Annotated in this window: 54 protein-coding genes, 1 tRNA gene and 1 other RNA gene (2 of these 56 only partly in view); 27 read left to right on the forward strand and 29 right to left on the reverse strand. The window is 67.9% G+C overall.

Annotation, left to right across the window (positions count from 1 at the left end; all coding sequences use genetic code 11):
* The 7 genes from ACAG24_RS16535 to aceE form a co-directional block, all read right to left on the reverse strand.
* Nucleotides 1-16, reverse strand: the beginning of a protein-coding gene (locus ACAG24_RS16535) for an acyl-CoA carboxylase subunit beta (RefSeq protein ID WP_370473622.1). Its footprint begins 1,415 nt before the window's first position; only the first 16 of its 1,431 coding nucleotides appear in the window; its start codon is at nt 14-16; the stop codon falls past the left edge of the window.
* Between the two features lie 14 nt (nt 17-30).
* Entirely contained in the window at nt 31-1,284 is a 1,254-nt protein-coding gene (kasB, locus tag ACAG24_RS16540) for a 3-oxoacyl-ACP synthase KasB (RefSeq protein ID WP_370473621.1), read from the reverse strand.
* Nucleotides 1,285-1,323: 39 nt separating this feature from the next.
* Nucleotides 1,324-2,574, reverse strand: a complete 1,251-nt coding sequence (kasA, locus tag ACAG24_RS16545; protein WP_370473620.1) for a 3-oxoacyl-ACP synthase KasA — start codon at nt 2,572-2,574, stop codon at nt 1,324-1,326.
* Nucleotides 2,571-2,870 (reverse strand): meromycolate extension acyl carrier protein AcpM, encoded by a 300-nt coding sequence (gene acpM, locus ACAG24_RS16550; protein ID WP_011780924.1) that lies wholly within the window; start codon nt 2,868-2,870, stop codon nt 2,571-2,573. Before acpM ends, kasA begins: the two co-directional genes overlap by 4 nt.
* 74 nt (nt 2,871-2,944) lie before the next feature.
* Nucleotides 2,945-3,865, reverse strand: coding sequence for an ACP S-malonyltransferase (locus ACAG24_RS16555; RefSeq protein WP_370473862.1), 921 nt, complete (start codon nt 3,863-3,865; stop codon nt 2,945-2,947).
* A gap of 149 nt (nt 3,866-4,014) precedes the next feature.
* Nucleotides 4,015-5,298, reverse strand: coding sequence for a PucR family transcriptional regulator (locus ACAG24_RS16560; protein ID WP_370473619.1), 1,284 nt, complete (start codon nt 5,296-5,298; stop codon nt 4,015-4,017).
* A gap of 71 nt (nt 5,299-5,369) precedes the next feature.
* Complete coding sequence (gene aceE, locus ACAG24_RS16565) at nt 5,370-8,159, reverse strand: pyruvate dehydrogenase (acetyl-transferring), homodimeric type (RefSeq protein ID WP_370473618.1); 2,790 nt, start codon at nt 8,157-8,159, stop codon at nt 5,370-5,372.
* 191 nt (nt 8,160-8,350) lie between these two features.
* On the opposite strand from aceE, the gene ACAG24_RS16570 reads away from it, so the two are divergent.
* The 4 genes from ACAG24_RS16570 to ACAG24_RS16585 all read left to right on the forward strand — a co-directional run bounded on the left by ACAG24_RS16570 (nt 8,351) and on the right by ACAG24_RS16585 (nt 10,023).
* Nucleotides 8,351-8,920, forward strand: a complete 570-nt coding sequence (locus ACAG24_RS16570; RefSeq protein ID WP_370473861.1) for an Rv2240c family protein — start codon at nt 8,351-8,353, stop codon at nt 8,918-8,920.
* Nucleotides 8,921-9,018: 98 nt separating this feature from the next.
* A complete protein-coding gene (locus tag ACAG24_RS16575; RefSeq protein WP_370473860.1) occupies nt 9,019-9,444 on the forward strand; it encodes a DUF3052 domain-containing protein in 426 nt (141 codons plus the stop codon).
* Nucleotides 9,444-9,905 (forward strand): peroxiredoxin, encoded by a 462-nt coding sequence (locus ACAG24_RS16580; RefSeq protein WP_370473859.1) that lies wholly within the window; start codon nt 9,444-9,446, stop codon nt 9,903-9,905. The genes ACAG24_RS16575 and ACAG24_RS16580 overlap by 1 nt, the downstream gene beginning before the upstream one ends.
* 46 nt (nt 9,906-9,951) lie before the next feature.
* A tRNA-Val gene (locus ACAG24_RS16585) sits at nt 9,952-10,023 on the forward strand.
* Between the two features lie 38 nt (nt 10,024-10,061).
* On the opposite strand, the gene ACAG24_RS16590 is transcribed toward ACAG24_RS16585, so the two are convergent.
* Nucleotides 10,062-10,682 carry an SOUL family heme-binding protein gene (locus ACAG24_RS16590; protein WP_370473617.1) on the reverse strand — a complete coding sequence of 207 codons (621 nt, stop codon included), beginning with the start codon at nt 10,680-10,682 and terminating at the stop codon, nt 10,062-10,064.
* 17 nt (nt 10,683-10,699) lie between these two features.
* Entirely contained in the window at nt 10,700-12,409 is a 1,710-nt protein-coding gene (locus ACAG24_RS16595; protein WP_370473616.1) for an amidohydrolase, read from the reverse strand.
* Between the two features lie 62 nt (nt 12,410-12,471).
* Between ACAG24_RS16595 and ACAG24_RS16600 the strand changes: the two genes are divergently transcribed.
* A complete protein-coding gene (locus ACAG24_RS16600) occupies nt 12,472-13,437 on the forward strand; it encodes a cobalamin biosynthesis protein (RefSeq protein ID WP_370473615.1) in 966 nt (321 codons plus the stop codon).
* Here the strand turns inward: ACAG24_RS16600 and ACAG24_RS16605 are convergent.
* From ACAG24_RS16605 to ACAG24_RS16615, 3 genes are read right to left on the reverse strand one after another with little or no spacing between them, the layout of a single operon-like run.
* On the reverse strand, nt 13,391-14,227 hold the full coding sequence (locus ACAG24_RS16605) for an SURF1 family cytochrome oxidase biogenesis protein (RefSeq protein WP_370473614.1): 837 nt from the start codon (nt 14,225-14,227) through the stop codon (nt 13,391-13,393). The genes ACAG24_RS16600 and ACAG24_RS16605 overlap by 47 nt on opposite strands.
* A gap of 1 nt (nt 14,228) precedes the next feature.
* Complete coding sequence (locus tag ACAG24_RS16610; RefSeq protein ID WP_370473613.1) at nt 14,229-14,726, reverse strand: low molecular weight protein-tyrosine-phosphatase; 498 nt, start codon at nt 14,724-14,726, stop codon at nt 14,229-14,231.
* Nucleotides 14,719-15,396: an HAD-IA family hydrolase gene (locus ACAG24_RS16615; protein WP_370473858.1), complete on the reverse strand. Its 678-nt coding sequence runs from the start codon at nt 15,394-15,396 to the stop codon at nt 14,719-14,721. The genes ACAG24_RS16610 and ACAG24_RS16615 overlap by 8 nt, the downstream gene beginning before the upstream one ends.
* 74 nt (nt 15,397-15,470) lie before the next feature.
* Between ACAG24_RS16615 and ACAG24_RS16620 the strand changes: the two genes are divergently transcribed.
* Genes ACAG24_RS16620 through ACAG24_RS16630 form a run of 3 tightly spaced genes read left to right on the forward strand, consistent with a single transcriptional unit; the run spans nt 15,471 to nt 18,410 of the window.
* Nucleotides 15,471-16,592 carry a Nif3-like dinuclear metal center hexameric protein gene (locus ACAG24_RS16620; protein ID WP_370473612.1) on the forward strand — a complete coding sequence of 374 codons (1,122 nt, stop codon included), beginning with the start codon at nt 15,471-15,473 and terminating at the stop codon, nt 16,590-16,592.
* Between the two features lie 4 nt (nt 16,593-16,596).
* The gene (locus ACAG24_RS16625; protein ID WP_370473611.1) at nt 16,597-17,334 is read left to right on the forward strand and encodes a zinc ribbon domain-containing protein; all 738 of its coding nucleotides are present in this window, start codon (nt 16,597-16,599) and stop codon (nt 17,332-17,334) included.
* On the forward strand, nt 17,331-18,410 hold the full coding sequence (locus tag ACAG24_RS16630; RefSeq protein WP_370473610.1) for a bifunctional RNase H/acid phosphatase: 1,080 nt from the start codon (nt 17,331-17,333) through the stop codon (nt 18,408-18,410). Before ACAG24_RS16625 ends, ACAG24_RS16630 begins: the two co-directional genes overlap by 4 nt.
* Here the strand turns inward: ACAG24_RS16630 and ACAG24_RS16635 are convergent.
* Nucleotides 18,401-18,988 (reverse strand): helix-turn-helix domain-containing protein, encoded by a 588-nt coding sequence (locus ACAG24_RS16635; protein ID WP_370473609.1) that lies wholly within the window; start codon nt 18,986-18,988, stop codon nt 18,401-18,403. The two genes, ACAG24_RS16630 and ACAG24_RS16635, sit on opposite strands and share 10 nt — an antisense overlap.
* A 47-nt stretch (nt 18,989-19,035) precedes the next feature.
* Here ACAG24_RS16635 and ACAG24_RS16640 point away from each other — a divergent pair, with 47 nt between their 5' ends.
* From ACAG24_RS16640 to ACAG24_RS16650, 3 genes are all read left to right on the forward strand, one after another.
* Nucleotides 19,036-19,950 (forward strand): NAD(P)/FAD-dependent oxidoreductase, encoded by a 915-nt coding sequence (locus tag ACAG24_RS16640; RefSeq protein WP_370473608.1) that lies wholly within the window; start codon nt 19,036-19,038, stop codon nt 19,948-19,950.
* On the forward strand, nt 19,947-20,567 hold the full coding sequence (locus ACAG24_RS16645; RefSeq protein WP_370473607.1) for a class I SAM-dependent methyltransferase: 621 nt from the start codon (nt 19,947-19,949) through the stop codon (nt 20,565-20,567). The genes ACAG24_RS16640 and ACAG24_RS16645 overlap by 4 nt, the downstream gene beginning before the upstream one ends.
* A gap of 83 nt (nt 20,568-20,650) precedes the next feature.
* Complete coding sequence (locus tag ACAG24_RS16650) at nt 20,651-21,934, forward strand: HNH endonuclease (RefSeq protein WP_370473606.1); 1,284 nt, start codon at nt 20,651-20,653, stop codon at nt 21,932-21,934.
* A 10-nt stretch (nt 21,935-21,944) separates the two neighbouring features.
* On the opposite strand, the gene ACAG24_RS16655 is transcribed toward ACAG24_RS16650, so the two are convergent.
* Complete coding sequence (locus ACAG24_RS16655; protein WP_370473605.1) at nt 21,945-22,379, reverse strand: VOC family protein; 435 nt, start codon at nt 22,377-22,379, stop codon at nt 21,945-21,947.
* 10 nt (nt 22,380-22,389) lie between these two features.
* Nucleotides 22,390-22,821, reverse strand: coding sequence for a helix-turn-helix transcriptional regulator (locus ACAG24_RS16660; protein WP_370473604.1), 432 nt, complete (start codon nt 22,819-22,821; stop codon nt 22,390-22,392).
* A gap of 78 nt (nt 22,822-22,899) precedes the next feature.
* Between ACAG24_RS16660 and rnpB the strand changes: the two genes are divergently transcribed.
* An RNA gene (gene rnpB / locus ACAG24_RS16665) (RNase P RNA component class A) lies at nt 22,900-23,302 on the forward strand.
* A gap of 13 nt (nt 23,303-23,315) precedes the next feature.
* On the opposite strand, the gene ACAG24_RS16670 is transcribed toward rnpB, so the two are convergent.
* Nucleotides 23,316-24,836, reverse strand: a complete 1,521-nt coding sequence (locus ACAG24_RS16670; protein ID WP_370473603.1) for a CYTH and CHAD domain-containing protein — start codon at nt 24,834-24,836, stop codon at nt 23,316-23,318.
* A gap of 151 nt (nt 24,837-24,987) precedes the next feature.
* Here ACAG24_RS16670 and ACAG24_RS16675 point away from each other — a divergent pair, with 151 nt between their 5' ends.
* Together ACAG24_RS16675 and ACAG24_RS16680 are read left to right on the forward strand one after the other, a co-directional pair.
* The gene (locus tag ACAG24_RS16675; protein WP_370473602.1) at nt 24,988-26,769 is read left to right on the forward strand and encodes a fatty acyl-AMP ligase; all 1,782 of its coding nucleotides are present in this window, start codon (nt 24,988-24,990) and stop codon (nt 26,767-26,769) included.
* Between the two features lie 25 nt (nt 26,770-26,794).
* On the forward strand, nt 26,795-27,574 hold the full coding sequence (locus ACAG24_RS16680) for an enoyl-CoA hydratase/isomerase family protein (RefSeq protein ID WP_370473601.1): 780 nt from the start codon (nt 26,795-26,797) through the stop codon (nt 27,572-27,574).
* Here ACAG24_RS16680 and panB read toward each other — a convergent pair.
* Nucleotides 27,571-28,413: a 3-methyl-2-oxobutanoate hydroxymethyltransferase gene (gene panB / locus ACAG24_RS16685; protein ID WP_370473600.1), complete on the reverse strand. Its 843-nt coding sequence runs from the start codon at nt 28,411-28,413 to the stop codon at nt 27,571-27,573. The two genes, ACAG24_RS16680 and panB, sit on opposite strands and share 4 nt — an antisense overlap.
* A gap of 159 nt (nt 28,414-28,572) precedes the next feature.
* Between panB and ACAG24_RS16690 the strand changes: the two genes are divergently transcribed.
* From ACAG24_RS16690 to ACAG24_RS16725, 8 genes are all read left to right on the forward strand, one after another.
* Nucleotides 28,573-29,952: a WS/DGAT/MGAT family O-acyltransferase gene (locus tag ACAG24_RS16690; protein ID WP_370473599.1), complete on the forward strand. Its 1,380-nt coding sequence runs from the start codon at nt 28,573-28,575 to the stop codon at nt 29,950-29,952.
* Between the two features lie 63 nt (nt 29,953-30,015).
* Nucleotides 30,016-31,548 (forward strand): alpha/beta hydrolase, encoded by a 1,533-nt coding sequence (locus ACAG24_RS16695; RefSeq protein WP_370473598.1) that lies wholly within the window; start codon nt 30,016-30,018, stop codon nt 31,546-31,548.
* Complete coding sequence (locus tag ACAG24_RS16700) at nt 31,542-32,000, forward strand: GNAT family N-acetyltransferase (RefSeq protein WP_370473597.1); 459 nt, start codon at nt 31,542-31,544, stop codon at nt 31,998-32,000. Before ACAG24_RS16695 ends, ACAG24_RS16700 begins: the two co-directional genes overlap by 7 nt.
* A 55-nt stretch (nt 32,001-32,055) precedes the next feature.
* Nucleotides 32,056-33,573: an alpha/beta hydrolase gene (locus ACAG24_RS16705; protein ID WP_370473596.1), complete on the forward strand. Its 1,518-nt coding sequence runs from the start codon at nt 32,056-32,058 to the stop codon at nt 33,571-33,573.
* A gap of 45 nt (nt 33,574-33,618) precedes the next feature.
* On the forward strand, nt 33,619-34,959 hold the full coding sequence (gene glnA, locus ACAG24_RS16710) for a type I glutamate--ammonia ligase (protein ID WP_370473595.1): 1,341 nt from the start codon (nt 33,619-33,621) through the stop codon (nt 34,957-34,959).
* A 40-nt stretch (nt 34,960-34,999) separates the two neighbouring features.
* Entirely contained in the window at nt 35,000-37,984 is a 2,985-nt protein-coding gene (locus tag ACAG24_RS16715; protein WP_370473594.1) for a bifunctional [glutamine synthetase] adenylyltransferase/[glutamine synthetase]-adenylyl-L-tyrosine phosphorylase, read from the forward strand.
* Nucleotides 37,985-38,614, forward strand: coding sequence for a PaaI family thioesterase (locus ACAG24_RS16720; RefSeq protein ID WP_370473593.1), 630 nt, complete (start codon nt 37,985-37,987; stop codon nt 38,612-38,614). It begins immediately after the preceding gene.
* Nucleotides 38,611-39,471 carry a TIGR03619 family F420-dependent LLM class oxidoreductase gene (locus ACAG24_RS16725; RefSeq protein WP_370473857.1) on the forward strand — a complete coding sequence of 287 codons (861 nt, stop codon included), beginning with the start codon at nt 38,611-38,613 and terminating at the stop codon, nt 39,469-39,471. Before ACAG24_RS16720 ends, ACAG24_RS16725 begins: the two co-directional genes overlap by 4 nt.
* On the opposite strand, the gene ACAG24_RS16730 is transcribed toward ACAG24_RS16725, so the two are convergent.
* Together ACAG24_RS16730 and glnA (ACAG24_RS16735) are read right to left on the reverse strand one after the other, a co-directional pair.
* On the reverse strand, nt 39,468-40,025 hold the full coding sequence (locus ACAG24_RS16730) for a DoxX family protein (protein WP_370473592.1): 558 nt from the start codon (nt 40,023-40,025) through the stop codon (nt 39,468-39,470). The genes ACAG24_RS16725 and ACAG24_RS16730 overlap by 4 nt on opposite strands.
* A gap of 116 nt (nt 40,026-40,141) precedes the next feature.
* Nucleotides 40,142-41,578 carry a type I glutamate--ammonia ligase gene (glnA, locus tag ACAG24_RS16735; protein ID WP_370473591.1) on the reverse strand — a complete coding sequence of 479 codons (1,437 nt, stop codon included), beginning with the start codon at nt 41,576-41,578 and terminating at the stop codon, nt 40,142-40,144.
* 148 nt (nt 41,579-41,726) lie between these two features.
* Between glnA (ACAG24_RS16735) and ACAG24_RS16740 the strand changes: the two genes are divergently transcribed.
* Nucleotides 41,727-42,194: an RDD family protein gene (locus tag ACAG24_RS16740; RefSeq protein WP_370473590.1), complete on the forward strand. Its 468-nt coding sequence runs from the start codon at nt 41,727-41,729 to the stop codon at nt 42,192-42,194.
* Nucleotides 42,195-42,198: 4 nt separating this feature from the next.
* On the opposite strand, the gene ACAG24_RS16745 is transcribed toward ACAG24_RS16740, so the two are convergent.
* From ACAG24_RS16745 to sucB, 6 genes are read right to left on the reverse strand one after another with little or no spacing between them, the layout of a single operon-like run.
* Nucleotides 42,199-44,013: an amidohydrolase gene (locus tag ACAG24_RS16745; RefSeq protein ID WP_370473589.1), complete on the reverse strand. Its 1,815-nt coding sequence runs from the start codon at nt 44,011-44,013 to the stop codon at nt 42,199-42,201.
* 6 nt (nt 44,014-44,019) lie between these two features.
* A complete protein-coding gene (locus ACAG24_RS16750; protein WP_370473588.1) occupies nt 44,020-44,772 on the reverse strand; it encodes a DUF4191 domain-containing protein in 753 nt (250 codons plus the stop codon).
* The gene (lipA, locus tag ACAG24_RS16755) at nt 44,756-45,709 is read right to left on the reverse strand and encodes a lipoyl synthase (protein ID WP_370473587.1); all 954 of its coding nucleotides are present in this window, start codon (nt 45,707-45,709) and stop codon (nt 44,756-44,758) included. The genes ACAG24_RS16750 and lipA overlap by 17 nt, the downstream gene beginning before the upstream one ends.
* Nucleotides 45,706-46,404 carry a lipoyl(octanoyl) transferase LipB gene (lipB, locus tag ACAG24_RS16760; RefSeq protein WP_370473586.1) on the reverse strand — a complete coding sequence of 233 codons (699 nt, stop codon included), beginning with the start codon at nt 46,402-46,404 and terminating at the stop codon, nt 45,706-45,708. The genes lipA and lipB overlap by 4 nt, the downstream gene beginning before the upstream one ends.
* A gap of 10 nt (nt 46,405-46,414) precedes the next feature.
* Nucleotides 46,415-47,326, reverse strand: a complete 912-nt coding sequence (locus ACAG24_RS16765) for a TIGR01777 family oxidoreductase (RefSeq protein ID WP_370473856.1) — start codon at nt 47,324-47,326, stop codon at nt 46,415-46,417.
* Between the two features lie 12 nt (nt 47,327-47,338).
* Nucleotides 47,339-49,216, reverse strand: a complete 1,878-nt coding sequence (gene sucB / locus ACAG24_RS16770; protein ID WP_370473585.1) for a 2-oxoglutarate dehydrogenase, E2 component, dihydrolipoamide succinyltransferase — start codon at nt 49,214-49,216, stop codon at nt 47,339-47,341.
* Nucleotides 49,217-49,376: 160 nt separating this feature from the next.
* On the opposite strand from sucB, the gene ACAG24_RS16775 reads away from it, so the two are divergent.
* Both ACAG24_RS16775 and ACAG24_RS16780 read left to right on the forward strand, forming a co-directional pair.
* A complete protein-coding gene (locus tag ACAG24_RS16775; protein WP_370473584.1) occupies nt 49,377-49,730 on the forward strand; it encodes an oxidoreductase in 354 nt (117 codons plus the stop codon).
* Nucleotides 49,731-49,766: 36 nt separating this feature from the next.
* Nucleotides 49,767-51,173: an SDR family oxidoreductase gene (locus tag ACAG24_RS16780; RefSeq protein ID WP_370473855.1), complete on the forward strand. Its 1,407-nt coding sequence runs from the start codon at nt 49,767-49,769 to the stop codon at nt 51,171-51,173.
* On the opposite strand, the gene ACAG24_RS16785 is transcribed toward ACAG24_RS16780, so the two are convergent.
* Nucleotides 51,174-52,694 (reverse strand): leucyl aminopeptidase, encoded by a 1,521-nt coding sequence (locus ACAG24_RS16785; protein ID WP_370473583.1) that lies wholly within the window; start codon nt 52,692-52,694, stop codon nt 51,174-51,176.
* 41 nt (nt 52,695-52,735) lie between these two features.
* Between ACAG24_RS16785 and gcvT the strand changes: the two genes are divergently transcribed.
* Together gcvT and ACAG24_RS16795 are read left to right on the forward strand one after the other, a co-directional pair.
* A complete protein-coding gene (gene gcvT, locus ACAG24_RS16790; RefSeq protein WP_370473582.1) occupies nt 52,736-53,833 on the forward strand; it encodes a glycine cleavage system aminomethyltransferase GcvT in 1,098 nt (365 codons plus the stop codon).
* A 32-nt stretch (nt 53,834-53,865) separates the two neighbouring features.
* Entirely contained in the window at nt 53,866-54,969 is a 1,104-nt protein-coding gene (locus tag ACAG24_RS16795) for a branched-chain amino acid aminotransferase (protein ID WP_370473581.1), read from the forward strand.
* Here the strand turns inward: ACAG24_RS16795 and ACAG24_RS16800 are convergent.
* The 3 genes in view from ACAG24_RS16800 to ACAG24_RS16810 are tightly spaced (each overlapping or abutting the next) and all read right to left on the reverse strand, a layout consistent with a single transcriptional unit that may run on beyond the window.
* Entirely contained in the window at nt 54,966-55,694 is a 729-nt protein-coding gene (locus ACAG24_RS16800; protein ID WP_370473580.1) for an adenosylcobinamide-GDP ribazoletransferase, read from the reverse strand. The two genes, ACAG24_RS16795 and ACAG24_RS16800, sit on opposite strands and share 4 nt — an antisense overlap.
* Nucleotides 55,691-56,746 (reverse strand): nicotinate-nucleotide--dimethylbenzimidazole phosphoribosyltransferase, encoded by a 1,056-nt coding sequence (gene cobT / locus ACAG24_RS16805; protein ID WP_370473579.1) that lies wholly within the window; start codon nt 56,744-56,746, stop codon nt 55,691-55,693. Before cobT ends, ACAG24_RS16800 begins: the two co-directional genes overlap by 4 nt.
* Nucleotides 56,743-57,089 carry the end of a DUF3043 domain-containing protein gene (locus tag ACAG24_RS16810; RefSeq protein WP_370473578.1) on the reverse strand. The gene runs 352 nt beyond the window's last position, so 347 of the gene's 699 nt are visible here — the last part of the coding sequence; the start codon falls outside the window, past its right edge; the stop codon is at nt 56,743-56,745. The genes cobT and ACAG24_RS16810 overlap by 4 nt, the downstream gene beginning before the upstream one ends.

A 57,089-nucleotide genomic window follows, 5' to 3' on the forward strand; every position in this document is an offset into this window, starting at 1 on the left:
TCTCAATTGTCGTCATGTTTCTCCTGCGTCCTAGTACTTGCCGAAGGCGAGTGCGACATTGTGCCCGCCGAATCCGAACGAGTTGTTGAGTGCGTAGTGGTAATTGCCCGGCCGAGGTCCGTCGGTGACGACGTCGAGATCGATCTCGGGATCAAGATTTTTCAAATTCAGCGTGGGCGGCACGATTCCGTCCCGTAACGCCTGCACGGTGAGGATGGACTCCACCGCGCCGACCGCGCCCACGGAATGACCGAGCGCCGACTTGGGTGCATAGACCGCGGGCCGGTGGCCGCCCATCGCAGCGTTGATCGCATGACCTTCGGCCACGTCGCCGACGGTGGTGCCGGTGGCATGCGCATTGATGTGGTCGATGTCGGTGGGTTCGAGGCCGGCGAGCTGGACGGCACGCGTCATCGCGAATGCCGCACGCTCGCCGTTGGGGTCGGGGGCAACCATGTGGAAGCCGTCGGAGGTGATGCCGGCTCCCATGAGCCGGGCCAGCGGCGTGGCGCCGCGTGCCTTGGCGTGCTCCTCGGTCTCGATGACCATCAGGGCACCCGCTTCCCCGAAGACGAACCCGTCCCGGTCCTTGTCGAACGGGCGGCAGGCCCCGGCGGGGTCGTCGTTGTTGGTGGACATGACGATGCGCATCTGGGCGAAACCGGCGATCGGCACCGCTTCGATGCGCTGCTCCACACCACCGCAGATCGCGATGTCGGCCTCGCCCATCACGATGTTGCGCCAGGCCTGGGCGATGCCCTCCGAACCGGAGGCGCAGGCCGAAACCGGGGTCACCACACCGGCTTTGGCGTGTCGTTCCAAACCGACGACCGCGGACGGGCCGTTGGGCATGTACATCTGGACCGACAGGGGGGAGACCGACCGCAGGCCCCGCTCCCGCAGCCCGTCATAGGCGAACACGAGGGCTTCCGCGCCGCCGAGTCCCGTGCCGATGGACACGAGCAAACGCTCGGTGTCGACCTCGGGTGAGCCGGCGTTCTCCCACACGCGCCGGCCCAGCACCGTGGCCATCTTCTGGACGTACGACATCCGCCGGTTCTCGACCTTGGTGAGTTGAGAATCGAACTCTTCGAGTAGGTGACCGCCGATGCGCACCGGAAGGTTGAACTCCTCGACGAACGGATCATCGAGCCTGCGGATTCCGCTCTGACCGTCCAGCAGGGACTTCCAGGTCGCCTCGGCATCGGTCGCCAGACTCGTGGTCATGGCAATACCCGTGACCACGACGTCTGGCAATCCGTTGCCTGTAGTCGGCGAAGCCATACTCAGCCGCGCGTCCTTTCTGCCTACTGTCCCGGCGATCTAGTAACGACCGAAGGCCAGAGCCACATTGTGGCCGCCGAACCCGAAGGAGTTGTTGATCGCGTACTGGTAGTCGCCGTATCGAGGCTCACCCGCGACGACATCGAGATCGATCTCGGGATCGGGCGTCACGTAGTTCAGTGTCGGCGGAATGACGCCGTCACGCAGGGCGAGCACCGTGAGCGCGGACTCGAGGGCGCCGACGGCGCCGATCGAGTGGCCCAGCGCCGACTTGGGCGCGTACACCGCGGCATGCTCCACACCGGCGACGCGGATGGCGTTGGCCTCCGCGGTGTCACCGATCGGGGTGGCCGTGGCGTGCGCGTTGACGTGGCTGATGTCCTTGGCGGACAGGCCCGCCGTCTCCATCGCGCGCTTCATCGCCTGGCCGGCCCGCAGGCCGTCCGCCGCCGGCGCGACCATGTGGAACGCGTCCGACGTCACACCGGCACCCATGAGCCGGGCCAGTGGCTTGGCGCCACGAGCCTTGGCGTGCTCTTCGGTCTCGATGATCATCAGCGCGCCCGCCTCGCCGAAGACGAAGCCGTCCCGGTCCTTGTCGAACGGCCGCGAGGCCCCGGCGGGGTCTTCGTTGCGCGTCGACATTGCCCGCATCATGGAGAACGCGGCGATGGGCAGGGCCTCGATACCGCCCTCGACGCCACCGCAGACCGCGAAGTCTGCGTCGCCCATGACGATCTGACGCCAGGCGTGGGCGATGGCCTCCGACCCCGACGAGCACGCCGACACCGGGGTGATGACCCCGGCGCGGGCGCCCAGTTCGAGACCGGCGACCGCCGCAGCGCCGTTCGGCATGATCATCTGAACGGCCAGCGGCGACACCTTGCGGGGGCCGCCCTCGTTCATCGCGTCGTAGGTTTCGACGATCTTCTCGCCGCCACCCAGACCGGTGCCGATGACCACCGAGAAACGGTCCGGGTCAACTTCGGGCGTACCCGCGTTGTCCCAGAGACGCCGGGCCAACAGCTTCGACATGCGCTGCACGTAGGACATGCGGCGCATCTCGATGCGTGTCATGTGGCTGTCGACGTTGTCGACGAGGTGGCCGCCGATACGCACCGGCAGGTCCCACTTGTCGACGAACTCGTCTTCGAGGATGCGGATACCGCTCTCGCCCGCAAGCAGACCCTTCCACGTGCTCTCGATGTCCGCAGCGAGGGCCGTGGTGGCCTCAATGGCGGTCACCACGACGTTAGGAAAACCGCCGTTGGCAGTGGAAGGTCTGGTCACTTGTCGCCCGTGATCTGTGCGCGGATGGCGGCAGCGGCCTCGGGGTTCTCTTCTTCGAGCTTCTGGATGTAGGCGACGACGTCACCGACGGTGCGCAGGCCGGCGAGGTCCTCGTCCGGGATCTTCACGCCGTACTTGTCCTCGGTCTGCACGGCGATCTCGACCATCGACAGCGAATCGATGTCCAGGTCGTCGACGAAGCTCTTCTCGGGGGTCACTTCGGAGGGCTCGATGCCCGTGACCTCTTCGATGATCTCGGCGAGGCCGGCGATGATTTCGTCCTGAGTGGCGGGCACAGTGGCTCCTTCTATCTATTTCTGGTGTTGTTACTGATGAGTTGACGAACGTTTGGATATGTACTTGCACCTGGTCAGGCGCGGAGGGTCTCCGCAAGTGCGTCCAGGTCAGCGGGGGACTTGACGGCGTGCGTCGGCGTCCCCCGAAGCTCACGTTTGGCGATTCCGGTCAGTGTTCCCGCGGGCGGGAACTCGACGATCGCCGTGACATTCAGTTCCTTCATGGACTCGGTGCACAGGTCCCAGCGCACGGGCCGGATCATCTGGGCGACCAGCTTGGCGATCGCGTCTGAACCCGAGGACACCGGGCGGCCATCGGAATTCGACAGCAGGGTGACACCGGGTTCGGCCGGATCGATGCGGTCGGCGACCCTGGTGTACTCGTCCAGAGCGGGGGCCATGTACTGGGTGTGGAACGCGCCGGCGGTGGCCAGCGGGCGCACGCGGGCGCGGGCCGGCGGGTCTTCGGCGAGCTTCTCCAGAGCGGCGACCGCACCTGCGGCGACGATCTGACCCACGGCGTTGCGGTTGGCCGGCACGAGGTCGAGTGCTTCCAGGCGCGCGAGCACCTCGGCTTCGTCGCCGCCGAGCAGGGCCGACATGCCGGTGGGCTCAAGCGCGCAGGCCTTGGCCATCTCCTTGCCGCGGGTCGCCGCGAGCGAGACGGCCTCGTCGGCCGAGATGACCCCCGCGATGGCGTAGGCGGCGATCTCGCCGACCGAGTGGCCGGCCGCGACGATCTCTTCGTCTCCGGTGAGAACCTCGCGCTTCGTCAGTTCCTCGTAAGCAAGCAGGGTGGCGGCGACGACCAGAGGCTGGGTGACCGCGGTGTCGGTGATCTCCTCAGCGGTGGCGGTGGTGCCGAGCGTGCCGAGATCCAGTCCGCTGATCTCCGACCACGCCGCGATGCGGTCGGCGGCACCGGGAAGCTCGAGCCACTCGGCGAGCATGCCGGGGGTCTGCGAGCCCTGTCCGGGCGCGAGGAATGCGAGCACAGTCTTCTGAGGCACGTTCTTAAGAGAACCTTATGAAGACGGATTTGCGCGGTGTAAGAGATTATGAACCTCGTCTTAAGTTTTTGTAGGTAGTCCACAAATCCGCATGTGATGCGACTCCATCGAGACCGGGCCGCAACATACTTTCTTTAAGACTGTTCCCCCGATGTGACCGACGCAACATCGGTGACCTGCCCCGATCTCGACGCCGCGGTCGTCGAAAGTTGCGCCTGCCGGGTCAATCGCCCCAGCGAGGCGGCGACTCGCAGCACGTACGCATCGCGCGGCACAGTGGGATCGCGGCCGGTGAAGTCCGCGATCCGCTTCAGTCGATAGCGGACGGTATTTGGATGAACGAACAATTTGCGAGCGCAAGCCTCGATGGCTCCGCCCGAGTCGAGATAGGCGTCCAGCGTCTCCATCAGCGCCGGACCGGCGTCGGCAAGGGGGCGCATCACCTCCGCCTCCAGCGCGCCGGCGGCGGTCACGTCGCCGAGCAGCGCCCGTTCGGGAAGTAGCTCGCGCGCCGTCACCGGGCGGGGAGCGCCCGACCATCCGGCGACGGCGTTCATCCCCGCAATCGCTTCCGTGGCACTGCGGTGGGCGGCACCCAGGGTCGGCGCGGTCGGGCCGATCACCACGGGTCCGTCGGCGAACACCTTCATCAACTCGGACAGGAACCGGTCCGTCGGGGACAGTCCGCCCGAGACGATGGTGACCAGCCAGGTGCCGTGCACGTCCGACAGTGCCGCGCGGCCGTTGCGGTTGACCACGTCGTGGACGTCGTCGCCGGAGAAATCCACGCGATCGGGGCGCGGCAGCCCGACGATCACCGTCACTGGCCCGGTGGCGTCCCAGTTCAGCGCGGCAGCCTGGGACTGCAGTTCGGGGCCGACGTCCCCGCGGACCACGGCATCGACCAGGTTGGCCTCCATCCGGGTGTCCCACGCCCCGCGCGCCTCCGCCTGATCGGCGTAGGCGCTCGCGGCAGCGAACGCGAGGTCCCGGCTGTAGCGCAGAATGCCTGCCGTCAGCGCGGCCAGCTGTTCCTCCGAGCGCGCCAGCAGCGGCACCACTTCTTCGAAGAACTCCATGGTGACCCGCACCATCTCGACGGACTGCCGCAGTGCGATACGCCGTCGCAAATCCTGCGGCACGACCTCGAACGCCTGCGCGGTGTAGCTGACATTGCTCTGCGGGTTACGCATCCACTCGACGAAATTGACCACGGCGGTCTGCACGACGAGCTGGACGCTGGCGCGCTGAGAGGCCTCCATGTCGGCGAAGAACGGCAGCCGTTCCTCCATGGCGTGGACCGCCTCGGTCGCCAACCGGCCCGAGTACTGCTTGAGCCGTCGCAGCGTCGACTCCGGGACGTTCTCCAGGACCTCGACGGTCGATTTCGGCGGGATGAACCGATTGTTGTCCGCCATCCCTAAAACCTACGCCAATATTTGTGGGAGTCCTACAGTCGCTATGCCACGCCCAGGTTGAATGTCGTCGCTTACGCGACTCCGGGGTCCGAGGTCTGCTCCGGCGCCGCCATCACATCGTCGATCTCGTACTTGCGCGCTGCTTCGACGGCGACCGAGATGTCGATGTTGCCGTCGCGGGCCAGCCCTTGCAGCACGCCGACGACGATGGATTCGGCATCGGTGTTGTAGTAGCGGCGCGCAGCCGGGCGGGTGTCGGAGAAGCCGAAGCCGTCCGTGCCGAGCGTGATGTACGTGCCCGGTACCCACGGACGGATCTGCTCGGGCACCGCGCGCATCCAGTCCGACACCGCGACCACCGGTCCGGTCGCGTCGGCGAGGACCTGGGTGATGTACGGCGTCCCCGCGTCACGGTCGGGATGGCGGAGCTTCTCTTTCTCCACGGCCACGCCGTCGCGGTTGAGCTCACCCCAGCTGGTCACCGACCACACGTCGGCAGCCACATCCCACTCGTCGGCGAGCAACTCGGCGGCCTTCAGCGCCGACGGCATCCCCACTCCCGACACCAGGATCTGGGCGGTGTTGCTCTTCTTCTCGGGTGCGGACTGGTAGCGGTATATGCCCTTGAGGAGGCCCTCGACGTCGATGCCCTCCGGCTCGGCCGGCTGGACGTAGGGCTCGTTGTAGATCGTCATATAGAAGTAGACGTTCTCCGGGTTCTCCCCGTACATCCGAGCCAGGCCGCTCTCGATGATGTAGGCGATCTCGTAGGCGAACGCCGGGTCGTAGGCCACCACCGCCGGGTTGGTGGCTGCAAGGAGCAGCGAGTGGCCGTCGGCGTGCTGCAGACCTTCGCCGACCAACGTGGTGCGGCCCGCGGTGGCGCCCAGCACGAAGCCGCGCGCCATCTGGTCGGCGGCGGCCCACAGTCCGTCGCCGGTGCGTTGGAACCCGAACATCGAATAGAAGATGTAGATCGGGATCATCGGCTCGTTGTGGGTGGCGTAGGACGTGCCCACCGCGGTGAACGACGCCGTCGACCCGGCCTCGTTGATGCCCTCGTGCAGGATCTGCCCGACTTCGCTCTCCTTGTAGGCGAGCATCAGTTCGGCGTCGACGGCGGTGTAGAGCTGGCCGTTGCGGTTGTAGATCTTCAGGCTCGGGAACCACGAGTCCATGCCGAACGTGCGGGCCTCGTCCGGGATGATCGGCACGATCCGCTTGCCGATCTCCTTGTCCCGCAACAGTTCCTTGAACGTGCGCACGGTGGCCATCGTGGTGGCCACCTCCTGCTTGCCCGACCCCTTCTTGAGCGCCTTGTAGGTGTCGCGGCCGGGCAGCGGCAGCGCCTTGGTCTTGGTGCGCCGCTCGGGCAGGAACCCGCCGAGGGCGCGGCGGCGATCGAGCATGTAGCGGATCTCCGGCGCCTCCGCGCCGGGGTGGTAGTACGGCGGCAGGTACGGATTGTCTTCGAGCTGCTCATCCGAGATCGGGATGCGCTGGGCGTCGCGGAAGTCCTTGAGGTCCTCCAGCGCAAGCTTTTTCATCTGGTGGGTGGCGTTGCGACCTTCGAAGTGCTTGCCCAGCGTGTAGCCCTTGATCGTCTTCGCGAGGATGACCGTCGGCTGGCCCTTGTGCTCCATCGCCGCGTGGTAGGCGGCGTACACCTTGCGGTAGTCGTGCCCGCCTCGCTTGAGGTTCCAGATCTCCGAATCCGTCATCGGCTCGACGAGGGCCTTGGTGCGCGGATCCCGTCCGAAGAAGTGGTCGCGCACGTAGCTGCCGTCGTTGGCCTTGTAGGTCTGGTAATCGCCGTCGGGGGTCGTGTTCATCAGGTTCACCAGCGCGCCGTCACGGTCGGCGTGCAGCAGCGCATCCCACTCGCGGCCCCACACCACCTTGATGACGTTCCAGCCGGCGCCGCGGAAGAACGACTCCAGTTCCTGGATGATCTTGCCGTTACCGCGCACAGGGCCGTCGAGGCGCTGCAGGTTGCAGTTCACGACGAACGTCAGGTTGTCGAGGCCCTCGTTCGCGCCGACCTGGATCAGGCCGCGGCTCTCGGGCTCGTCCATCTCGCCGTCGCCGAGGAACGCCCACACGTGCTGCTTCGAGGTGTCCTTGATGCCGCGGTCATGCAGGTAGTGGTTGAAACGGGCCTGATAGATGGCGTTCATCGGGCCGATGCCCATCGACACCGTCGGGAATTCCCAGAAGTCCGGCATCAGCCGCGGATGGGGGTAGGACGGCAGCCCGCCGCCGGGATGGCTGTGTTCCTGACGGAACCCGTCAAGCTGGTCGGCCGTCAGCCGGCCCTCCAGGTAGGCGCGGGCGTAGACACCCGGTGAGGCATGGCCCTGGATGAAGATCTGGTCACCGCCGCCGGGGTGGGACTTGCCGCGGAAGAAGTGGTTGAAACCGACCTCGTAGAGCGCCGCTGACGAGGCATAGGTCGAAATATGGCCGCCCACACCGACTCCGGGCCGCTGCGCGCGATGCACCATGATGGCCGCGTTCCAGCGGATCCACGCGCGGTAGCGCCGCTCGACGTCCTCGTCGCCGGGAAACCAGGGCTCCAGCTCGGTCGGGATGGTGTTCACGTAGTCGGTGGAGGTCAGCGACGGGATCGCGACCCGCTGCTCGCTGGCACGCTCCAGAAGGCGCAACATCAGGTAGCGCGCCCGCGCCGGCCCGGACCGCTCCACCAGTTGGTCGAACGACTCCAGCCATTCGGCGGTCTCGTCGGAATCGATGTCAGGCAGGTACGACGCGACACCTTCCCGGATCACCCGCACTCGATCGGGTTCTGTTGTGCTGCTGGAGTTTTGGGCCAGATCCTGGCGCACGAACTCGGTGGTCAACTTCCGCTCCTTGTCAGGCGGTGGCAAATACACGCATGCGTCGGCTCAGCGGGTTACTTCGCATTCGGCGTGCGCGGGTTCCATCCTTCTCTAATCCTGCCCCATGTGCACTAGCGGGTGGTCTCGCGCCCGGAACCGGCGAACGACGGCCGCAAGGCGTGCTGGACCCGGTAACGTCTGCACCTGTGCTGATGGGTCGGCTGAGCGCCCGTGTGCGGATCGCCGCCTCGATAGCAGGCACGCTCGCAGCTCTGGCCATGATCGTCGTCGGCTGCACCAACGTGACCGAGGGGGACGCCTCGGTGGCCGAGGGGGACGCGCCGCTGTACCGGGCGTCGGTGACAGCGTCGATGGAGGAGTCCGCGGCAAGCTCGAGCGCCCGCGAGTCGGAACGTCAGGCCACTCTCACCATCGAGGCCGTGCGCACCTCGTGCGAGGCGATGAGCTCCAGCAGTGCCGAGGCCATCGGCGCCGTCAACAGCTACGTCAACGCGTTCAACACCAATCCCGCCGATGTCGCCAGGACTTCGGGCCCGGCCGTCGACGCCCTCAACCACAGCGCGGACCTGGTCGCGGGCAGCATCTCCGACCCGCTGACGCCGGAGCTGCGTGACTCGCTCAACGCCTGGGTGGACGCCGCGCGCGGAGTCGCCACGGCGATCGCCGGAAACTACGGGACGGACGAGTTCAATGCCGCGATCGCGCTCCTCAACGACGCGAAAACCACCGCATTGGACCGTTGCGACGCGGCATACCGATAAACCTGCCGCTAGATGGCTTGCCGTATGGCCTCGGCATGCGACGATAGGTCTGTGACCGGGCGCAGGGTGCGTCCGTGTCGGCTGAAGGAGGACTGACCGTGGTGTCGGCGGGTGACCCCCCGAACTACGCCCGCATGCTGGGCATCCAAAAAGATCAGGTTGTGCAGGAGTTGGGCTGGGACGAAGACACCGACGACGACATCCGAGCCGACATCGAGGACGAGAGCGGCGGCGAGCTGCTCGACGAAGACGCCGATGACGTGGTCGACGTCGTGCTGCTGTGGTGGCGTGACGACGACGGCGATCTCGTCGACCGGTTGATGGACGCGATCACGCCCCTCGCCGACGACGGCGTCATCTGGGTCGTCACCCCGAAGACCGGCAAGCCCGGGCACGTGCAGCCCGCCGAGATCGCCGAGTCCGCGCCGACCGCCGGACTGATGCAGACGTCGTCGGCCAATCTGGGGGACTGGATCGCCAGTCGTCTGGTTCAGCCGAAGTCCAAAGCCGCCGGCAGGCGTTGATCGTCTCGGTAGGGGATCCGGCACCGGACTTCACGCTCAAGGATCAGAACAATCAGCCGGTGTCGCTGTCGGGTTTCCGCGGCGTCAAGAATGTGGTGCTGGTCTTCTTCCCGCTTGCCTTCACCGGGATCTGTCAGCGCGAACTCGACGAGATCCGCGATCACATCGGTCAATTCGTCAACGACACGACGGCCACGCTGACGATCTCGGTCGGCCCGTCGCCCACCCACAAGGTCTGGGCGGCGCAGCGTGAGTACTCGTTCCCCGTGCTGTCGGACTTCTGGCCGCACGGCGCGGTGAGCCAGGCCTACGGGGTGTTCAACGACGCCTCAGGCTTCGCCAACCGCGGCACCTTCGTGGTGGATCGTTCGGGGGTGGTGCGTTTCGCCGAATGCAAGGAGCCGGGGGAGGCGCGCGATCACGCTGGCTGGAGCGCAGCGCTGGCCGCACTGCGGGACTGAGCGGATTTCCGCTGGCGCGTCGGATACGGGTAACCTGCCCGGGATCGGGCGCGTAGCTCAGGGGTAGAGCTCTGGTTTTACACACCAGCGGTCGGCGGTTCGAAACCGTCCGCGCCCACCGAGGTCATTGCCGGGCAAGGCTTGCCCCGGCGCCGCTCAGCCGACGGGTACCGCGACCTCGTTGCGTCGTCGGAAGGGCAACGTCCACGGCGGGTCGTAGAACCACGCGACGGGCTCGCCGCTCGGCGCAAAGCTGCTGTCGCGCAACGAGTCCAGGAGTTCAGTCGTCTTCGCCGCCACTGCATCGGGGCCGCGGTCGCCACTGAATCGCAACACCGCGTACGTCTCGGACGGCACCTCGACGAGTTCGACGCGGTCGTCGTCGGGCTCGGGAAGCAGTTCGAGCGACCATTTCGACGGCATGAAGAAGCGGATCACCGATTCGCCGCCGGCGCCGCGGGACTGTGCGACCGGCGCTGTCATCGCGATCTTCTCGCTTTTCTGGGCCACCGGCGCGGTCATCGCGATCTTTGTCTGCCTGCGGTTGCCGCCGAAGATGTAGCCCGCCAACCTTCGGAACCCGTCGCTGCGGGCCTGCTCCTCGTCGCCGGCGACCGCCGTCTGTGCCGCGATTCTCGGACCGTACCGGCGGATCTCGACGTCGCCGAGCAACTCCTCGAGTACGTACAACGGCTCCTCGGTACCCGCGCGGAAACCGACGATGCCGCCGGCGCCCTCGACGATCTGCAATGCGGTGTCGGTGATCTTTTTGAGCACGACTCCAGGTATACCCCTCAGCAGCAGCCCTTGGCGCGACGCTCGGCCAGGTGCGCGTGCTCGGCGCTGTCGCTTCCCTTGACTGCGGCGACGAACTCGTCGAGATCGATGCGGCGACCCCCGAGCCAGGTGCCCGTCACCTTCACGGTGTCGATCAGCGCCTCCGGGTCGACCGTCCACGGATCTGCGCTGAGTTCGACGAAGTCGGCGAGCTTGCCCACCTCCACCGAACCGACCAGATTCTCGCGGTTCAGGGTGCGGGCGGCGTCGATGGTGTGGGCCCGCCACGCCTGGTCCAAGGTGATGGCCTGTTCGGGTCCGTGCACGCCGCCGGCGCGGGTGCGTCGCGTGACCGTGGTCGCGATGTTGACCACCGGCGTCGGCGGCGACACCGACCCGTCGTTGTGCAGCGACACGCACGCCCCCGAGCTCACCGCATCGTTGAATGCGGCCCACCGCGAGCCGTGGTCGTGGTCGAAGATCGCGCCGTCGAGCAGATCGCCCCAGTAGTAGTACTGGAACGGCGACATCGACACGTGCACGCCGAGCCGGGCGGCCCGGTCGAAATGTTCGCGGGTGCCCGCGCCGCAGTGTTCGAGCCGCCAACGGTGATCGGTGCCGAGCAGACCGTGCCGGTTCAGCGCGTCCTCGTAGGCGTCCAGCGCGAGGTCGAGTGCCAGGTCACCGTTGGCGTGGAAGGCCATCTGCCAGCCGGCCGGCGCGGCGCGGTCGAGGATCGCGTCGAGTTGCTCGCGGCTGTAGTTCATGGAGTCGGCGCCACCCGCGGTGGCCGGGTCGATCCCAGCGGTACGCGTGGCGTCGGTGTCGAGGTAGGGGAACGAGATCGCGATGTTGCCGACCCAGGGCGAGCCGTCGGTCCACAGTTTGACGCCCGCCTTGGTGAGCCACTGGTCGCCGGCCGCAAAAGTTGTTGTATCCGAATAGGTTTCGGTAGTCGATACCTCCCACATGCTGACCCGCAGCGGGCACGACGGTGCCGCCGCCAGCGCCTCGTAACCTGCCGCGAACTTCGGGTCGTAGGTCATGTCCGACGTCGATGTGTAGCCGCCGCGCGACATCAGCGCGTAGTACAGCGCTCCGGCCAGCAGCGGGTTGCCGAGCTCGGCCATGATCGGGCCGGTGACCGCGGTGAGGACACCCAACTCGAAACCCTGCCCGTTGAGCGAGCCGTCTGCGTTGCGGCCGAAGCGCGAGGCCACCGGGTCGGCGGGCGGGTCGACGTCCCATCCGTAGCTCTCGATGAGTGCCGAGTTGAAGTACACGCCGTGCCCGGAGTTGTCGGTGACCACCGCGACACGGTCTCCGAAGATGGCGTCGAGTTCGGCGGCCGTCGGTTTGGGGTGGCCGTGCAGTAGCGCGTCGAAGCCGGCGAACAGCAGTGTGGTGCCCGGGTCGCTGGTGGCCAGCGCATCCGCGAACACCGCCCGCACGTCCTCCCACGTCGGGCAGTCCCATGGCGCGATCGACCGTGCCGGTGCCTGGGTGGCGATGCCGCTGATCAACGGATGGCTATGTGGCTCAACGAATCCCGGTGCCAATACCGCGGCTCCGGTGCCGACGACCTCGGCGTCGGGCAGGGCAGCCCGGCACTCGTCGAGGTCGCCCACCGCGACGATCCTGCCGGCGGACACGGCGACGGCCTCGGCGCGTGGGGCGCTGTCGTTCATGGTGATGACCGTGGTTGCTGTGAGGATCACGTCGCCCATGGCCACAGTGTGTCATCCGAGGCCCCGCGCCCGGCCGGAATGCGCTGTGAGACGCTGCCCGGGTGTTCGCTCTCGGGATCGGCATCGCTGCAGGCGTCGTGGCCGACGTGGTGTTCGGTGATCCGAGGCGTGGTCATCCGGTGGCCGTGTTCGGCAGCGGTGCAGCGGCTTTGGAACGCCATACGTATTCCGACGACCGCCGCGCCGGGGTACTGCACACCACAGCTCTGCTGACCGCCGTCGGAGTCGCGGGTGCGGCCGCCCAGCGGGCGGGACGGCGGCACGGAACCGCGGCCGAGGCGGTCTGTGTCGCCGCGGCAACCTTCGTCGCGGCCGGGGGGACGACACTGTGCCGCACGGGTGAACGCATGGCCGAACTGCTGCGCCGTGGCGACGTCGAGGGGGCGCGACGCCTGCTGCCGTCGCTGTGCGGACGCGATCCGTCCGTCCTCGACACGCCGGGGCTGACCCGCGCGGCGCTGGAGTCCATTGCGGAGAACACCTCGGACGCGCAGATCGGACCGCTGGTGTGGGCTGCCGTCGGTGGCGCGCCCGCGGTTCTGGTGTACCGCGCAGCCAACACCCTCGACGCGATGATCGGCAGCCGGTCGCCGCGTTACGCCCGGTTCGGCTGGGCTGCCGCCAGATTCGACGATCTCGTCAACCTCGTGCCGGCGCGGATCACGGGCCTGCTCGTGATGGCGTGCGCGCCGCTCGTCGGGGGGTCGCCGGCCCGCGCGTGGCGCGCCTGGCGACGCGACGCGGCCAGGCATCCCAGCCCTAACGCCGGCGTCGCGGAGGCGTCCTTCGCCGGCGCGCTGGGGATACGTCTCGGAGGGCCCACGCAGTACGCCCACGAGTTGGAGATCCGCCCGACGCTCGGCGACGGGCGGGTGCCCGAGGTCGACGACCTGGTGCGCGCTGTCCGGTTGTCACGGGCTGTTCAGGCGCTGGCGGCCGGCCTGGCCACCGTCGTCGCGGTCAGTGTCGCTTGCCGTAGCGGTCGGCGAGTTTCTGCTCGGTGGTGAGCGGCGCCGGGGGCGTGTCATCGTCGGCCGCCCGGGCTTGTGCCGCTGCCTTCTCCCGCCTGCGGATGCGGACCTCGGAATACACGAAGTAGCCGACGCCGATCGGGGCGATGATCCCGAACGCGATCCACTGGATGCCGTAGGACAGGAACGGCCCCGCGTTGAGATGGGGCAGCGGAATCACGCCGAGACCGCCGGGCTGGTCGCCGACGAGTTGCAGGTACGAGCCCGTCAGCGGCACACCGGTCAGCGACGAGATCTGCTCGATGTTGATCGAGTAGACCTGCGTGCCGCCGTCTGCCTCGAACGGCGCCTTGTCCCGGGCCAGCCCCTCGGAATCGCGCAGCCGCGCCGTGATCGTCACGGTTCCGGTCGGGGGTGCCTCGATGGGCGGGACCTGAGAACCGGCTTCGGGCCGCACATAGCCGCGGTCGACGAGCACAGTGGGCCCGCCGTCCACCGCGAACGGGACGAGCACCTCGAAGGCGGGATCGCCGTCGATGAGGCGCAGCCGGGCGAGCACCTGCGCGTCGGGCAGATAGCGTCCCGTGGCGGTCACCTGCTGCCACTGCTCATCCGGGGCCGCCGAATCCTGTTGCGGCAGAACCGTCGTCACCGGCACCGGATCAGCGTCCAGTGACCGGGAGATCTGTGCGTTCTCCCGTGAGGTCTTCGTGTTCTTGCCGAGCTGCCATGGCGCCAGCACGGTGAAGCAGAGGTACGCGAACGCAAGGACCACGACGTACAACGCCAGCCATTGCGGCCGCAGCAAGAACGCCCAGCGCCGCATGTCAGCCGGCCTGCTCTCGATGCTGCGCGAGCCGGTCGTCGACCCAGTTGTGCAGACCGGGCAGCGCGGTGTCGATGACGGTGAACGTCTCCTCGAAGTCGTCCTGGGTTCCGTAGTAGGGGTCCTCGACGTCGAGCGCGTGCAGGCCCGACCGCGGGTCGAACGAGCGCAGCATGCGCAGCCGCTCGGCAGGAACGCCCGCATGTTGCAGCATGCGCTGGTGATTGCGTCCCAACGCGACGACGAGGTCGGCGCCGAGGTGGTCGTCGGTCATCTGGGCGGCGCGGTGCGCCGTCGGGTATCCGTGCTCGCGCAGCGTGTGGCTCGTGCGCCGGTCGGCGGGTTCGCCCTCGTGCCAGTGACCGGTTCCCGCGCTGGTCACCCTGACGACGCCGCCCAGCCCCCGCTCGCTGATCTGGTGGGCGAACATCTTCTCCGCCATCGGGCTGCGGCAGATGTTGCCGGAGCAGATGAACGTGACGTGCAGCAGTTCAGACACCGAGCACCTCGCGCAGGTCGTCGACGCTCGCGACGTGCGCGAGCGCGCCGCTGCCGCCGTCGGCGAAGTCCCGGTGCCCGTATCCCCACCCGACGACGATCGTGCCGATGCCGTGCTCCGCGGCGCCTTCGACGTCGTGCGAGCGGTCGCCGATCATCACCACCCGGTCGGGCAGCGGCGCCAATTGCCGTAGAGCGTGGGCGACCACGTCTGCCTTGGTCGAACGGACGCCGTCGGGGCTCGCTCCCGCGATCACCTCGAAGTAGGAGTCGAGCTCGAAGTGGGCGAGGATGCGCTCAGCGGTCGGCTCGGCCTTCGACGTCGCGACCGCGAGCCTGACGCCGGCCGCCCGCAGGTCGGTCAGCAGCCCGGTCACCCCGTCGAACGGCCTGTTCATCGACCAGCCGCGGGCCGTGTAGTCGGCGCGGTAGGCCGCGATCGCCGCGGGGGCGGAGTCGCCGAGACCCATCTGCTGGAGGGTGATGTGCATGGGCGGCCCGACGATGCGGCTCACGAGGTCCCCGTCGGGTACAGCGGCACCGACGGAGTGCAGGGCGTGGCGGAAGCTGGCGACGATGCCCTCGGCCGAATCGGTGAGGGTGCCATCGAGATCGAAGAGCACCAGATCGCCGCGCCCCACCGGGGTGGCGCTGCGGGGGCTGTCCAGCATGTCGGTCACAGGACCATTGTTCCTGAGACGGGTGGCTGCCCGGGGCGTGGGCCCGTGCGCATTACTGTCGAGATGTGGCAAGTGTCCGGCTGATCGACGTCATCGACGTGCTCGAGGCCGCCTACCCTCCGCGGTTGGCGCAGAGCTGGGACTCTGTCGGGCTGGTCTGCGGGGATCCCTCCGAGCCGGTCGAGTCGGTGACGATCGCCGTCGACGCGACCGCCGACGTCGTCGCGCAGGTACCCGACCGCGGCCTCCTGCTCGCACATCACCCGCTGTTGCTGCGCGGTGTGGACACCGTGTCCGTCGACACCGCCAAAGGCGCCCTCGTCCACTCCCTGATCCGCACGGGGCGCGCGCTGTTCACCGCCCACACCAACGCCGACAGTGCGTCTCCCGGGGTCTCCGACGCGCTGGCGGAGACGCTCGGGCTCGAGGTCACCGAGGTCCTCTCGCCCGTGCCGTCGGGCCCGTCGCTCGACAAGTGGGCCGTGTTCGTCCCCGCCGAGAACGCCGACGCCGTGCGGGCGGCGATGTTCGCGGCCGGCGCCGGGCACATCGGCGACTATTCGCAGTGCAGTTGGAGCGTTTCCGGGACGGGCCAGTTCCTTCCCGGCGAAGGTGCCTCGCCCGCGATCGGTGAGGTCGGCGCCGTCGAGCGGGTCGCAGAGGACCGGGTCGAGATGGTCGCACCCGCCGCGCGGCGGGCCGCGATACTCGCCGCCCTCCGGGCGGCCCACCCCTACGAGGAGCCGGCCTTCGACCTGATCGCGATGCAGGCCCCGCCGGCAGACGTCGGGCTAGGCCGCATTGCGACACTTCCCGGTCCGGAACCGCTGCCGGCGTTCGTGTCCCGCGTACGCGAGGCGCTGCCCGCAACCTCCTGGGGGGTGCGCGCGTCCGGTGACCCGGAGTCGACCGTTTCCCGTGTCGCGGTGTGCGGGGGTGCCGGTGACTCGCTGCTCGCCGAGGTCGCCGCCGCGGGTGTGCAGGCCTATGTGACGGCTGATCTGCGGCATCACCCTGCCGACGAACACCGCCGGGCCTCCGACGTCGCGCTGATCGACGTCGCGCACTGGGCCAGCGAGTTCCCGTGGTGCAATCAGGCCGCGGTGTTGCTGCAGAAGCATTTCGGTGCGTCGATGCCGGTCACGGTGTCCGACGTGCGCACGGACCCGTGGAATGTCGAGGGATGATCACATGAAAGCCGATGTTTTCCAACAGCATTCGCTGCTCCAGTTGGCCGAGCTGGACGCCGAGGTCAGCCGGGCCGAGTATCGGACCAAGAACCTTCCCGAGCAGAAGTCGGTCGAGGAGGCGCAGGCCACCCACCGCGAGGCGAATGACCGCCTCGCCGTGCTGCAGATCGCGCTCGAGGACATCGACGCCCAGGTCGCGAAGTTCGAAACGGAGATCGACGGGGTGCGGCAGCGAGAGGACCGGGACCGTGCGCTGATGGCCGGTGGTTCCGTGGACCCGAAGCAGCTCAACGACCTCCAACACGAGCTCGAAACGTTGCAGCGGCGGCAGGCGAGCCTGGAGGATTCCCAGCTCGAGCTCATGGAGAAGCGCGAGGAGCTGGCCGCACAGCAGGCCGACGAATTGGCAGGCATCGAGGAATTGCAGAAAGCGCTGACCGATGCGCAGCGTGCGTGCGACGACGCCCGCGCCGAACTCACTCAGCTCCTGGAGAAGTCCGCGGCCCGGCGCGCCGAACTGGTTTCCGGGATCGACGGGGCGCTGGTGAAGCTGTACGAGCGGCAGCGGTCCCGCACCGGCGTCGGAGCGGCGCCCCTGCAGGGCCGCAGGTGCGGCGCATGCCGGATCGAAATCGATCAGGGGGAGTCGGCGCGCATCGCGGCAGCGGCCGACGACGACGTGGTGCGGTGCCCCGAGTGCGCGGCGATCCTGTTGCGTGTCACCGGTTTCCGAAAGTGAAGGTGATCGTCGAGGCCGACGGCGGTTCGCGCGGCAACCCTGGGCCCGCCGGTTACGGCGCCGTGGTGTGGTCCGATGACCGCGAATCCGTTCTTGCCGAGGCGAAATCGGCGATCGGTACGGCGACCAACAACGTCGCCGAGTACCGGGGTTTGATCGCCGGCCTCCAGGCCGCGGCGGAGGTCGGCGCCTCCGAGGTCGAGGTGCTGATGGACTCCAAGCTGGTCGTCGAACAGATGTCGGACCGTTGGAAGGTCAAGCATCCCGACCTGATCCCGCTGAACCAGGAGGCGCGGCGGCTCGCCCGCACGTTCGCGTCCATCAGCTACTCGTGGATCGCGCGGGCCTCCAACAGCTACGCCGACCGACTTGCCAACGAAGCGATGGATGCCGCAGCGGGTTCCGAAAAGCCCTCGGCGCCAACGGCGGTGACCACCAACCCAGCGGGCTGGACCGGAGCCAAAGGAGCGCCGACCCGACTATTGCTGCTGCGCCACGGGCAGACGGCGCTGTCGGTGGAGCGTCGCTATTCGGGTCGCGGAAATCCAGAGCTCACCGAACTCGGGATCCGGCAGGCCCAGGCCGCCGCGAAATACCTCGGTGCCAGGGGCGGCGTCGACGCCGTCCTCGCGTCCCCGTTGCAACGGGCTTACGACACCGCGGCTGCCGCGGCAAAAGCCCTCGGTCGCGATGTCACCGTCGACGATGACCTGATCGAGACGGACTTCGGTGCGTGGGAGGGCATGACCTTCCAGGAGGCTTCCGAATACGATCCGGATCTGCACCGAAGTTGGCTGCGGGACACCTCGGTTCCGCCTCCCGGCGGAGAGAGCTTCGACGACGTCGCGTCACGGGTTCGCCGGGCGCAGAACCGCATCATCGCGCAATACCCGGGCCAGACAGTACTGGTGGTCTCCCACGTGACGCCGATCAAGACCCTGCTGCGCATGGCGCTCGACGCCGGGCCGTCGATTTTGTATCGGCTACATCTGGATCTCGCGTCGCTGTCGATAGCGGAGTTCTACCCGGACGGGGCTGCCTCGGTACGGCTGGTCAACCAGACGGCCTATCTCTGATCGGTGTGCAGATGCACCCGCTCGCCGTGCAGACCGAACAGTGCAATGGCCTCCACGGGCCCGTCGACAGCGCCGAACCAGTGCGGGGTCCACGTTGAGAACTCAACGGCCTCACCGGGTTTGATGGTGAAGTCGCGATCGCCGAGGATGAGTCGCAGCCGCCCCGACAGCACATACATCCAGTCGTGTCCCTCGTGGACGGGGAGCTCCGCGGGCGGCGTGCGCCTGCGGGCACTGATCCGGATCTTGTGAGCGTGCAGGCCCCCGGCGGGGCCCTGCCCGGTCAAGGGCCAGAACGTGATCTGGTTGTGTGTGTGGGACTGCCCACGGATGCGCGGGTCCTCCACTTCTGGTGCGCGCAACAGCTCATCGGTGCTCACCGACAGCGCAGCGGCCAGCCGCGGTAGATGGTCGAGCGCGAGGCGCCGCTTCCCGGACTCCAGGCGGCTCAAGGTCGAGATGTCGATGCTGGACCGGGTGGCGACGTCTTCGAGCGTCATGCCGCGCTGGACTCGCAGGTCCCGCAGCCGACGTCGCACGCGGGCATCGACCCCCTCATCGTCATCGTTTGCCTTCATGGCAAAAGAGCTTGGCAGATAGGTGGCGGCGCGGGCAAGGTCGTGTCATGGACAAGATCTGGGATTGCGTGATCGTCGGCGGAGGGGCCGCCGGGTTGAGCGCCGCGCTGGTTCTGGGCAGGGCACGGCGTGCCACGCTCGTGGTCGACGCCGGAACTCAGAGCAACCTTGCCGCCCATGGTATCGGCGGGCTGCTCGGTTTCGACGGCGCACCACCGGCGCGGTTGTATGCGAAGGGCCGGGCGGAGCTGAGCGCCTACCCCGACGTTGAGGTCCGGCAGGGCGAAGTCGTCGCCGCCGAGGTGAGCGAGGAAGGCTTCGCGGTGGAACTGGCGGACGGCGGGGTGGTGTGGACTCGCCGGGTGCTGCTGGCGATGGGAATGCGGTATGAGTCGCCCGATGTGTCGGGACTGCCGGAGTTGTGGGGGCGTTCGGTGTTCCACTGCCCGTTCTGTCACGGATGGGAGGTCCGCGACAAGCCGCTGGCCGTACTGGCCGATGGGGACCGTGCCGTGCACATGGCCACGTTGCTCCGCGGGTGGAGCGACGATGTCGTCTTGCTGACGGGCGGACCGGCCGAACTCACCGACGCTCATCGGGCGCGACTGTCCGAGGCCGGAGTGGTTGTGGACGAGCGGGTGGTCGCCGGGTTGCGTTCGGCGGAAGGGGAATTGGACGCGGTCGTGTTCGCCGACGGCACCGCCATGGCCCGCGGCGGTCTGCTGATCGCCACGACATTGCATCAGCGTTCCGCGTTGGCCGCCAAGTTGGGTGTCGACTTCGCTGCGGCGAGCCCGGTTTCAGCGGAGGCGATCGAGATCGACGCGATGTACCGCACCTCGGTTCCCGGGGTTTTCGCGGCGGGCGACGTCAGTGCGCAGATGCCGCAGGTGGCGGCGGCGATCGCGGCCGGCTCGGCGGCGGCCGCATCGATAGTGGCAAGTTTCATGGAGGAGCGATGACAGAGTCTGAGGTGAAACAACATTGGGAGGATCGGTACGCCGAGCGGGACCGGATCTGGAGCGGGAAGGTCAACCGGTGGCTGGCCGAGGTCGCCGCGCCTTTGACGCCGGGGCGGGCGCTGGATCTGGGCTGCGGGGAGGGCGGTGATTCCCTCTGGCTGGCCGAGCAGGGCTGGCAGGTGGTCGGCGTGGACATCTCCGAGACCGCACTCGGCCGTGCGGCCGAGGAGGCGGCCCGACGAGGGCTGACCGACCGCATCCGGTTGGTGCAGATGAACCTGTCGGAGTCGTTTCCGGAGGGCAGCTTCGACCTCGTGTCGGCGCAGTTCCTGCAATCGATGGTTCATCTGGATCGCGAACGCATCTTCGCGTCCGCAGCAGGTGCCGTGGCGCCGGGCGGGCTGCTGATCGTCATCGACCACGGCGCCGCGCCGCCGTGGGCCCACCACGTCAAAGATCATGTGTTCCCCGGCGTGGACGAGGTCCTCGGGACGATCGATCTCGGCGCGGGCCGATGGGAACGCGTGCGTGTGGGCACCGTCGAGCGCGACGCCGTCGGACCCGACGGGCAGGCCGGCGTGCTGATCGACAACCTGATCGTGCTACGGCGGGTGTAGAGCCACCAGAGCTCGCCTGGCCGCCAATCGCAGATCAGCGGCGTCCCGGCGATCTGTCGGGGGCTGGGTGTAGTGTCGGTTGTGTGATCGAACAATTGTTCGAATTGGATGCCGACGCGTCGGAGGCGCAGCTGCGGATCCTCGTCGAACGCTGTGAGCAGCTGAAGTCTCAGGCGGCTGCGGTGCAGGCGCGCGCAACGGCGTTGTGGGCGGCCAAGCGTGCCGCGGCGGAGCAGGCTGCCGGCGTGCCCGTGAGGCGGCGCGGCAGAGGGCTGGCCTCTGAGGTTGCGCTGGCGCGCCGCGACGCGCCGGTGTGCGGCAACACCCATCTCGGTGTGGCGAAGGCGTTGGTCGACGAGATGCCGCGCACGTTGGCGGCGTTGGAGGCTGGGCAGCTCTCGGAGTACCGGGCATTGCTGATCGTGCGGGAATCGGCGTGCTTGTCGGTCCAGGATCGCTTAACCCTCGACGCCGAACTCAACGAGAAAGCCCAAGGGTTTCAGGGCTGGGGTAACCGGCGGGTGGCAGCTGAGGCCAAGGCGATCACGGCGCGTCTGGATGCCGCGGCGGTGGTGGAGCGCAACAACAAAGCCGTCAAAGACCGCTGCGTGACGACCCGGCCCGCCCCCAACGGCATGGTCTACGTGACGTTCCTGATGCCGCTGGCCCAGGGCATCGGCATGTACGCCGCCCTCAAACGCGAAGCCGACGTATGCGGCGACGGCCGCTCCCGCAATCAGGTCATGGCCGATACTGCCTTTGAACGCGTCACCGGCCGCAGCGCCACTGAGCCGGTGAATGTGCACCTGCTTCTGGTGATGGCCGATACGACGTTGGCCGGTGATGACACCGAACCGGCATGGCTGCAGGGCTACGGCCCTATCCCTGCCGGGTTCGCGTGCAAGCTCACCGGTGATGCGGTCACCGACAAGGAAGCCAAGGCGACGCTGCGCCGGCTCTATCGGCATCCCCGGAGCGGGCAGTTGGTGGCCATGGAGTCGCGGTCGCGGACGTTCCCGAAAGGGTTGGCGAGGTTCATCGGAATCCGGGACCGCACGTGCCGGACCCCGTACTGCAACGCCGAAATCCGCCACCTCGACCACGCCACCCCTGACCGTGACGGCGGAAAGACCAGTGCGGTCAACGGGTTAGGAGCCTGCGAGGCGTGCAATTACGCCAAAGAAGCACCGGGTTGGCAAGTGACGACCCGCGACCGCGACGGCACCCATCACGCCGAATTCCGCACGCCCACCGGGGCCAGGTACTACTCCCTGGCGCCGCCGCTGCCCGGCACCCCGGTGCGCCAGAAGATCAGCCTCCTCGAGGGCCGACTCAGCATCGACCTCGTCACCTTCGAAGCCGCCTGACTGCGGACGGTCAGCTGCCGGTAGGCACGTCCGCCAGCTGGGTGAGGCGCACGCTGTTCCCGGACGGATCGCGGAATCCGCAGTCGATCCCGTAGGGCATTTCGTGGGGCTCCTCGGTGAACTCGACACCGCGGGCCTTGAGTTGTTCGTAGCTGGCCTGGCAGTTCTCGGTGGTGAGGAAGACGGTGCCCGCGAACCCTTTCGCGGTCAGGTCGAGTACCTGCCTCTTGGTGGACTCGTCCATGACGGGTTCTCCGGGCACAGCCATGAGCACGATCGACACGTCGTCCTGTCCGGGTGGCCCGACGGTCAGCCAGCGGAAGATGCCGTCGACACCGGGCAGCGAAACATCCTGGCGCACTTCCATACCGACCTTCTCGGTCCAGTACTTCATGGCGACTTCCTGGTCGTGGACCCATAGATGGGCGCTTGCGATCTTGATCATGCGCTCGACGCTACGGTCGCGGATTTCGCCCCGTCTTCTCCGCGTGTGCTGTCTTGCGGGTGTCGCGGGCCAGGATGCAGCTGGGGATCCGCGCATGGATCGCGGCAGGCGGCATCGATGCGCGATAGGCGGCCGGTGGAAGTCCGTAGGCGCGGGCGAACGTGGTGGTGAACGACCCGACGCTCTGCAGCCCGACCATCACGCAGATGTCGGCAACGGATCTGTCGGTGTGGCGCAACAGCGACGCAGCGCGCTCGAGGCGGCGCGTCTGCAGGTACGCGCGCGGAGACTCACCGAACGTCCTCGTGAACATCCGGCTGAAATGTGCCCGCGACAGGCCGGCGGCCGCGGCGAGATCGTCCACGGTGATCGCCTCCGAGTACCGCGAGTCCACGAAGTCCTTGGCTCGCATCAGGTAGCGAGCGGGTGGGGCCTGAGCCATGCGACCAGTATGGCCGCGCGGTGGCCTCGGCGTTCATTACCTCAATCCGCACGCGAACCATTACCGTGTGAGGGCGGATGAGCTGGCCGGGCGGCCGCGGCACCTGGTGTCGAGGAAAGTCCGGACTTCACAGAGCAGGGTGATTGCTAACGGCAATCCGAGGTGACTCGCGGGAAAGTGCCACAGAAAACAGACCGCCGCCACGGAGTCTTCGGACGACGCGGAGGTAAGGGTGAAAAGGTGCGGTAAGAGCGCACCAGCATTCCGGGTGACCGGAGTGGCTAGGCAAACCCCACCCGAAGCAAGGCCAAGAAGGCCGCAACCTGGTTGCGGCCGCGCAGGCGTCCGAGGGCTGCTCGCCCGAGTCTGCGGGTAGGCCGCTTGAGGCACCCGGCGACGGTGTGTCCAGATGGATGGTCGCCGCCTCGCCGCCGGACATGGCGTCGAGGAACAGAATCCGGCTTACAGGCCGGCTCATCCGCCCTCAGGCGACGTCAGGATTTGACCGACTTGTCGAGCGCCTTGAGTGCGTCCTCGATCTGTTCCTCGCAGCGCCGGGCCAGATCGTCTTCCAGCTGGTACAGCAGTCCGTAGGTGAAGGTGTCCTCGCCGGCGGCGTGTGCGACCTCGGCCTGCCGGCTCAGATGCGTCCGGCTGACGACGCTGTCCTGGTGATCGCCGAGCAGCGACTGGATGGCCTTCGCGCGGTCGGCCACCTTGGTGTCGCCCGTGGCGGCCGCGGTGTAGCGAAGAGCTTTGGCGCGCTTGCGGATCCGGTGCAGCGCTTCGTTGGAATCCTCGGCGTTCACCTCGGGATCCTCCGCCGCGGCGCGAGCGGCCTTGGCCGCTTTGCGAACCCGCTTGTACGCCGAGTCGATCGTCAGGGGTGCGGGTTCCTCCCCGGGGGCCGAAGGGGCGGGCCCGGAGGCGACCAGCGCTTCGAGCGCGTCGAGGAGACGGAAGTAGCGCTGTGAGCGCATGGCCGTCAGCGATCGTTTCCAGCCCGTCTGATACCGCTTCTTGGCGCCCTCCACGAGGCGCTCCCGCACAGGCCCGCGCACGTTGGCTTCGGGCAGCGCGTCGATCGCGCGCTCGTAGCGCTCGGCGAGAACCTCTGCGTCGCGGGCCACGCCGAGCACGGCGGCGAGCTCTCGCAGCTCCTCAAGGATCCACTCATGGTCGGCGATGTCGAACGAGCCTTCCGACGACTGCAGCAGGCTTCGGATCTTGCGGGTTGTCACCCGCATCTGATGAACCGAGTCCCAGACATCGGAGCGGACCGCACGATCCCACTCGATGAGCTCGGCGACGTTCTGCGCCACGGCGCGGCGGGCCGGATCGGCCGACTTCGTCGAGGTGTCCTCGACCGCCTCGTCGTCCTCGGACGCCGGGGTGCTCGACTTCAGGACCCTGGCCAGCTTCGATCCGTGTCCGGCCGGCACCGCACCGGCGTCCAGCAGCCGGTTGGTCAGCCGGTCGAACACGGCGGTATCGGCGCCGGACTTCAGCTCGAGCTCCCACTCGCGCCAGAACTGTTCCTCACCGCCCTCGGCGCTCGCTGTCACCTGGTCGTCGCAGAACTCGGCCACGGGGGCTCCGTCGGGCCCGTACAACAGCTCGACGACCCTGGTCGTGTTGATCCGCGCGACGGGGGCCAGCGGACGGTCCCGAACGATGGCCAGCACCACATCGCGCAGGCTTTCCGGCACGTCGAGGTGTTCCGGGGTGTCGTCGAGAGGGGCATGCACCTCTGTGCGGGTGTCGGCGCCCGCCGGCAATTTCAGGTGCCATCCCGCGTCTGTCCCGCCGGTTCGCCTGCGCAGCGTGATCTTGTTCCGGGCCAGGTCGCGGGCAGGCGTGTCGAAGTACACAGCTGCCAACGACTGTGACGGTGACCGCTCGATCCGGGCCACCACGGACAACCCGTCGAAGGACGGCGAGACAGTCGACTCAACCACCCCGAATTTGCGCTCGGTCTCGGTGTACCTGGAGGTTTCGCGCGATTTCGGAGCCATGGTCACCTTTGTCTCTGGCGTGGTCGGGGACCATAGCCTGCCATACGCAGATGAAACCGCTGCCGGTGCGCGGCACGGCGACCAAGATCAAATCTCGGCGCGTCGCGGTGTGTCCGCGCGATTTTGGCCCGTGTTCTCTTACAATTCTCTTATGAGTCTAGGAATGAGGCTCGACGACTATCTGGACCAGGATGGCGCCATCGCGATTCCGGCTGGCACCACGCTGACCTCGTTCCTGGATCGCAATGCCGCCGAGCTGCGTGACACCCCCGCCTATCGCTATCTGGATTTCGACCATGACCAGACCGTCGAGCTGACCTGGACCCAACTGGTCGTGCGGCTGCGAGCGGTCGGCGCCCGGCTGCAGCAGGTGACCGAGCAGGGTGATCGCGTGGCGATCGTCGCGCCGCAGGGCGTCGAATACGTCATCGGTTTCTTCGCCGCTGTCCAGGCGGGCACGATCGCGGTTCCGTTGTTCGCCCCCGAACTCCCCGGCCACACCGAGCGGCTGGACGCGGTGCTGGCCGACGCCAAGCCCTCGGTACTTCTGACGACGCTCGCGGCCGCCGAATCTGTGCGCGAATTCCTTCGGCACCTGCCGCGCGATCGTCGGCCGCGGGTCATCGCCATCGACGCCGTGCCCGACGAGATCGGCGCCGGGTTCGTGCCCGCGCAGCTGCACACCGACGGCATCGCCTATCTGCAGTACACCTCCGGTTCCACCCGTGCCCCGGCCGGCGTGGAGATCACGCACCGCTCGGCATGCACGAACGTCGTGCAGATGATCCTGTCGGTCGGTCTGGACCCCGACATCAACAGCGTCAGCTGGTTGCCCCTGTTCCATGACATGGGCCTGCTGATGATCATGTTCCCGGCACTCGCGGGTGGCTATCTGACCCTGATGTCGCCGGTGGCTTTCGTGCGCCGCCCCTTCCGCTGGATCCGCGAACTCGGGGCCTCCGACCGTCCCACGTTCGCCGCTGCGCCCAACTTCGCGTTCGCGCTGGCCGCGCAGCGAGGCCTGCCGCCCGAAGGCGAGCCGCTCGACCTCAGCAACGTCAAGGGGTTGATCAACGGATCAGAACCGGTGAGCATCTCCGCCGTCACCGCGTTCAACGACGCCTTCGCCCCGTACGGCTTGGCGCCGACGGTGATCAAACCCTCCTACGGGATGGCCGAGGCGACGCTGTTCGTCTCGACAACCGCCCCTGACGCGCCCCCGACCGTGACCCATTTCGATCGCACACAGCTGACCCTGGGTCACGCGGTGCCTGTCGACGCCGACCACCCGGACGCGGCCATTCAGGTGTCATGCGGCACGGTGGCACGCAGTCAATGGGCGGTCATCGTCGATTCGGCCACCGAATCCGAACTGCCCGACGGCGAGGTCGGAGAGATCTGGCTGCACGGCGACAACATCGGCAACGGATATTTCGGCCGTCCCGAGGAGACGGAACTGACGTTCTGCAACAAGCTTCAGTCGCGTCTCTTGCACGGCAGCCACGCCGAATACTGTGCGGATTCCGCGCTGTGGCTGCGCACCGGCGACCTCGGCGTCTACCTCGACGGGCACCTCTACATCACGGGCCGTCTCAAAGACCTCGTCATCGTCGACGGTCGCAACCACTATCCCCAGGACATCGAGGCGACGGTGGCCGACGCGTCCGGTGCGGTGCGGGCAGGCTTCGTCGCTGCGTTCTCGGTGCCCGGCAACGGACGGGAAGAGGTCGTGATCGTCGCCGAGCGGGCGCCCGGCGCGGGCCGCGCCGACGCGGCCCCGATCCAGGAAGCGATCCGCGCCGAGGTGTCCCGCCGCCACGCCGTGCCGGTCAAAGAGATCAAACTCGTTGCCGCAGGCGTGATTCCGCGGACAAGCAGCGGCAAGCTGGCGCGCCGCGCGTGCCGGGCGGCCTATCTCGACGGCACACTCTGATCCGGCGGACGTTACAGTCCGGGGTGTGACTGACTACCAGACCATCACGCTCGAACAGACCGGCTCCGTCGCCCGGATCACACTGAACCGGCCCGACGCCGCAAACGGCATGAACGACACCATGACTCGGGAACTGGCCGACGCCGCGGTGCGGTGCGACAGCCCGACGACCAAAGTCGTCGTCATCACCGGGGCGGGCCGGTTCTTCTGTGCGGGCGGCGACCTCAAGGACTTCGCCGCGGCCCCGAGCAGGGGCAGGCACATCAAGGGCGTCGCCGACGATCTGCACCGCGCCATCTCGACGTTCGCGCGGATGGACGCCGTCGTCATCACGGCGGTGAACGGGGTCGCCGCAGGTGCCGGGTTCTCGCTCGCGGTCACCGGCGACCTGGTGCTCGCCGCCGAGTCCGCGTCGTTCACGATGGCCTATACGCGCGTCGGCCTCAGCCCCGACGGCAGCTCGTCGTATTACCTGCCGCGGCTGATCGGCATCGCGAAGACCAAGGAGCTGATGCTCACCAATCGCACGCTGTCGGCCGACGAAGCGTCCCGCTGGGGACTGGTGACCGAAGTGGTCGACGACGACGCACTCGCCGAGCGCACCGATCAGCTTGCCGAGAAGATGGCGGCGACGGCAGCGCGTTCCAACGGCGGCATCAAAGCACTGCTGCTCGGCACGTTCGCCAACGGCCTGGAGGAGCAGATGGAACTGGAGGGGCGTCTGATCGCCCAACGTGCCGAGTCGGCCGACGGTCGCGAGGGCGTCGACGCGTTCCTGGCGAAGCGAAAGCCGGAGTTCTCCTAGTAGGAATGCTCCTCGGCGGGAAACACGCCGGTGGCCACTTCCTGGGCGTAGTCGGCGGCGGCGCGGCGCAATTCATCGCCTACGGCACCGAACCGCTTCACGAACTTCGCGGTCTTGCCGTTGGTCATACCCGCCATGTCCTGCCAGACCAGCACCTGCGCGTCGCAGTTCGGCCCGGCACCGATCCCGACAGTGGGGATCGTCAGCTTGCCGGTGATCTGGGTGGCAAGCTCGGCAGGCACCATCTCCATCACCACGGCGAACGCGCCGGCTTCCTGCACGGCGATCGCGTCGTGGATGGTCTGCTCGGCGGCGTCGCCGCGACCCTGGACACGGAAACCGCCGAGGCCGTTGACGCTCTGCGGCGTGAAACCGATGTGCGCCATGACCGGGATGCCGGCCGCGGTGATCGCGGCGATCTGACCGGCAACCCGCTCGCCGCCCTCGAGCTTAACCGCGTGGGCGCCGGTCTCCTTGAGCATGCGGGTGGCGGTCGCCAGCGCTTGGGCCGGGCCGGCCTCATAGCTGCCGAACGGAAGGTCGGCGACGACCAGCGCATGCGGAGCGCCGCGCACGACGCCGCGAACCAGCGGGATGAGTTCATCAAGTGTCACCGGGACGGTGGTGTCGTAGCCGTAGACCACGTTGGCGGCGGAATCGCCGACCAGCAGCACCGGGATCTGCGCCTCGTCGAACACCGCGGCGGTCGAGTAGTCGTAAGCGGTCAACATGGCCCACTTGTGGCCTTCGGACTTCCACTTGTGGAGGTGGTGGGTGCGCACCTTCAGGCGCGGTTTCGAGGTCTCGACGACAGCACCATAGACGGACTGCTCAGACATCATTGTCCCCTCATCGGGTTCGGTCGTTGTGAATCCTCGTGGCCGAAATCGGTCCCCGGGTTCGCTGACCCATCAAGTGTGCCACCACGTCACCGGAAGTTGAACAGCGCGTTAAGTGGATTTCCTCACACCCGACTCGGCCGGGCATACCATCGCGGCATGCAACGGCTCAGCGGACTCGACGCCAGCTTCCTCTATCTCGAAACCGCTGCTCAGCCACTGCACGTGTGCTCGATCCTCGAGCTCGACACATCCACCGTTCCCGGCGGCTACACGTTCGGCGCGCTGCGCGATCAGCTGTCGCTGCGCATCCGCGCGATGCCCGAGTTCCGTGAGCGGATCGCCGACACCCCGTTCAATCTGGACCATCCGGTGTGGGTGGAAGACAACGACTTCGACGTCGAACGGCATGTCCACCGCATCGGTCTGCCGTCCCCGGGCGGGCGCTACGAACTCGCCGAAATCTGCGGTCACATCGCCTCGCTACCGCTGGACCGTGCGCGCCCGCTGTGGGAGATGTGGGTGATCGAGAACGTAGGGGACAGCGCGGAACGCATCGCGGTGATGACGAAGGTGCACCACGCCGCCGTCGATGGCGTCACCGGCGCGAACCTGATGTCGAAGCTCTGCACGACGGAGCCGGACGCGCCGCCGCCCGACCCGGTCGACGGGCCGGGCGGCGCAAGCGATCTGGAGATCGCCGTCAGCGGCGCGGTTCGCTTCGCGGCGCGCCCGCTCAAGCTCGTCAACGTCGTACCGAACACCGTGTCCACGGTTGTCGACACCCTCAAACGCGCCCGCAGCGGCCTGACGATGGCGCCGCCGTTCGCCGCCCCGAGAACCGTGTTCAATGCCAACGTCACAAGTCATCGCGCTGTCGCCTTCACCCAGCTCGACCTCGACGACGTCAAGACGGTCAAGAACCACTTCGGCGTCAAGGTCAACGACGTGGTCATGGCGCTGGTCTCGGGGGTGCTGCGTACGTTCCTGCTCGCACACGGCGGGCTGCCGGAGAGTTCGCTCGTGGCGATGGTGCCCGTCTCGGTGCACGAAAAGTCCGATCGCCCTGGGCGCAACCAGGTTTCGGGCATGTTCGCCAAACTGGAGACCGGTGTCGAAGACCCAGCCGAGCGGCTCAAGGCGATAGCCCAGGCCAATTCAGTTGCCAAACAGCATAGTTCGGCGATCTCGGCGACCCTGCTGCAGGACTGGACGCAATTTGCGGCGCCCGCGGTGTTCGGCGCCGCGATGCGGGTCTACGCGAGCAGCAGGCTCAGCGGCGCCCGGCCGGTGCACAACCTCGTCGTCTCCAACGTGCCCGGTCCACAGGGGCGGCTGTTCATGCTCGGGTGCGAGGTCAAGGCCATGTATCCGCTCGGGCCGATCTTCCACGGGTCGGGTCTGAACATGACCGTGATGTCACTGTCAGGCAACCTGGACGTCGGGATCGTGTCCTGTCCCGAACTGGTGCCGGACCTGTGGGACATGGCGGACGCGTTCGACACCGCGCTTCAGGAGCTGCTCGCGGCGACGCGCTAGCAAGCGGGCCCCCGGCACGCGCCTTGCCAGCGCAGATGTCCCTTCATGGCAGCATGTCTTCCCATGAAGCTCACGACCGCGGTCGCACGGCCCGGCCTCCTGCTCACGCTGCCGGTGCTGCTCGTCGCCGGCTGCAGTCAGGTGGTGGAAGGCAGCGCGCTGATATCGGTGCCGCGGCCGGGCACACCCATTCAATGGGGACCCTGCGAGGCAGGCGCATCGGATCAGACGGGAATTCCACCCGGCGCCGAGTGCGGCATGCTGTCGGTTCCCGTCGACTGGGACAACGCCGACGACCCGAGCGGTGATGTCGCCCAGATCGGGCTACTCCGCGTCACCGCCACGGGCGACAAGATCGGTTCGCTGCTCATCAATCCGGGTGGGCCCGGGGAGTCGGGCATCAAGGCGGCCGCGTCGATGGCGACGACACTGCCGGAGGAGTTGCGGGAGCGCTTCGACATCGTCGGATTCGATCCCCGCGGCGTTGCCAGCTCCACGCCGGCGGTGTGGTGCAACAGTGACGCCGACAACGATCGGCTGCGCGCCGACAACGTCGTGGAGTACACCCCCGAAGGCGTTGCCCACCTGGAGAAGCTCACGAAGGAGTTCGTGCAGCGCTGCGTGGACAAATCGGGCAAGGATTTCCTCGCCAACGTCGGAACGGCAAGCGTCGTCAAAGATCTCGATGCGCTGCGCATCGCCCTCGGCGACGAGAAGCTGACCTACCTGGGCTACTCCTACGGCACCAGGATCGGTGCCAGCTACGCCGAGGAGTTCCCCCAGAATGTGCGCGCGATGGTGCTCGACGGCGCCATCGACCCGAATGCCGACCCGGTGGAAGCCGAGGTGCGCCAGGCGGCCGCGTTCCAGCAGGCGTTCGACGACTATGCAGCGGACTGCGCGATCGACCCGTCGTGTCCACTGGGTACCGATCCTGCCAAGGCAGTCGACGTCTACCACTCGCTGGTGTGGCCCCTGGTCGACGAGCCCGCCGAGACCAGCGACCCGCGCAAGCTGAGCTACAACGACGCCATCGTGGGCACCATCCTTCCCCTGTACTCACCGGGACTGTGGCGGCACCTGACCAAGGCGCTCAGTGAGATCGAGGACGGCCGGGGTGACACGATGCTCGCGCTGGCGGACCTCTACATGGGGCGTGACGCGCAGGGCCACTACGACAACAGCACCGACGTGCGCGTCGCCGTCAACTGTGTGGACAAGCCGGCAATCACCGACCGCGCCACACTCGTCGAGCAGGATCGGCGGGTCCGCGCGGCGGCACCGTTCATGTCCTACGGCGACTTCACCGGCCTGGCCCCGATGCCGACGTGCGGCTTCTGGCCGGTGCCGCCCACCACCACGCCGCACGAGATCAGCGTGACGGGGCTGCCGCCGATTCTCGTCGTGTCCACCACCAACGACCCGGCCACGCCGTATCAGGCGGGTGTGGACCTGGCCCGCCAGCTCGGCGGCACCCTTGTGACGTTCGAAGGAACGCAGCACACCGTTGCGTTGCAGGGCGATTCGTGCGTCGACGACATCGCGACGCGTTACCTTGTGGACGTGACTGTTCCGCCGCCGGACACCCGGTGCTGACGATCTCCGTCGTCGGCGAGCAGGATCTGGCCGAACTGGCGCCGATGCTGCGGGGCTACTGCGACTTCTACGAGGTCGATCCCTCCGACGACAAGCTGGCCGCGATGTCGCGCGCATTGATCGAGAACCCCGACGAAGGGGTGCAGCTGATTGCGCGGACAGACGGTGGAACCGCTGGTATTGCTGTCGGCTTCGCGACGATCTTCTGGACGTGGCAGACCCTCTACGCCGCGCGCGTCGGTGTTCTCAACGACCTCTACGTGACCCCGCAGTCGAGGGGGAGCGGCACGGGGCGGGCGCTGATCGCCCACGGGCTGCAGCTGTGCCGCGACCGCGGGGCGGAGAAGCTGGTGTGGGAGACGGCGCCCGACAACGCGACAGCGCAACGGCTTTACGACGGGATCGGCGCCGAGAAGTCCACCTGGTTGACCTACGAGCTCGACGCCCGATAACAGCCCGGTCACCGTTGGATCCCGGGGGCGCCCCGCGCGGCGGTTCCGTGCAACGATGGCTGCCATGCTGCGCGCCGGACGGATGATCGCGGCGCTGTCGGTGATCGCGGCTGCGCTGAGCCCCTCGGCGACGGCCTCTCCGCTCGCCCTCGATGAGCCGTATTCCGCTGCGCCGGTGTGGAGTTCGTGCGCTTCCTTCGTCGGCGACGTCTCGGGGATCCCGAGCGCCCAGTGCGGTACGGTCGCCGTGCCTGTCGACTACGCGCAACCCGATGGTGCTGCGGCGCAGCTGGCCGTCATCAGGGTCCCCGCGACCGGACCGCGAATCGGCGTGCTGATCGTCAACCCCGGCGGACCCGGTGCCTCCGCGGTGGACACCGTCGCCTCGATGGGTGCGGCGCTCTCGGGCACCGAGATCCTCCAGCGGTTCGACCTCGTCGGCATCGATCCGCGAGGGGTCGGGCATTCGACGCCAGAACTGCGGTGCCGCACCGACGCCGAGTTCGACGCCTATCGCGCTGAACCGCTGGCCGACTACAGCCCGGCGGGGGTGGCCCACATCGAGGGCGTCATGCGCCAATTCGCTGCGCGCTGCCTCGACCGGATGGGGGCCGAGTTCCTCGCCAGCGTCGGCACCGCCACCGCGGCGCGCGACATGGACGTCGTCCGCGACGCGCTGGGCGAGCCGCAGATCAACTACCTCGGGTTCTCCTATGGCACTCAACTGGGCGCCGTCTACGCCGCCCGCTACCCCGACCGGGTCCGAGCGATGGTTCTCGACGGCGCGGTCGACCCCAGCCTCGACCCGATCACCGAGAGCCACAACCAGATGGCGGGGTTCCAGCAGGCCTTCGACAGGTACGCGGCCGACTGCGCACAGTCGCCCGGCTGTCCGCTCGGCACCGACCCGACCCGCTTCGTCGCCCGCTTCCATCAGCTCGTCGACCCCCTCGTCGCCCGCCCCGCACCGACCACGGACCCCCGGGGCCTCAGCTACCAGGACGCCATCACCGGCACGGTGAGTGCGCTGTACTCGCAGCGCTTCTGGCCCTACCTGAACAGCGGTCTGCTCGGGCTGCAACGCGGCACCGACCCCGGCGACCTGTTGCTGCTCGCCGACGACTACCAGCAGCGTGACCGCAACGGGCATTACCTGAACCGACAGGACGCGTTCAACGCGATCCGCTGCGTCGACGCCGATTTCCCGACCGATTCGGCAACCTGGGTCGAAGCCGACCGGCGCGCACGCGAGGTCGCGCCGTTCGTGTCCTACGGTGCGTTCACCGGTTACGCCCCTCGCGACGTCTGCGCGTTGTGGCCGGTGCCGGCGACCTCGGTGGTCGGCGCCGTCGGCTCCCCGGGACCCGGCAAGGTCGTCGTGGTGTCCACGACAGGAGACCCGGCGACGCCCTACGAGGCCGGGGTCGACCTCGCCCGTCAGATGGACGCCAGCCTGATCAGTTTCACCGGCACCCAGCACACCGTGGTCTTCAACGGTGACGCGTGTGTCGACACCGCAGTCGTCGCGTTCCTGACCGAGTCGACTCCGCCGCCGGCCGGATTGCGCTGCTAGCAGCGCCGTAACACAGAATTAACAGGCGGAACCTAGGCTTCGATCATGGATCGGCAGAAGGAATTCGTGCTGCGCACGCTGGAGGAACGCGATATCCGCTTCGTCCGGTTGTGGTTCACCGACGTGCTCGGATACCTCAAGTCGGTCGCGATCGCTCCCGCCGAACTCGAGGGGGCGTTCGAGGAGGGCATCGGATTCGACGGCTCCTCGATCGAGGGCTTCGCCCGCGTGTCCGAGGCCGACATGGTCGCGCGGCCCGATCCGTCCACCTTCCAGGTGCTGCCGTGGGCCGACAGCTCAGGCAAGCACCACTCGGCACGGATGTTCTGCGACATCACGATGCCGGACGGCTCGCCGTCCTGGGCGGACTCGCGCCACGTGCTGCGCCGCCAGCTGTCCAAGGCCAGCGACCTCGGCTTCTCGTGCTACGTGCACCCCGAGATCGAGTTCTTCCTGCTCAAGCCGGGCGAAGACGACGGCACCCCGCCCGTCCCCGCCGACAACGGCGGTTACTTCGACCAGGCCGTCCACGATTCGGCGCCCAACTTCCGTCGCCACGCGATCGACGCGCTCGAGCAGATGGGTATCTCCGTCGAGTTCAGCCACCACGAGGGCGCACCCGGCCAGCAGGAGATCGATCTGCGTTACGCCGACGCCCTGTCGATGGCCGACAACGTGATGACGTTCCGCTACCTCGTCAAAGAGGTCGCCCTCGGTGACGGTGTGCGGGCCTCCTTCATGCCCAAGCCGTTTGCCGAGCACCCCGGCTCGGCGATGCACACGCACATGAGTCTGTTCGAAGGTGAGACCAACGCCTTCCACAGCGCCGACGACCCGCTACAGCTCTCCGACGTCGGAAAGTCGTTCATCGCAGGCATTCTCGAGCACGCCAACGAGATCAGCGCCGTCACCAACCAGTGGGTGAACTCCTACAAACGCCTGGTGCACGGCGGCGAGGCGCCGACGGCAGCGTCGTGGGGCGCGGCCAACCGGTCGGCCCTGGTCCGCGTCCCGATGTACACACCGCACAAGGTGTCGTCGCGGCGTGTCGAGGTCCGTAGCCCCGACTCGGCCTGCAACCCGTACCTGACCTTCGCGGTCCTGCTCGCGGCGGGCCTGCGCGGCATCGAGAAGAACTATGTCCTGGGCCCTCAGGCCGAGGACAACGTGTGGAGCCTGACGTCGGAGGAGCGCCGGGCCATGGGCTACAAAGAGCTGCCCGGCAGCCTCGGGGACGCCCTCACCCAGATGGAGAATTCCGAACTGGTCGCAGAGGCGCTCGGTGAGCACGTGTTCGACTTCTTCCTGCGCAACAAGCGCCAGGAGTGGTCGAACTACCGCAGCCACGTCACGCCGTACGAGCTGAAGACCTACCTGTCCCTCTAGCCACCTGTCTCTCTGACGAGCGGGGCACCGCGCTACCTTGATGGGCGTGGCCAAACCCGCGACGCAGCGCCCGAAGCTGCCCGGCGTCGGTCGGCTCGGACTCGTGGAGCCCAGGGCGCAGGCCGACCTCGACGGGCTCGGGTGGAACACCGATGCCCATGTCGAGCTGCTGTGGTCGCTGTCGCGCGCACCGGACGCCGACACCGCCCTGAAAGCGATCGTGCGACTCTCCGAAGCGCTCGAGTCCGGATGGGCCGAGCTCAACGCGGCCCTGCTCAAAGACAAGAGTCTGCGCGGACGGCTGTTCGCGGTCCTCGGATCCTCACTCGCGCTCGGCGATCACCTGATCGCCAACCCCGACTCATGGCGACTGCTCGCCGGAACGGTCACCCTGCCGTCCGCGCAGGAGCTGCGCGACATGTTCGCCGAACAGGCCGATGCCACAACGGGTTCCACGCATGCCGCGGTCCCGCCGCTGCGTACCCTCTATCGCGACCGGATCCTCGTGCTGGCGGCGCTGGATGTCGCGTCCACGGTCGAGAACGAACCCGTACTGCCGTTCACCGTCGTCGGCGAGCACCTCTCCGATCTCGCCGATGCGGCGCTGGCCGGCGCGCTGCGCGTCGTGACGACCTCGGTGTGCGGTGACAAGCCGTCACCCGCATTGACCGTCGTCGCGATGGGCAAGTGCGGCGCCAGGGAACTGAACTACGTCAGCGACGTCGACGTCATCTTCGTCACCGACGACGATTCGCACAGCAGCCTCGCGTTGGCGACCAGGATCGCCGGCGAGATGATGCGACTCGCGTCTGACGCCTTCTTCGAGGTCGACGCGGGCCTGCGTCCCGAGGGAAAACAAGGGCAGCTGGTGCGGACACTGGAATCGCACGTCGCCTACTACGAGCGCTGGGCGAAGACGTGGGAGTTCCAGGCTCTGCTGAAGGCGCGGCCCGCCGCCGGGGACATGGACCTGGGCCGCCGTTACGTCGAAGCCTTGATGCCGATGGTGTGGACGGCCTCCGAACGCGAGGACTTCGTGCCCGAGGTGCAGGCGATGCGCAGGCGCGTGGAGGAACTGGTGCCCGCGGGCGTGCGGACCCGCGAAATCAAGCTCGGCACAGGCGGTCTGCGCGATGTCGAGTTCGCCGTTCAGCTGCTGCAGCTGGTACACGGCCGCAACGACGATTCGCTGCACGTCGCCTCGACCGTGGACGCTCTCGCCGCGCTGGGAGACGGCGGCTACATCGGACGCGACGACTCCGCCAACATGACCGCATCGTATGAATTCCTGCGCCTGCTCGAACATCGGTTGCAGCTGCAGCGTCTCAAGCGCACCCACATGCTGCCCGAGGCCGACGACGAAGAGGCGATGCGCTGGCTGGCGCGGGCCGCACACATGCGACCGGACGGCCGCCACGACGCCCTCGGCGTCCTGCGCGAGGAACTCAAGCGGCAGAGCCACCGCGTGTCGAGGCTGCATGCGAAGCTGTTCTACCAACCGCTGCTGGAATCGGTAGGCGAAGCCTCCCTTGGGCTTTCGGACGGTATGAGCACAGATGCCGCCGAACGTCAGCTCGCCGCACTCGGCTACGAGGGACCGCAGAGCGCGCTGACGCATCTGGCCGCGCTCACCGGCAGCTCCGGGCGCCGGGGCCGCGTGCAGCAGGTGCTCCTGCCCACCCTGCTCGACTGGCTTTCCGACACACCCGATCCCGATGCCGGCCTGCTGAACTACCGCCGGATCAGCGATGAACTGTCCGAACAGCGTTGGTTTCTGGCCACGCTGCGCGATGAAGGGGCTGTCGCCAAGCGGCTGATGCATGTGCTCGGCACGTCGGCGTATGTGCCCGAACTGTTGATGCGAGCACCCGAGGTGATCCAGCTGTATGCCGACGGCCCGAACGGGCCCAAGCTCTGTGACGTCGACACCGAAAGTGTCGCAAGATCTTTAGTGGCCTCGGCCGCGCGTCACTCCGACCCGCTGCGGGCGATCGCCGCGGCGCGCTCATTACGGCGCCGTGAGCTGGCCCGCATCGCATCCGCCGACCTGCTGGGCATGCTGGACGTGACGGCGGTCTGCAAACAGCTGACCCTGGTGTGGGTGGCGGTGCTGCAGGCGGCACTGGAGGCGGTCATCCGCGCGAATTCGCCCGAGGGCGGCGCGCCGGCGCGGATCGCCGTCATCGGGATGGGCCGCCTCGGCGGTGGGGAACTCGGCTACGGCTCCGACGCCGACGTGCTGTTCGTCTGCGAACCCCATGCGGGCGTGGAGGAATCGGTCGCGGTGAAGTGGTCGGTGACCGTGGCCGAGCAGGTGCGTGCCCGTTTGGGCACACCCAGCGCCGACCCTCCGCTCGAGGTCGACGCGAATCTGCGGCCCGAGGGGCGCAGCGGTCCGCTGGTTCGCACGCTGGCGTCCTACGAGGCGTACTACGCCCAGTGGGCCCAGCCCTGGGAGATTCAGGCTCTGCTGCGTGCGCACCGGGTCGCGGGCGACCTGGAGCTGGGGGAGCGGTTCCTCATCATGGTCGACAAGACGCGCTACCCGGCGGGGGGCGTTTCGCCCGAAGCCGTCCAGGAGATCCGGCGGATCAAGGCCCGCGTGGATGCGGAACGCCTTCCGCGCGGCGCAGATCCGAAGACGCACACCAAGCTCGGCCGGGGCGGGCTGGCCGACATCGAATGGACGGTGCAGCTGCTGCAGCTGCGGTTCGCGCACAAGATCCCGGCGTTGCACAACACGTCGACGCTCGATGCGCTGAACGCCATCGGGGCGGCCGAGCTGATCGCCGAGGGAGACATCGAACTTCTTCGCGATGCGTGGCTGACCGCGACCCGCGCCCGCAACGCGCTGGTGCTGGTGCGGGGCAAGCCCACCGACCAGCTGCCGGGGCCCGGCAAACTGCTCAACGCGGTGGCGGTGGCCGCGGGCTGGCCCAACGGCGACGGCGGCGAGTTCCTCGACAACTACCTGCGCGTCACGCGCAGGGCAAAGGCTGTGGTGCTCAGAGTGTTCGGAGGATAGGTGGACTTCAGCTTCGAGGCGATCAGCGCCGAGGACTACGACCGTCAGCGCAGCAGCTATGAACCGTTGACCGATGCGTTGCGTCGCCTCATCGACGTCGGCATCCACACCGAGGTCGACGACGCGACCGTTCAGGAGGCGCTGCGTCATTTGGAAGCGGCCGAAGACCTGCTCGGCCGGGTTCAGCGGTCCGGACGCTCTACGCTGCGCCACGCCGACACCGGGCGTCCCGTCGCGTGGGCGAATCCGGCTGTGGGTCTTCGCAATGCGATAGCACCGCCGATGATCATCAACCACGAGCCCGACGGCAGCTGTTGGAGCGAGTTCACGTTGGGGCCCGCCTACGAGGGGCCGCCCGGGTGGGTGCACGGTGGGATCGGCGCGCTGGTGCTCGACCACATCCTGGGCGAGGTCGCCAGCGGTGGTCTCACCCAGCCGAGGTTCACCGGCACCATCACACTGCGCTATCACCGCGGCACGCACCTGGGGCCGGTGCGGGCCGAGGCGTTCGTCGAGCGCTCCGAAGGCGTGAAGACGTTCGCCCGCGGCTATCTGAAGGACGACGAGGGCGTCACCGTCGAAGCCGACGGGGTGTTCATCACTCCCGCGTGGGCGCGAGACGCCGGATGAAGTTCTATGTGTCGACCGCCTTCCTCGACACCCGGGAGGCGGTCGAGATCGCTAGAGCGGCAGACGATCTCGGCTATCACGGGATGGCGATCCCCGATCATGTCGTCAACCTGGAGACCCTGAAGACGCCCTATCCGTACACCAAGGACGGCAAGCGTCGGTGGGAAGCGTTCACCGACTGGCCGGACCCGTGGGTGATGATCGGGGCGGTAGCACTGGTGACCTCACGGCTGCGTTTCGTGACGACGGTGTACCTGCCTGCGATGCGCGATCCGTACTCGGCGGCCAAAGCCATTGGCACAGCTGCGGTCCTGGCATCTGGTCGTCTGGAGCTCGGCATCGGTGTCGGATGGTGCCGGGAGGAGTTCGAACTGCTGGGCCAGCAGTTCGAGCGGCGCGGCAAGCGCACCGATGAGATGCTGGAGCTGATGAAGGCCCTGTGGTCGCCGGGCTGGACCGAGTTCTCCGGTGAGTTCTACACCGCACCGCGCCTGGAGATGGAGCCGACGCCTCCGCCCATTCCGGTGTACGTCGGCGGCCTGTCGGACATCGCGCTGCGCCGTGCCGCACGCCACGACGGCTGGATCGGGGACCTCATCACCACCGACAAGGCATTGGAGCGGGTCGCCTTCGTGCGGCAGTTGCGGGCCGAAAATGGGCTCGCCATGGACGATTTCGAGGTCATCACCCCGCTGACCGACGCCTTCCTGCCCGAACATTTCGAGCGCGCCGAGGCCGGCGGCATCACGGGCATCATCACGATGCCGTGGATGTTCTATAGCGGACCCGACGCCTCCCTCGACCAGAAGATCGACGGGATGCGCCGGTTCCGCAAGGATCTCGGGCTCGACGACTAGTAGCGCGGCCTGCGGAAGCGGCTCAGCAGGCCGCCCCGCCGTGCGGGTTGGGCTGCAGGCGTGGCCGTGACCGGCGGAGCCGCGGTTCCGGTGACGACCCGGCCGCGTCGAACACCCGAGCCGCCCGCGACGCGACGGCGTCCGTCGACCGACAGCGCGCCTCCGCCGAGGGTGGCGAGCAGCAGGAACGCAAAGCAGAACAGCAGTGAGGCCTCGCCGCCGTTGCCGCCGGCCTGCGCGTCGTAGGGCCAGAAGCTTCCCGGTGTGCCGCTGAGGATGCCCCAGTGCTGCCACAGGTAGGCCACCGCCATCTCGCCGGAGGCGATGAAGGCCGCGATCCGGGTGAACAGGCCGACCGTGATCAGGATCCCGAGGACGAATTCGAGGACACCTGCGAACCAGAACGGCCAGGTGCCCACGGGGACCGCCTCACCCAGCGGCCAGCCGAACAGCTTCATCGTGCCGTGGAAGGTGAAGACCAGTCCGAACACGATGCGGAAGATGCTCAACCCAGGTGACGAGTAACTGGCGAGACGCGAATCGAAGGTCGTCATGCGCGTGAGCCTACTCCAGCGGACCGCAGTCCGCTTCGGTCCCGGCGGGATCGGGACCAAAACGAAAGCCGGGTGACACCCGAAGGTGTCACCCGGCCGTCAGCGCGTTAGCCGACTTAGACGTCGTAGTACAGCGAGAACTCGTACGGGTGAGGACGGATCTGGATCGGCATGATCTCGTTCTCACGCTTGTAGGAGATCCACGTCTCGATGAGGTCGGTGGTGAACACCCCGCCCTCGGTGAGGTACTCATGATCCTCTTCGAGCCGGTCGATCACCGCCGCGAGCGACGTCGGCGCCTGCGGGATGTTCGCGGCCTCCTCGGGAGGCAGCTCGTAGAGATCCTTGTCGACCGGGGCCAGCGGCTCGATCTTCTTCTTGATGCCGTCGATGCCGGCCATCAACATCGCCGCGAACGCCAGGTACGGGTTGCCCGAGCTGTCCGGGCAGCGGAACTCGAGGCGCTTGGCCTTCGGGTTGTTGCCCGTGATCGGGATGCGCACGCAGGCGGAGCGGTTGCGCTGGCTGTACACCAGGTTGATCGGCGCCTCGTAGCCCGGCACCAGACGCTTGTAGGAGTTCACCGTCGGGTTGGTGAACGCCAGCAGCGACGGCGCGTGGTGCAGGATTCCGCCGATGTAGTGGCGGGCCATGTCCGACAGGCCGGCGTAGCCCGACTCGTCGTGGAACAGCGGCTTGCCGTCCTTCCACAGCGACTGGTGGGCGTGCATACCGGAGCCGTTGTCGCCGAAGAGCGGCTTGGGCATGAACGTGACCGTCTTGCCGTTGGCCCACGCCGTGTTCTTGATGATGTATTTGAACAGCAGCACGTCGTCGGCCGCGTGCAGCAGCGTGTTGAACTTGTAGTTGATCTCGGCCTGTCCGGCGGTGCCCACCTCGTGGTGGCCGCGCTCCAGCGTGAAGCCGGCGTTCTGCAGGTTGGTCGACATCTCGTCGCGCAGGTCGACGTAGTGGTCGTACGGTGCGACGGGGAAGTAGCCGCCCTTGGGGCGGACCTTGTAGCCGCGGTTCGGGCTGCCGTCGGCCTCGAGCGGCTCGCCGGTGTTCCACCAACCCGACTCGGAGTCGACCTCGTAGAAGGTGCCGTTGATCCGCGAGTCGAAGCTCACCGAGTCGAAGATGTAGAACTCGGCCTCGGCGCCGAAGAAGCAGGTGTCGGCGATGCCGGTGCTGGCCAGGTAGTTCTCGGCCTTGCGGGCGACGTTGCGCGGGTCACGCGAGTACGCCTCACGGGTGAACGGGTCGTGCACGAAGAAGTTCAGATTGAGCGTCTTGGCGGCACGGAACGGGTCGATGCGCGCGGTCTCGGGGTCCGGCAGCAGCATCATGTCGGACTCGTGGATCGACTGGAAGCCGCGCACCGACGAACCGTCGAACGCAAGGCCGTCCTCGAACACACTCTCGTCGAACGTCGACGCCGGGATCGAGAAGTGCTGGACGACACCGGGCAGATCGCAGAACCGGACGTCGACGTACTCGACGCTCTCGTCCTTGATCAACTTGATGATGTCGTCGGCCGTCTTTTCTGCCACTTAATGCTCTCCTTTGACTTTCGTAGCCCGCCGGTGACGCTATGGACCCGATGTTGCACGGCAGTCAACCGCATGTTGCGTGGACGTTACGCATGTCCACAAACGCGGTCCTGCCGGGGCGATTCCCGCCGCCACCTATCCTTACAGCATGGCCCGCACCATCGGCTCCTGGCTGTCAGGACCGTCGCAGTCCGACGATCCCGGCCAGCGCTCGACCTATCCCGGCGAGCGTCTGGGCCTGCCCGAGGCCGGCCCCGGCTCCATCGCCCGCTTCGGCCGTCGCATCGCCGCGCTACTTGTGGACTGGCTGATCTCGCTGGGGCTCGCCGCCCTGGCTGCGGCGTTCGGGTGGGTGATCCTGTCCAATCTGCAGACCTCGCAGCTCGTCGTCTGGTTCGTCCTCGGCGTCGCCTCGGTGCGGCTGTTCGGCTTCACTCCGGGACAGCTCGTGCTGGGTCTCAAAGTCGTTTCCGTCGACAACCGCACGCACGTTGGAACGGGGCGAGCACTGGCGCGCAGTCTCCTCATCACCCTCGTGATCCCGGCGTTGTTCACCGACTCCGATCTGCGCGGTCTGCACGACCTGGCGACGAAGACAGCGGTCATCAGGCGCTGACGACCTAGGCCTGGTGCCGGATCCGGCCGTTCATCATCGTGATCGTCACGGTCGCACCGTGGATGTCGTGTGGGTCGATCTCGAAGATGTTGCGGTCCAACACGATCAGGTCGGCCAGCTTGCCCGCTTCCACTGAGCCGACTTTGTCGTCGAGTCTGATCTGATACGCCGCACCGAGCGTATTCGCGTACACCGCTTCCTCGACCGACAGTGCCTGATCGGCCGGCGCGAGCACCGGGGCGTTGCTGTCGCCGATCAGCTGCCGTGTCACCCCGATCTGAATGGAGTCCAGCGGCTTGTAGGTGGAGAAGTAACCTGCCGCCGGCCAGTCCGTTCCCAGTGAGATGCGGCCGCCGGACCGCAGCACGTCCTGCGTCCGGTACAGCAGGTCCTTGCGTGGCGTGCCGTAGCGGGCACCCATGTTCTCGATGGTGTCGGGATCGGCGGACATCCAGTTCGCCGAGAACTGCGCGGTGACGCCCAACTGCCCGAAGCGCGGCGCGTCGTCGTCCTCGACGTAGACCAGGTGCGCGATCGTATGGCGACGGTCACGCGGGGGATTGGCCGCGACGGCGCGCTCGACGGCGTCGAGGCCCACGCGCGCCATTCGTTCGCCGCACGCGTGAATGTGCACGTCGTAACCTGCGGCGTCGACCTCGCCGACCAGTTGATGCCACTGCTCCTCGGTGAACGGTGAGGCACCCGTCGAGTCGGGTTTGTCGGCGTAGGGGTCGACGAGCCACGCGGTGTAGCCGCCCTGCGTGCCGTCGCCGATGATCTTCACGACGTCGACCGATATGAGTTCGCCGGCGATCTCGTCGCGGACCGCGGTGAACTTCTCGACCGTGCCCTCGATCGGCGTCGCGCGCACCGAATAGGACGCGACGACCCGGAACGGCAGCAGATCGCGCTGTTCGATATCGGTGTAGAGCCGCAGAATCGCCGCCTGGTCATCCCCGATGGGCGGAACACCCGCATCGAAGACCGAGGTGATTCCCGCCGCAGAGGCCTTGGGCAGCCAGCCCTCGATCAGGGTGCCCATGGTCTCCGGGGAGATCGGCTCGACGGCGTCGACGAGACCGAGCACGGCGTTGACTTCGAGGACGTATCCGGTGGGCTCGCCGTCTTCGTCGCGTGCGTAGTAGCTGAACCCCGGTACCGGGTCGGGGGTGTCGCGGCCGACCCCGGCCAACTCGAGCGCCTTGCTGTTGGCCCACAGACTGTGGCCGTCGATGGCGAAGAAGAAGCCGGGACGGTCGGGCAGCACCCGGTCGAGGTCCGCGCGGGTCGGACCTTGCGGACCGAACATGTCCACGCGCCAACCGAATCCGCGGACGGGCCCGGTCGGGTTGGCCTTCGCGTAGGTGTCGATGGCGTCGAGCGCCTCGGCCAGCGTCGGCACCTGCAGGTCGACTCCGGACGTCAGGAACGAACCGAGGAACGGATGCGTGTGGCCCTCGACGAAGCCCGGCATGAGCAGCTTGCCGCCCAGGTCGATGACCTGGGTGTCGGGACCGGCGAAGGTCATGGCTGCGTCGCTGTCGCCGACGTAGGTGATGGAGTTGCCGGTGACGGCGACGGCTTCGGCCCACGGCATCTCGTCGCGCACGGTGTAGACGCGGCCGTTGTGGAAGATGACGTCCGCGGGCACGGTTTCGCTGGGCTGCTCCGCGGATCCCGGCGAGGACTCAGAAGTGCAGGCGGCCGCCGTCGCGACGACGGCGGTCACCGCGGCCGTGCGCAGCATCGCCCGCCGGGATAGCGTCGCGCGCCGACCGAGCGCAGCGAAATGCGGCGCCCATTCGCACGCGACGCACATCCGGTGTCAGCGTCGCCGTACGGTGCGTTGCACGCCGCGCATCTTGGCCTGCGCCGGCAACGGGCCCTTGGGCATTGCGGCGGGACCGACCTTGGTGCCGAGTGCGGCCAGGCGCGATTCCAGGGAGTCCATCTGCTTGGCGGTGATGTTGGCGGGCAGCTTGTTCAGGTGCCGTTCCAGCTTGGCCAGCGGTACCTCGCCTTCGCCGTTGCCGATGATGAAGTCGTAGATCGGGGTGTCGCCGATGAGGCGTGCAGTGCGCTTCTTCTCCTGCGCGAGCAGGGGCTTGACGCGGGTGGCGGACCCCTCGCCGACGAAGATCACGCCCGGGCGACCGATCACGCGATGGACGGCGTCGAAGTGGCCCGTCGCCGCCACGCCGGGGGTGACGCGCCACTTGCCCCGCAGGTTGTCCAATGCCCACGCGGCCGCACCGGTTTGCCCCTCGGCCTTCTTGTAGACGGACTTCTGGGCGCGGCGGCCGAAGATGATGAACGCCACCAGCGCGCCGAGCACGATGCCCAGCGGGATCAGCATGTACATCGTGAAGCCGCCGGCGAACACGCCACCCACCACCGACAGCGCGACGATCAGCACGAACGCGCCGATCATGTACGGGAGAAGGCGTTTGTCCTCTTTGCGCTGGATCTGGAACGCCTGCCACAGCTGACTGCGCCGCTGCTTCGATGCGGCCTTGCGGGCGGCTTTGGCCTCGGCCTTGGCTGCCTTGACCTCAGCCGGGTTACGCGTTTTCGCCATTGGACAAGGATACGGCCGCACGGGATGCCACCGTCTGCGCGTACAGCTTTCCGGCTCGATACGACGACCGCACCAGCGGACCGGCCAGGACACCCGGGAAGCCGATCTCTTCGGCGTAGCGCTGGTGCTCGACGAACTCGTCGGGATGCACCCAGCGCTCCACCGGATGATGGCGCGGCGAGGGACGCAGGTACTGGGTGATGGTGACGATGTCGCATCCGGCGTCGTGCAGGTCGTGTAGCGCGGTGCGGACCTCGTCGGGAGTCTCACCCATGCCGAGGATCAGGTTGCTCTTGGTGACGAGGCCGAAGTCGCGGGCCGCCGTGATCACCGACAGGCTGCGCTCGTACCGGAACGCCGGCCGGATCCGCTTGAAGATGCGGGGGACGGTTTCGACGTTGTGCGCCAACACTTCCGGACGCGTCTCGAAGACCTCGTTCAGTTGCGCGGGGTCGGCATTGAAGTCGGGGATCAGCAGCTCGACGCCGGTGTTCGGGTTGAGTTCCTTGATCTGGCGAACCGTCTCGGCGTACAGCCATGCGCCGCCGTCGGGCAGATCGTCGCGCGCGACGCCCGTCACGGTGGAGTAGCGCAGGCCCATCGCCTGCACGCTCTCGGCGACGCGGCGCGGTTCGTCGCGGTCGAGTTCGGCCGGCTTGCCCGTGTCGATCTGGCAGAAGTCGCAGCGGCGGGTGCACTGCTCACCGCCGATCAGGAAGGTGGCCTCCCGGTCTTCCCAGCACTCGAAGATGTTGGGGCAGCCCGCTTCCTCGCACACCGTGTGCAGACCCTCACGGCGCACCAGACCCTTGAGCTCTTTGTACTCCGGCCCCATCTTCGCCTTGGTCTTGATCCACGGCGGCTTGCGCTCGATGGGCGTCTCGGCATTGCGTACTTCCAGACGCAGCAGCTTGCGGCCGTCAGGAGCGATACTCACTGTGCTGATTCTACGCTCGCGCCCGGCGCGACACCGACCGCGATGCGGCCGTCCAGCGCGTCCAGAACGGCGTCGGCCACCCGGTCGAGGACGTCGGCCACCCCGACGGTGCGGCCCAGCTCCGCGGTCAGCGACGTCACCCCGGCATCGGCGATGCCGCACGGCACGATCGAGCCGAACGCGCCGAGATCGCAATCACAGTTGATCGCGAAGCCGTGCAGCGTCGTCGCCCGCGCCACCCGGATGCCGATCGCGGCGATCTTACGGGCCGGTCGAAGGCCGTCGCCCTCCACCCAGACGCCGGACCGGCCCTCGACGCGTCCCGTCTCCAACCCGAATGACGCGCAGACCGTGATCAACGACTCTTCAAGGCGCCGAACGAAATTCACGACGTCGAGCGGTTCGGCCAGCCCGATGATGGGATAGCCCACCAGCTGTCCCGGACCGTGCCAGGTGATCTTGCCGCCCCGGTCGGTGTCGATGACAGGCGTGCCGTCGAGCGGCCGCTCCTCGGGCAGGGTCCGCCGTCCCGCCGTGTACACCGGTGGATGTTCCAGCAGCAGCAGCGTGTCGGGACCACCCGCCACACGATCGTCGGCCAGCTGCCGCTGCAGATCCCACGCGGTCTGATAGTCCACCGAACCGAGCGCGCGGACCTGCACCGGGTCGGTGCCCGACCGGATCGATGACGTCATACCGTCGACGCTACTCACGCTGCGAAGCCGTGGCGAACGCCAGCGCCTCGCCGATGGTGTTGTGGTGGAACTGGAAACCCGCCCGCTCCAACGCCGCCGGGATGGCGCGCTGACCGCCGAGCACCCCCTCGTCGGCGAATTCCCCGAGCACGGCGCGCAGGGCGAACCCCGGGACCACCAGTGCCGTGGGCCTGTTCACCGAACGGCCCAGCGCCGTGGTGAACTCCGCGTTGGTCACCGGAGCAGGTCCGGTCATGTTGACCGGACCCGACACGTCCTCGTGCGAGATCGCGAACAGCATGGCACGCACCTGGTCTTCGAGGCTGATCCAGGACAGGTACTGCCTGCCGTTGCCCAGGCGGGCGCCCAGCCCGAGCGAGAACAGCGGCTTGATCCGCCCCAGCATGCCGCCGGACGGCGCCATGACGAGGCCGGTCCGTGTCAGCACCACCCGGACGCCGGACTCGGCGGCCACGCTGGTCGCGGCCTCCCAGTCGATGGCAAGCCTGGCCAGGAAGTTGTGGCCGGGCCCCGCGGTCTCGTCGACCGGTGTGCTGCCGGTGTCGCCGTAGTAGCCCACCGCGCTGGAATTCACCAGAACCGGTACACCGGCTTCGACGACCGCGTTGGCCAGTACCTCCGTCGGGCCGATCCTGCTGTCGCGCAGGCTCTGCTTGAACGCACCCGACCACCGCTTCTGCCCGACGTTGACACCGCAGAGGTTCACGACGGCATCAACCCCGCGCAGCGCGTTCGCGTCGAACTCGCCGGTGTCGGGATTCCAGAACACCTCATCGGCGTTCGACGGCGCACGCCGCACGATGCGGATGACCCGGTGATCGGTGGCCCGCAACGCGTACACGAGCCCGGTACCGATCAGACCGGATGACCCCGCAATCGCGACAACCGAATCCGATGGCAACGACACTGCTGTCTACAGCCCCAGATCGGCCTCAAACGCACCCTCTTCGAGGCGGCGCTTGACCGTCGTGACGAACCGGCCTGCGTCGGCGCCGTCGATGAGGCGGTGGTCGTAGGTCAGAGGCAGGTAGGACACCGACCGAACGCCGATCGACTCGTTGCCGAACTCGTCGACGATGACCCGGGGGCGCTTCACGATCGCGCCGGTGCCCAGCATCGCGGCCTGCGGCGGGACCAGGATCGGGGTGTCGAACAATGCGCCCTGGCTGCCGATGTTGGTGATCGTGAACGTGCCACCGGAGAGCTCGTCGGGCTTCAGGTTGCCCGAGCGTGCCCGCGCCGCGATGTCGGAGATCGCCCGGGCCAGCCCGCCCAGCGACAGGTCGCCCGCGTTCTTCACGACCGGGGAGAGCAGACCCTGTTCGGTGTCGACCGCGAAGCCGAGGTTCTCGGCGTCGTAGTACGTGATCTCCTTGGATTCCTCGTTGTAGCTCGCGTTGACGTTCGGGTGCACCTTCAGCGCGTCGATGACGGCCCTGGCGATGAACGGCAGGAAGGTCAGGTTGACGCCTTCGCGCTCGGCGAAGCTGGCCTTCGCTTTGGCGCGCAGGGCCACGATCTTGGTCATGTCGACCTCGTGGACCTGTGTCAGCTGCGCCGTGGTCTGCAGCGATTCGCGCGTCTTCTTGGCGGTGATCTGACGGATCCGGTTGGCCTTCTGCGTGGTGCCGCGCAGGTGGGCCAGTGCGCCTTCCTGCGCAGGCGCGGACGCCGCGGGCTTCGACGGCGCGTCGGCGGCCGGCTCGGCCTTGGGCGCTTTGCTCTCCTCCGCCGCGGCGAGCACATCCTGCTTGCGGATGCGTCCACCGACACCTGTGCCCTTGACCGTCGACAGGTCGACGTTGTTCTCGCTGGCGAGTTTGCGTACCAGCGGTGTCACATAGGGGCTGTCGCCCGACTCGCCGGCCGCGGGCTTGGGCTGCGGCTTGGACTCCGGCTCGGGTTTGGGCTTCGGCTCGTCCTTGGGCTTGGACTCTTGCTTCGGCTCTTCCTTCGGCTCGGGCTCTTCCTTCGGCTCGGGCTTGGCCTCTTCGGACGGCTTCGCCTCGGGCTTGGTCTGCTTCGGCTCTTCGTCGGGTTCCGGCTCGGGTTCGGGTTCGGGCTCGGGCTCGGATTCGGGCTCGGGTTCGGGTTCCGGCTCGGACTCTTCCTCGGCATCGGCGTCGCCGATCTTCGCGAGCTCGCCGCCGACCTCGACGGTGTCGTCCTCCTCGGCGGTGATCGACAGCAACGTGCCCGCCACCGGCGACGGAATCTCGGTGTCGACCTTGTCGGTGGACACCTCGACCAGTGGCTCGTCGACCTCGACGCTGTCGCCGACCTCTTTCAGCCAGCGGGTGACCGTGCCCTCGGTGACGGACTCGCCCAGCTCCGGCATCTTCACCGACGTGGCCGACCCCGAGCCACCCGACGACTTCGCCTTGGACTCAGGCTTCTTCTCCGGCTCCGGCTCGGATTCCTCTTCGGCCTCCGGCTCGGCGTCGTCCTCGGTCTCCTCGGGCTCGTCCTCGGATTCCTCGGCGGCCGGTTCGGCCTCCTCGCTGTCGTCGCCGTCCTCGCTGTCGTCGCTGCCGCTGTCGTCGTCGCCTTCGTCGGCGTCGCCGATCACCGCGAGCTCGCCACCCACCTCGACGGTGTCGTCCTCCTGGGCGATGATCTTCTTCAGCACACCCGCCGCGGGCGACGGGATCTCGGTGTCGACCTTGTCGGTCGACACCTCAAGCAGTGGCTCATCCTCCTCGACCGTGTCTCCCTCTTGCTTCAGCCAGCGGGTGACTGTTCCCTCGGTAACGCTCTCTCCGAGTGCGGGCATCTGGACGGAGATGGCCATAGTGTCGTGGCTCCCTTGCACGGTCTGTCGAGGTATCTGAGCTGTCGTATCCCATCCTGTCACGTCCGCCGGGCCGTTTCGCCGCGGACGGGTCTACGACTTGCTCTGGCACTATCGAAGTCAAGAAGTGGCGAGGGGATGCCGGAAGGAGCAAGCCCAGGTGGGACTGTTCGACAGGCTCCGCGGTCGGAGCCGCAAAGGTGGATCGGCCACCCGCGACCCCCAGGCAGATCTTCGTTATCTGCATCAGTGGGTCGCCGAACATCAGGGTGTCGAAGCCTTCATCGAGCCCAAGACCACGGTCACCGAACTCACCGTTGTGCTCGTGGCCGCCGACGGTGAATGGACCCGGCGGCGCACCGGAGGAGACGCCGGTGCCCGCCGGTTGTCCGACCGCCTCAAGATCCCGGTCTACGACGTGCAGAAGGTCGGCTATCCGCAGCGCATGCGCGACTATGACGCACGCAAACGCGTCGAACGCAAGCGGGCCGCCCGCGACGAGCTGGACAGCTGACCGCTTGGGTACTGTCCGCTCGTGAGCGCGCAGCGGATGCACTTCGAGGGCAACAACGACGGGCCGACGCTTCTCCTGGTGCACGGACATCCCGACACCGAACGGGTGTGGGATCCCGTGGTGGCATTGCTGTCGGACCGCTTCAGGATCGCCCGTGCCGATGCGGACAGCGCCGCCGCCACCCTCCGCGAGTGGGACGGCGACGCCCTGCACGTGCTCGCGCACGGCGGGGGATCAGCAGCCGTGTGGCGATACCTCACGCAGCCCGGGGCATCCGACCGGGTCGCGTCATTCACCTCGGCCTCCGGCCCGGCGCACGCCGCACGCCACCGGCGCATCGCCGACAAGCTGGGCCTGCTCGGGAAGCGGGCGCCCGTCGCGGGCGCAGATCCCGTCGACGTTCCTGTCCAGCTGATCGTCATCGCTGGCGACCGGCGCGTCAGCCCGCGGTTCTACGACGACATCGGCGTCCGGGCGTCGCGGCTGTGGCGGCGCGACGTCAAGGGGGGCCACGCCACCCCGTACGTACTCGCGCGCTCGGTCACCCAACTCGTCGACCACCTCGAAGGCGCACCCGCCCCGCGTGAGTTGCTACGCGCCCAGATCGGCCGGCCACGCAAGGCGTTCGGCGACACGCTCGTCGCCGTCACCGGAGCCGCCAGCGGCATCGGCCGTGAAACCGCGCTCGCCTTCGCCCGAGAGGGCGCCGACGTCGTCATCAGCGACGTCGACACCGCCGGGCTGGCGGAGACGGCGCGACTCGTCGCCGCCGTAGGCGGGCAGGCCTTCAGCTACACGGTGGACGTGGCCGACGCAGCCGCCGTCGAGGAGTTCGCCGATCAGGTCTGCGCCGAGCACGGGGTGCCCGATGTCGTCGTCAACAATGCGGGCGTCGGGCATGCCGGGTTCTTCCTCGACACGCCCGCCCAGGAGTACGACCGGGTGCTCGACATCAACCTCGGCGGCGTCGTCAACGGATGCCGGTCGTTCGGGACGCGCCTGCGCGACCGCGGCGTCGGCGGGCACATCGTCAACGTCGCATCGATGGCGTCCTACACCCCGGTCAACGTGATGAACGCCTACTGCACGTCCAAGGCTGCGGTGTTCATGTTCTCGGATTGTCTACGCGCAGAACTGGATTCGCACGGAATCGGATTGACGACGATCTGTCCCGGCATCATCGGCACCAACATCGTCAACACGACGCGCTTCTCGCTGCCCGAGGAGCGCAGCTACGACACCGAGGCGATCCGGCACCGCGTGCGCCGCGGCTTCGCGGTGCGGCGCGTCGGGCCGGACAAGGTCGCGAGGGCGATCGTGACCGCGGTGAAGAGCAACAAGCCGGTGCGCCCGGTCACCACCGAGGCGTACTTCGTCTACGGCGCCGCGCACGCGCTGCCGCAGGCCATGCGCAGCGCCGCCCGCGGCGGCAACATCATGTGATCAGCCGTTGGCCGCAATGTCCTCCAGCACCGCGAACATCGTGCGCGTCGGCACCCCGGTGCCGCCCTTGGGGGTGTAACCCCACGGCCCGCCGGAGTTGTACGCAGGCGCCGCGATGTCGATGTGGGCCCACTGCACGCCGTCGGCGACGAACTCACGCAGATATGTGCCCGCGACGAGCATGCCGGCGTAGCGCGATCCGCTGACGTTGGCCAGATCGGCGACGGTGGACTTGAGGTCGTCTTTGAGTTCCTCGGGCAGCGGCATCGCCCACGCGTTTTCGCCGACACCCTGGGAGATCTCGGCGACCCGGTCACGGAAGTCATCGCTACCCATCACGCCCGGTGTGCGGGCGCCCAACGCGACGGTCTGAGCGCCGGTCAGGGTCGACGTCTCGATCAGGTAGTCGGGCCCGTCCTCGCAGGCCCGCACGATCGCGTCGGCCAGGATCAGCCGGCCCTCGGCATCGGTGTTGAGCACCTCGACGGTGATGCCGCCGTACTGGGTCAGCACGTCACCCGGCCGCTGCGCCGTCGCCGACGGCATGTTCTCGGCCATCGGCACGTAAGCGACCACATCGATCGGCAGTCGCAGGCGGGCAGCCAGCACGACGGTGGCGATCACGGCGGCGGCACCACCCATGTCAGAGGTCATGTGGTGCATGTTCGCGGCGGGCTTGATCGAGATGCCGCCGGTGTCGAAGGTGATGCCCTTGCCGACCAACGCGACCTTCTTGCCCTTGCGACCGCCACCGCGGTGGGCGAGGCGGACCAGCCGCGGCGGGCGCGACGAGCCCTTGCCGACCCCGATGATTCCGCCGTAGCCGTCCTTGGCCAGCGCCTTCTCGTCGAGCACCTCGACGTCGAGTCCCACATCTTCGCCCAAAGCCTTTGCCCGCTTGGCGAATTCGGCGGGGAACAGGTGACTCGGCGGGGTGTTGACGAAATCGCGGGCCGTGGCGACGGCCGTCGCGATGGCCTCGCCGCGGGCCGCGGCCTCCTTGGTCGCCGACTTGGTGTCGGCGGCGAGCGCGGTGATCTTGCCGACGCCGGCGTCCTTGGGTGCGGTCTTGTCGCTGCGGAACTCGGAGAACCGGTAGGCGCCCAGCACCAGGCCCTCGATCGCCGCCTCCAGATCCAGATCCGACAGCGTCGTGTAGACGTTCTCGACGCCCGAAAGCGACCGGGCGGCGACGCCCGCCGCGCGCCTGATCGTCTCCGCGGACCACTCGTCTCGCGAAGTGCCCAGCCCCACCGCGAGCACGCTGCCGACCGGGAGGGCGGGCACCACGACGCGCGTGAGCTGCTCGTTTCCGCCCTTGGCGCCGAGCGCCTCGAGCGCCACCTCGATCTCGCCGACCGCCTCGGCGTCCAGATAGGAGTTGGCCACGACGGTCGCGCGGTCACCGTCCTCGGACCCGGAAACCACGGGGACGATCAGGACCGACGAGTCGACCCGCCGCTTGGGCAGAGCGCTCGCAACGGTGACGGCGGGGGACAGGTAACCGGGGGAAGGGCTCACGAGGGTTCACCCTAACCACTCGGCTACTAGGCTGGTTGGTCGTGAGCGACAACCTGTTGGCAGGCCCCCTGGAGAACCGGCACCGCGAGCTCGGAGCGAGCTTTGCAGAATTCGGCGGATGGCTGATGCCGGTGTCCTATGCCGGAACGGTCGCCGAGCACACCGCCACCCGCACCACCGTCGGACTCTTCGACGTCAGCCACCTCGGCAAGGCGCTGGTGAAAGGTCCGGGCGCCGCCGAATTCGTCAACAGCGCCCTCACCAACGACCTGCGCCGGATCGGCCCTGGCAAGGCGCAGTACACGCTGTGCTGCACCGAATCCGGTGGCGTGATCGACGATCTGATCGCCTACTACGTCTCCGACGACGAGATCTTCCTCGTGCCCAACGCCGCGAACACCGCAGCGGTCGTCGCCGCGCTGCAGGAGCGCGCCCCCGACGGGGTGACCATCACCGACGAGCATCGGTCGCGGGCCGTGCTGGCCGTGCAGGGTCCCCAGTCGGCCTTCGTGCTGGGCGCACTCGGCCTGCTCACCGAGATGGACTACATGGAATACGCCGACGCGCAGTTCGGGGGCGTCGACGTCCGGGTGTGCCGGACCGGATACACCGGCGAGCACGGCTACGAACTGCTGCCAGTGTGGGATCAGGCCGCGGTCGTCTTCGACGAACTGGTGGAGGCGGTGAAGTTCGCCGGCGGCGAATTGGCCGGTCTCGGGGCGCGCGACACGCTGCGCACCGAGATGGGTTATCCGCTGCACGGACACGAGCTGTCCCTTGACATCTCGCCCCTGCAGGCGAGAACCGGGTGGGCCGTCGGCTGGAAGAAAGAGGCGTTCTGGGGCCGCGACGCCCTGCTCGCCGAGAAAGAGGCGGGCCCCCGACGCACCCTGCGGGGCCTCAAGGCGATCGGGCGCGGGGTGCTGCGGCCGGACCTCACGGTGCTCGACGGAGAAACCCCGATCGGCCGCACGACGTCCGGAACCTTCTCTCCCACTTTGAAAGTCGGTATCGCGCTGGCGCTGATCGACACCGCGGCCGACGTCGCCGACGGCGCGCGCGTCGCCGTCGACGTCAGGGGCCGTCAGGTGGAGTGCGAGGTGGTCAAGCCGCCGTTCGTCGACACCCGCACCCGGTAAATCGCTGGGCAGCCGGTTATACAATCTGCTGCATGACTGATCGCCTCGAGTTCACCGTTGATCGCAATGCGAATCCGGCGGGCGACGAGGTACGGGCCGGAATCCTGGCCAATCCTGGCTTCGGCAAGTTCCACACCGACCACATGGTCTCCATCGACTACACCGTCGGAAAGGGCTGGCACGACGCCCGCGTCACCCCCTACGGACCCATCGAGCTGGACCCGTCGGCGATCGTCCTGCACTACGCGCAGGAGATCTTCGAGGGGCTCAAGGCCTACCGGTGGGCCGACGGGTCGATCGTGTCGTTCCGGCCCGAGGCGAACGCCGCCCGGCTGCGCAACTCGGCCCGGCGCCTTGCCATCCCGGAACTGCCCGACGAGTTGTTCATCGAGTCACTGCGCCAGTTGATCGCCGTCGACGAGCAGTGGGTGCCCCCCGCGGGCGGTGAGGAGTCGCTGTACCTGCGGCCCTTCACGTTCGCGACCGAGCCCGGCCTCGGTGTCCGTCCGGCCGAGGAATACCGCTACATGGTGATCGGGTCCCCGGCGGGCGCGTATTTCCCGCGCGGTATCAAGCCGGTCAGCGTGTGGCTGTCGCACGAGTACGTCCGCGCCTCGCCCGGTGGCACCGGTGCGGCGAAGTTCGGTGGCAACTACGCCGCCTCGCTGCTCGCGCAGGCCGAGGCATCCTCGCACGGTTGCGACCAGGTGGTGTGGCTGGACGCGATCGAGCGCCGCTACGTCGAAGAGATGGGCGGCATGAACCTGTTCTTCGTGTTCGGCAGTGGCGGCACCGCCCGCCTGGTGACCCCGGAGCTGTCGGGCTCGCTGCTACCCGGGATCACACGAGACTCATTGCTGCAGTTGGCAACTGATGCAGGCTTCGCCGTCGAGGAGCGCAAGATCGACGTCGACGAGTGGCAGAAGAAGGCCGCCGCGGGTGAGATCACCGAGGTGTTCGCGTGCGGTACCGCCGCCGTCATCACCCCGGTGTCGCACGTCAAGCACACCGACGGTGAGTTCACCATCGCCGACGGCGAACCCGGCGAGATCACCATGGCGCTGCGCGACACCCTCACCGGGATCCAGCGGGGCACCTTCGCCGACACCCACGGCTGGATGGCCCGGCTGTCCTAGCCGACCGCGAGGCCGAGTGCCGTAACCGTCGTCGTCACCTCGACCGCGGCGCCGAGCACATCGCCGGTGATGCCGCCGAACCTGCGCACACAGTGCGCGACCAGTAGGGCACTGCACGCCACCGCGACCAGCACCACGAGCGGACCCTGCCAGAGTCGTTCGGTCGCCGTCGCCGCCACCCCGGCGACCGCCGCGATCCAGGTGACCACCACCCACAGGGGCTGCGTCCCGGCGACGAATCCACCCAGGGTGCTGCCTGCCGCAGCGGGGACCCCGCGTCGGCACGCGGCGACGACGGCTACCCGGCCCGCCACGACCGCGACGAACACCCCCTGCCAACCCGCGTCGGCGAATGCCAGGGCCTGAAGCAGGACCGTCACCGCGACGGCGGCGACCCCGAACGGCCCGGCCCTGCCGTCGCGCATCACCGCCAGCGCACGCTCGGGCGGTCCGTAACAGCCCAGGCCGTCGATGGTGTCGGAAAGGCCGTCGATGTGTAGTCCGCGGGTGGCCAGCAGCAGCACCGCCACCGTCACCGCGCCGGCCAGCGCACCGTCGCCGAAGGCCGCCGACCCTGCCCACCATGTCGCGGCGGCCAGCGCAGCGAGCACCGCTCCGGCCACCGGCAGCGCGGTCAACACGCCGCGTCCGACGTTCGCGGTGATACGAGCGGGCACAGGCAGGATCGTCGAAAATGCGAAAGCGCCTGCGAGCGAACGGATCACGACCCGCTGATCCCGGCTTCCTCGAACGTGGCCATCGAAGCCAGGGTGGCCACCGCGGCGCGCAGGACCGGCAGTGCGACCAGAGCGCCCGAACCCTCGCCGAGGCGCATGTCGAGTTCCACGATCGGCTCCAGATCGAGATGGCTCAGCGCGAGCGAATGCGCCGGTTCGGTGGAGCGGTGACCTGCCCGCCACCACAGCCGCGCACCGGGCGCGAGATTGTCGGCCGCCATCGCCGCGGCCGTCACCACCACGCCGTCGAGCAGCACCGGAGTACGCCGCACCGCGGCCTGGGCGAGGAAACCGGTCATCGCGGCCAGGTCCGCGCCGCCGCACATGCGAAGCAGCGCAATGGGATCCGCGGTGATGCGACGGGCCCGGTAGAGGGCATCGCGGACCGCCCCGGTCTTGCGCGACCAGCCGGCGTCGTCGATCCCGGTCCCGCGACCGACCACCGCTACCGGTTCGGAATCGGTCATCGCCGCGATCAACGTCGTCGCGGGTGTCGTGTTCCCGATGCCCATGTCACCGGCGATCAGAAGATCGGCTCCCGAGTCGACCTCGTCGTCGGCGATCGCGCGACCCGCATCGATCGCGGCCACCACCTCATCGGGGGTCAGCGCGTCCTCGATGGCGATGTTGCCGCTGGATCGGCGAATCCTGTGTGCGCCGATAGCCGTCGACAACGGCTCCTCGCTGTCGACGGCGATGTCGGCGACCCGCACCCCGGCGCCGGCCACCTCGGCGAGCACGTTCACGGCCGCGCCGCCCGAGGCGAAATTGGCGACCATCGCCGCGGTCACCTCCGCGGGATACGCCGACACCCCGGACGCGGCGACGCCGTGATCACCGGCGAACACCACCACCCGGGCCCGCTGGAACTGCGTGGGCGGGCAGTGGCCCTGGCACGCCGTCACCCAGATCGACAGATCTTCGAGGCGGCCGAGTGCACCCGCCGGCTTGGTCAGAACGGCCTGCCGACTCCTCGCGGCCGCCGCGGCCTCGGTGTCGGGTGCGGGAACGTCAGGAAAATACCCCACCTGCGGCGTCACGCAACGCGGGTGCCGCGCTCGACCTGGGGCCGAGGCGCGCGCATCCGCCGCAACTGCGAGGCACGGCTCGCGGCATAGAAGCCGAGCTTCCAGCCGGATTCGGTGTTGTCGGGGAACTTCGCATCGGCCAGCCTGTTCACCTTGCGGCCGAGGATGAAGCCGTCGACGATCATGATCACCACCAGCACAAGCATCGCGGGGGAGACGAGGGCCTGCACCTGGACCGACGGGACGGCCAGCATGATGAAGATCATGCCGAGCGCGGCGGGCATGAACAGACCGAGCAGGTTGCGCCGCGAATCGACGACGTCGCGCACGTAGCGCCGCACCGGGCCCTTGTCAC

Origin of the sequence: Mycobacterium bulgaricum, from assembly GCF_041287165.2 — a bacterium.
Taxonomy (GTDB): Bacteria; Actinomycetota; Actinomycetes; order Mycobacteriales; family Mycobacteriaceae; genus Mycobacterium; species Mycobacterium bulgaricum.

Coding starts and splice junctions, on each gene's coding strand:
- ACAG24_RS16745 (WP_370473589.1), bottom strand. CDS start 44,013: ATGTGCGTCGCGTGCGAATGGGCGCCGCATTTCGCTGCGCTCGGTCGG.
- ACAG24_RS16635 (WP_370473609.1), bottom strand. CDS start 18,988: ATGAAGGCAAACGATGACGATGAGGGGGTCGATGCCCGCGTGCGACGT.
- sucB (WP_370473585.1), bottom strand. CDS start 49,216: ATGGCCATCTCCGTCCAGATGCCCGCACTCGGAGAGAGCGTTACCGAG.
- ACAG24_RS16595 (WP_370473616.1), bottom strand. CDS start 12,409: ATGGGCGACGTGATCCTCACAGCAACCACGGTCATCACCATGAACGAC.
- ACAG24_RS16615 (WP_370473858.1), bottom strand. CDS start 15,396: ATGCTGGACAGCCCCCGCAGCGCCACCCCGGTGGGGCGCGGCGATCTG.
- ACAG24_RS16725 (WP_370473857.1), top strand. CDS start 38,611: ATGAAGTTCTATGTGTCGACCGCCTTCCTCGACACCCGGGAGGCGGTC.
- ACAG24_RS16695 (WP_370473598.1), top strand. CDS start 30,016: ATGAAGCTCACGACCGCGGTCGCACGGCCCGGCCTCCTGCTCACGCTG.
- ACAG24_RS16570 (WP_370473861.1), top strand. CDS start 8,351: ATGGGTCGGCTGAGCGCCCGTGTGCGGATCGCCGCCTCGATAGCAGGC.
- ACAG24_RS16705 (WP_370473596.1), top strand. CDS start 32,056: ATGGCTGCCATGCTGCGCGCCGGACGGATGATCGCGGCGCTGTCGGTG.
- ACAG24_RS16560 (WP_370473619.1), bottom strand. CDS start 5,298: ATGGCGGACAACAATCGGTTCATCCCGCCGAAATCGACCGTCGAGGTC.
- ACAG24_RS16730 (WP_370473592.1), bottom strand. CDS start 40,025: ATGACGACCTTCGATTCGCGTCTCGCCAGTTACTCGTCACCTGGGTTG.
- ACAG24_RS16605 (WP_370473614.1), bottom strand. CDS start 14,227: ATGCGGCGCTGGGCGTTCTTGCTGCGGCCGCAATGGCTGGCGTTGTAC.
- ACAG24_RS16660 (WP_370473604.1), bottom strand. CDS start 22,821: ATGGCTCAGGCCCCACCCGCTCGCTACCTGATGCGAGCCAAGGACTTC.
- ACAG24_RS16655 (WP_370473605.1), bottom strand. CDS start 22,379: ATGATCAAGATCGCAAGCGCCCATCTATGGGTCCACGACCAGGAAGTC.
- ACAG24_RS16645 (WP_370473607.1), top strand. CDS start 19,947: ATGACAGAGTCTGAGGTGAAACAACATTGGGAGGATCGGTACGCCGAG.
- ACAG24_RS16740 (WP_370473590.1), top strand. CDS start 41,727: ATGGCCCGCACCATCGGCTCCTGGCTGTCAGGACCGTCGCAGTCCGAC.
- ACAG24_RS16640 (WP_370473608.1), top strand. CDS start 19,036: ATGGACAAGATCTGGGATTGCGTGATCGTCGGCGGAGGGGCCGCCGGG.
- ACAG24_RS16750 (WP_370473588.1), bottom strand. CDS start 44,772: ATGGCGAAAACGCGTAACCCGGCTGAGGTCAAGGCAGCCAAGGCCGAG.
- ACAG24_RS16670 (WP_370473603.1), bottom strand. CDS start 24,836: ATGGCTCCGAAATCGCGCGAAACCTCCAGGTACACCGAGACCGAGCGC.
- lipB (WP_370473586.1), bottom strand. CDS start 46,404: ATGACGTCATCGATCCGGTCGGGCACCGACCCGGTGCAGGTCCGCGCG.
- ACAG24_RS16780 (WP_370473855.1), top strand. CDS start 49,767: ATGCACTTCGAGGGCAACAACGACGGGCCGACGCTTCTCCTGGTGCAC.
- ACAG24_RS16625 (WP_370473611.1), top strand. CDS start 16,597: ATGAAAGCCGATGTTTTCCAACAGCATTCGCTGCTCCAGTTGGCCGAG.
- ACAG24_RS16690 (WP_370473599.1), top strand. CDS start 28,573: ATGCAACGGCTCAGCGGACTCGACGCCAGCTTCCTCTATCTCGAAACC.
- panB (WP_370473600.1), bottom strand. CDS start 28,413: ATGTCTGAGCAGTCCGTCTATGGTGCTGTCGTCGAGACCTCGAAACCG.
- ACAG24_RS16715 (WP_370473594.1), top strand. CDS start 35,000: ATGGGCGTGGCCAAACCCGCGACGCAGCGCCCGAAGCTGCCCGGCGTC.
- ACAG24_RS16795 (WP_370473581.1), top strand. CDS start 53,866: ATGACTGATCGCCTCGAGTTCACCGTTGATCGCAATGCGAATCCGGCG.
- kasB (WP_370473621.1), bottom strand. CDS start 1,284: ATGGCTTCGCCGACTACAGGCAACGGATTGCCAGACGTCGTGGTCACG.
- ACAG24_RS16675 (WP_370473602.1), top strand. CDS start 24,988: ATGAGTCTAGGAATGAGGCTCGACGACTATCTGGACCAGGATGGCGCC.
- glnA (WP_370473595.1), top strand. CDS start 33,619: ATGGATCGGCAGAAGGAATTCGTGCTGCGCACGCTGGAGGAACGCGAT.